We start from the raw sequence: 57,145 nt of genomic DNA on the forward strand, positions 1-57,145 counted from the left end.
CTGCCTGGAGGCACCCCCGCCACGCCGGCGCACCTGCGTGAGACGGTGCCCACGCGGGCCTTCCGCAACTGCACCGAAGCCCGCGCCCGGGGCGCGGCGCCGGTACGACGGGGAGATCCGGGCTACGGCCCCCATCTGGACCGCGACGGCGACGGCGTGGGCTGCGAACCCTACCGGGGGCGCTGACACCCGGCATTTCAGCCGCTTTCGCCGGCGCCGCCCGCCCCGAAGGCGATCGCAACGCGCGCCACAGGCGTCGGCCGCTTTCCAGCCCGGCATGGGCGTGCGCCATAATGCGGCCGATGCCTGAACAGAATTCCCTGCCGTTCCCGGACGCCCCGAAACCCCCGACGCCGGCACAGAAGCCCGCGACGACGGATGCGCCCGCGCCCGACGCGGCGGCGCCCCCGGCGACCGACCACGACAATGCCGCGCCGACCGCCGGCGTCCCGATGGCCCCGCCGTTGCCCACCCGCCAGGCCAAGCGGCCGCTGTGGGCGCGCCTGCTCGGCCGCGTGGCCGATCCGTGGCTGGCGCTGAACATCGAACCCGAGGCGCCGGTCGGCCTGCTGGACGGCCGTCCGGTCTGCTACGTGCTGGAAGACTACGGCCTGTCCAATGCACTGATCCTCGACCGCGCCTGCCGCGACGCCGGCCTGCCCTCGCCGCTGGTGCCCCTGCCGGTGGGCGGCAATCCGCTCGGCCGCAAGCGGGCCTACGTGGCGCTGTCGCGCCGCAACGCCAGCACGCTGATTCCCGACCAGGTCAGCGCCAAGACCCATTCCGGTTCCCTGGCCCGGCTGCTGCAGGCGCACCGCGGCAATCCGGCGCTGGACGTGCAGCTGGTACCGGTCTCGATCTTCGTCGGTCGCGCGCCGGACAAGCAGAGCGGCTGGTTCTCGGTGCTGTTCTCGGAAAACTGGGCCATCGTCGGCCGTTTCCGCCGCCTGCTCGCCATCCTGCTCAACGGCCGCGGCACCATCGTGCGCTTCGCGCCGCCGGTCTCGCTGCGCGATACGGTCGATGAGGGCCTGGAACCCGAACGCACCGTCCGCAAGCTCTCGCGCGTGCTGCGCACGCATTTCCACCGCATCCGCGAGGCCGTCATCGGCCCCGACCTGTCCACGCGCCGCCTGCTGGTGGACCAGGTGCTGGCCGCCGAGCCGGTGAAGGAAGCCATCGCCGAACAGGCCCGGCGCGACAAGTCCAAGCCCGAGGACGCCTGGAAGAAGGCCCACGCCTACGCCTGGGAGATCGCCGCCGACTACTCCAACCCCGTGGTGCGGTCGGCCAGCTTCCTGCTGAGCCATGTGTGGAACCAGATCTACGACGGCGTACTGGTCCACCACCTGGACAAGTTCAAGGACGCCGCGCCCGGCCACGAAGTGGTCTACGTGCCCTGCCACCGCAGCCACATGGACTACCTGCTGCTGTCGTACCTGCTGTACGAGCGCGGCATCGTGCCCCCGCACATCGCCGCCGGCATCAACCTCAACCTGCCGGTGGTCGGCACGCTGCTGCGCAAGGGCGGCGCGTTCTTCATGCGTCGCAGCTTCCGCGGCAACCCGCTGTATTCGGCGGTGTTCACCGAATACGTGGCGCAGCTGGTATCCGGCGGCTACTCGCTGGAGTACTTCATCGAGGGCGGACGCTCGCGTACCGGCCGGCTGCTGCCGCCCAAGGGCGGCATGATCTCGATGACCGTGCGCGCCTTCCTGCGCCAGCCGCGCAAGCCGGTGCTGTTCCAGCCGGTCTACATCGGCTACGAGAAGCTGCTGGAAGGCACCAGCTACCTGGACGAACTCAGCGGCCGCCCGAAGGAGAAGGAATCCATCTGGGCCGTGCTGTGGGGCATCCCCAAGGTGCTGCGGCAGAACTACGGCCAGGTGGTGGTGAACTTCGGCGAGCCGATCCCGTTGAACGACGCGCTGGCCAAACACGCGCCGGAATGGGATGGCGCGCCGGTCGGCGAAGAGGAGAAGCCCGCATGGCTCTCCGATATCGTCGATGCGCTGGCCCAGCAGATCCAGGTCAACATCAACCGCGCCGCCGACGTGAACCCGATCAACCTGCTGGCGCTGGCGCTGCTGTCCACGCCGAAGCACGCGATGGGCGAAGCCGACCTGGTCGCGCAGATCGAGCTGTCGAAGACGCTGCTGGCGGAACTGCCGTACTCCGACCGCGTGACCGTCACCCCGCACTCGCCCGACCGCATCATCTCCCACGCCGAGGAGATCAACATGCTGCAGCGGATCAAGCATCCGCTGGGCGATGTGCTGAGCGTGGACGACGACACCGCGGTCCTGCTGAGCTACTACCGCAACAACGTGTTGCACCTGTTCACGGCGTCGTCGTGGATCGCCTGCTGCTTCCAGAACAACCGCCGCATGAGCCGTGCCGGCGTGCTGCGGCTGGGCCGCACGCTGTATCCGTTCCTGCAGGCCGAGCTGTTCCTGCCGTGGAGCGAGGACGAATTCGCCGAGCGCATGGAACGCACCATCGAGGTGTTCGTCCGCGAAGGCCTGCTGCAGCAGGTCAACGAGGACGACGGCGGCATCCTGGCGCGCAGCGCGGGGCAGACCGACGAAGTGTTCCGCCTGCGTGCGATCGGCCATTCGCTGCAGCAGGCCTTCGAGCGCTACTACATCGCCATCTCGGTGCTGGTGAAGAACGGCCCGGGCACGCTGGGCGCGGCCGAACTGGAGAGCCTGTGCCAGCAGGCCGCGCAGCGCCTCAGCCTGCTGTATGCGCCGGCCGCGCCGGAGTTCTTCGACAAGACGCTGTTCCGTGGCTTCATCCAGAAGCTGCGCGAACTGAAGCTGGTCTGGCCCGACGAGAACAGCAAGCTGCTGTTCGACGAGCGCCTGGACGCCTGGGCGCGCGACGCCAAGGCCATCCTGGGGCGCGAACTGCGCCACACCATCGAGAAAGTCAGTCCGGAAGCCGCGCGCCCGGCGGAACTGCCGCCCGCGCAGGACTGAGCCTCAGCCGGCCACGTTGAAGCTGCGCGTCAGCCACGCCTTGGCGGGCATCGCGCGCGCCGGGTCGCGGACCAGGTGCAGCAGCGGCGAACCGCACTCGGACAGGTGCGGCTCGTCGTCCAGCACCAGCACCATGCGCAGCAGGTCCACGCCGCCGGGCAGGATCGCCGGCGGCAGGTATTCGCGGAAGCCGTAGTGCTCGAACACGCCGTGCAGGAACGGCTCGCAGGCCAGCAGGCAGAACTGGATGCGCGACTCCTGCGCCCAGCGATAGGCTTCTTCCATCAGCCGGTCCACGACCGGTTCGCTGCGCTGGTCGGCCTGCACCGCGAACCGCGTACCCACCGCCACCTGGGCCAACGGCCAGGTCCGCGCGAAGGCGTCGATCTGGAACAGGCTGCCGTACTCCACCTGCACCGCCAGCGGCGAAAAGTCGTGCAGGCGCAGCGTCGCGACCGCCTGCGCGCCCTTCTCCACCGCCAGCGTGGTGCCGCAGACATCCAGGCCGTCGGTGACACGCTTGCTGCGGTCGCCGAACTGGCCCTGTTCGTGGAAGTACACCTCACGGCGCAGGCGCGGCACGTCGCCCAGCGGGTCGCCGGGCGCGATGCGCCGCATGCGCAACCCCATGCCCGCCGTCGCTTGGTCTGCCGAGCCCGCAGCCGCCAGCGCATCGCGCAGGCGCGGTTCCATGCGGGGATTGAAGGATGTGTCCTGCTGCATGCCGCTCCCTCGCCACGGCGCACAGCGCGCATGGCTCGTCGTTGGGGACCGCGGCGCCGGCAGGACGGCATGCGGTCGGGTCGTCGGGGAAACCCCCACACCCGGGACTGAAGCAAGCATCGGGCCAACTCGGCGAAACCAGGGCCAGGGTACAAGCAGGAGCTTCGCGCGCCACAGGTTTCAGGGAGTTGGCTCCCTCGTCGGCGGAATGTGGCCGTGGCTGCGCCGACGGCGGGTGACGCCCCGCGTCAGATTCGGCCGACCGTGGCGCGGCACCGTGATCCCGGGGAACCGGTCAGGCGGGCTCGTCCGGGATCAGCGCGCTTTCCAGCCGGGCGATGCAGTCCTTCAGCCACAGCTTGCGCTTCTTCAGGCGCTTCACCGCCAGTTCGTCGGCCTCGGTGTCGCCGGCCAGGCGCGCGATGGTCGCATCCAGATCGCGGTGCTCCAGCCGCAGCGCGGCGATCTTCTCGGCGATGTCGGCAGGGTCGGCGTCCACCTGGCGAGCGTACACCGCCCGCGGCAAGGCCGTCACCGCACCCCGGTACAATGACGGCCATGAGCACCGTCCTACCCCTGCCCGACCCCGTCCTGCGCCGTCCTGCCGCCGATCCGCGCCGCAGCGCGCACGAGCAGGGCAAGCTGGCCAAGCGCCTGCGCCGGCAAGTGGGCCAGGCGATCGCCGACTTCGGCATGATCGAGGAAGGCGACAAGGTGATGGTGTGCCTGTCCGGCGGCAAGGACAGCTACACGATGCTGGACATCCTGCTGCAGCTGCAGAAAAAGGCGCCGGTGCGCTTCGATCTGGTGGCGGTGAACCTGGACCAGAAGCAGCCGGATTTCCCCGAACACGTGCTGCCGGAATACCTGGCGCGTGTGGGCGTGCCGTTCCACATCATCGAGCAGGACACCTATTCGGTCGTAAGCCGCGTCATTCCGGAAGGCAAGACCATGTGCTCGCTGTGCTCGCGCCTGCGCCGCGGTGCGCTGTACAGCTACGCCGAGGAGAACGGCTTCACCAAGATCGCGCTGGGCCACCACCGCGATGACCTGGTGGCCACGTTCTTCCTGAACATGTTCTTCCACGCCAAGCTCTCCGGCATGCCGCCCAAGCTGCTGTCCGACAACGGCAAGCACGTGGTGATCCGCCCGCTGGCCTATGTGCGCGAGGACGACATCGCGCAGTACGCGGAAGCGAAGGCGTTCCCGATCATTCCCTGCAACCTGTGCGGCAGCCAGGAGAACCTGCAGCGCAAGCAGGTCAAGAAGATGATGGACGCCTGGGAGCGCGAGTCCCCCGGCCGCATCGAGACCATCGCGCGCGCGCTGGGCGACATCCGCCCGTCGCAGTTGAGCGATCCCAAGCTGTTCGACTTCCTCGCGCTGGGCCATCGCGACGGCGCCACGCTGCCGGATGCACACGCCTGGCTGGCGAGCGAGCCGCACGCCGACAGCGAGACCCAGCCTTAACCTTCACTCCTCCCCTCGCCTTCGCCTGCATGGGCGGAGCGGTCTTTCTTCTTTCTGGATAGTCGATGTTCTTTCGCAATCTCACGCTGTTCCGCTTCCCCACCTCCCTCGATTTTTCCCAGCTCGATGAACTCCTCCCCGAGGCCGCACTCAAGCCCGTCGGCCCGCTGGAGCTGTCTTCACGCGGCTTCATCTCGCCGTTCGGCCGTGGCGAAGAGGCGCTGTCCCATCGCATCAACGGCGCGATCTGGCTGAGCGTGGGTGGCGAGGACAAGATCCTGCCCGGCGCCGTGGTCAACGACCTGCTGCAGAAGAAGCTGCAGGAGATCGAGCAGAAGGAAGGCCGCAAGCCCGGCGGCAAGACCCGCAAGCGCCTGAAGGACGACCTGCTGCACGAGCTGCTGCCGCGCGCGTTCGTCAAGCCTTCGCGCACCGATGCACTGATCGACCTGGAGCACGGCTTCATCGCCGTCGATGCGTCCTCGCGCAAGACCGGCGAGAACGTGGTCTCGGAAGTGCGCCGCGCGCTGGGCAGCTTCCCGGCGCTGCCGCTCAATGCCGAAGTCGCGCCGCGCAGCGTGCTGACCGGCTGGATCGCCGGCGAGCCGCTGCCCGAAGGCCTGTCGCTGGGCGAGGAATGCGAGCTGAAGGACGCGATGGAAGGCGGTGCGGTAGTCAAATGCCAGAACCAGGAACTGCAGAGCGACGAGATCGCCAAGCACCTGGAAGCCGGCAAGCAGGTCACCAAGCTCGCGCTGGTGCTGGACGACCACGTGTCGTTCGTCCTCGGCGAGGATCTGATCGTGCGCAAGCTGAAGTTCCTCGACGGCGCGGTCGACCAGTTGGAGAACACCGAGCACGACGACCTGCGCGCCGAACTCGACGCGCGCTTCGCCCTGATGGCCGGCGAACTGAAGCGGCTGTTCCTGGTGCTGGAGCACGCGCTGAAGCTCAGCAAGGCCGATTGAGCCGCGCCCCGGGGCGCCGCCGCTATGATGCGCGCATGCCGTCCGTGTTCCACCGCCTGATCGCCCGTACGCCCCGCAGCGTCGAACGCGACCCCGTGGCGCTGGAACTGGACGATGGCCGGCGGCTGGAGGTGCAGCGCGTCCGCGACCCGCGCGCCAAGCGGCTGAAACTGAGCGTCGACGAGCGCGGTGCGCGACTCACGCTACCTTGGCGCGCCAGCCTGGTCTCCGGGGATCGTTTCTTGCAGCAGCACCGCGACTGGCTGGCCGAGCAACTGGCGCGCCATGCGCCGGACGATGACATCGTGGCGCTCGTTCCGGGCGTCGCCACGCACCTGCCGCTGCGTGGCGAGAACCTGCCGCTGCACTGGCACGAAGGCCGCTTCGCCCGCATCACGCGGCAGGACGACGGCGTCCATGTCGACCTGCCCGCACGCGCGAGCGCTGCATCGCTGCGGCGGACGCTGCGCGCGTTCTACGAAGCCGAGGCACGTACCGACATCGGCCGCTGGCTACCCGGCTATCTCGCGGGGCTGCCACGCGCGCCACGCCAGATCCGGCTGAAGGTGATGTCGTCCCAATGGGGTTCGCTGGCGCCGGATGGCACGCTCACCCTGGACCTCGCGCTGGTCCTGGGCCGCGCTTCGGCGTTCGAGTACGTGCTGGTCCACGAGCTGTGCCATCTGCTGCAGGCCAACCACTCGCCGGCGTTCTGGCATGAAGTCGAGGCCCGCTTCCCGGCCTGGCGCGATGAGCGCGCCTGGTTCCACGCCGAGGGGCGCCGGCTGAAGGCCCGTCTGCGCGGCCTGCTGGCCGAGGACTGACGGGGCCTCTCCCCGCATCGTCCGGCCCTGTCCGGAATGAGACGCACATCACGATTTCTCATGGCAAGCCTCAGGGCGCGCCAGCAGGGACCGCAGGCGCGGCCTGGGGCCTCCCTCCTCCCGATACGACGCTGCCATGTCCCTATCGCTGCGCGCCAGCGCTCCGCCCGCATCTTCGTTCACCGGCTCGCCCCAGCCGGTGGTCCGCTCGCTGAAGGCGTTCTCCCTGTATGCATCGCCCCACGAGGAAACGGCGGCCATGGTCGCCGCGCGTCGCGCGCTGATGAGCCGCAAGAGCCTGTCCGTGGAGGAAGCGAGTGAGCGGGCGCGCGAGCGCCGGCGGGCGGCCAGCCAGATCCAGCGGTTCGACCGGCCCGCACGCTGGCTGGCATTGGCGCTGCCCGCCGCGGGCGCCCTGGCGTGGTCCGGCAGCACGCAGGGCTCCATCGCCATCCTCGCCACCGGGTACGCCCTGCTGGCCGTGGCGACGGTGGCCCTACTGGCACGGGTCACCCGCACGCCCGGGGCCGCGCGGATGCCGCTGGAGCACTACCATCTGCCCGACGAACAGCTCGCCAGCGCTGAGGACATCGCCCTGCTCCGGCGCCTGGCGCAGCAGGACAGCGAGCTCGACGCCGCCACCACGGCCTGGTGGCGCAGTACCGCCCCCATACGCAAGGGCGACATCCGCCTGGCGCTGGATTTCCACCACGCCCGGCAGGACTGATCAGGCCCGCAGGAACGGGCCTATCAACATCGCGACGCGGGCCGGGTCCTCCATGTGGAGGTGGTGGGTGCCGGCGATGACGTGCAACTGGCCATCGGGCAGCAGACTGGCCCGCCGGCTGCGCAGCGGCTCCGGAAAATACGGCTGCGGCGGATCGGCGTAGACCACGGTCGTCGGGCAGCCGATGCCGGCCACCAGGGCCGCCAGCTGCGCCTCGTCCAGGCGCTGCGGCGTGGGCAAGGTCAGGCGCGGGTCGCTGCTCCACACGAAGCCGCCCTCCACCGGCCGCACGCCCCGTTCGACCAGCAGCCGTGCGGCCGCTTCGCTCAACTGGTTGGCCTGCATGCGCGCCCGCACCGGCGCGGCCAGATCGGCGAATACCCGCAACCGCTTGCCCGGCAGCGCGCGCGCCGCGGCGATGGCTTCGCGCCAGCGGTCCGCCGTGCGTTCGACCGTTTCGGCCAGCCCGCCCAGCGCCTCGATCACGACCAGCCGCTGCACGCGGTGCGGCACGGCGGCCGCCATCAGGCTGGCGATGCCGGCCCCCATCGAATGGCCCAGCAGGCAGAACGTCTCCCAGCCCAGCGCGTCGGCGATGTCGAGCACCGCGTTCACCGCCACGCCGCTGGTGTATTCGGCGCCCGGCGCGAGATGCGCGCTGCGGCCATGGCCCGGCAGGTCTGGGGCGACCAGCTGGATACCCGCAAGATGGTCGGCCAACGGTACGAAGCTGGCCGCATTGTCCAACCAGCCGTGCAGCGCCAGCACGCGCGGACCGTCGTGGCCCGCGCGCAGGCCGGTGATGCGCCCGAGCGGGATATCGACCTCGAATTCGCGCAACGTCATGCCGCTTGGTCTGCGCCCCGGCGCGCCAGCGCAGCCAGCGCGTCGGCATGCGCGGGCGCGTCGTTGAGGCATGAGATGTAGCGCAGCGCCTCACCGCCGGCCGCGTGGAACAGCTCGGCGTTCTGCATCGCGATCTCTTCCAGCGTCTCCAGGCAATCGACCGCGAAGCCGGGGCAGACCACATCGACCCGCCGCACGCCGCGCGCGGCCATGGCCTGCAGCGTGGCATCCGTGGCGGGGTCCAGCCAGCGCTCCTTGCCGAAGCGCGACTGGTAGGTCAGCGTCCCCTCGCCATCGCGCGGGCCCAACGCCTGCACGATGGCCCGCGTGCTGGCTTCGCAACGCTGCGGGTAGGGGTCGCCGTTGCGCGCCAGCCGCTGCGGCAGCCCGTGGTAGGAGAACAACAGGTGCTCGCCCGCCCCGTGTTCCGCACGCCAGGACCGGATGGAGCCGACCACGGCCGCAACCCAGCCGGGATCGACCGGATAGTCCTCGATGAACCGCACGTCCAGGCCCCGGGCCTCGCGCGTCACCACATCGCGCACCGACTCGGTGGTCGTGGTCGAGTACTGCGGATAGAGCGGCAGCACCACCACCTTTTGCACGCCTTCGGCCCGCCATGCCTGCAGGCGCGAGCCGATGGAAGGCTCGCCGTAGCGCATGGCCTCCTGCACACGCCATCCCGGCAGGCGGTCCTGCACCGCCCCGGCCAGCCGCCGCGTGTATACCGCCAGCGGCGAACCTTCCGGCATCCAGATGCTGGCGTACTTGGCGGCGGCCTTCGGACCGCGCAGCGGCAGGATGATGAAGTGCAGCAGCGGGCACCACAGCCATCGCGTCAGCTGCACCACGCGATGGTCGGGCAGGAAGTCGGCCAGATAACGCCTGACCGCGCGCGGCGTCGGCGCTTCGGGCGTTCCCAGGTTGACGATCAGCAGGGCGGTGGAGGATGTGTCGGTCATCAGCGTATTGTGGCAGAGCGGACCGACCCCACGACCTGAAGACCTCCCTCGTCGCGACAGCGGCCGGCGTCAGCACCGATTCATCCGTGCCCGCCTACTTTCAATCGCTTGCAGCGTGTTGCTGCCATATCGCTTCCGGAGCCCGCCATGAACCGCACCTCCCGCCGCCTGCTGACGCCCACCGCGCTCGCGCTGACCGCCGCCCTGTTCGCCGGCCAGGCCATCGCGGGGCCGAAGGAGGACGAGCGCGCCACCAACGCGGTACGCGTGCTCAACGAGATCCAGCGCATCCCCGAGAACGGCATCCCCGACAAGCTGCTGGACGAAGGCAAGGCGATCATCGTCATCCCCGACACCCTGAAGGCCGGGCTGGTGATCGGCGGTCGCCGCGGCCACGGCCTGATGTCGGTGAAGAACCCCGACGGCAGCTGGTCGCAGCCGGTCTTCGTCAAGCTCACCGGTGGCAGCATCGGCTTCCAGGCCGGCGTGCAGTCCTCGGACGTGGTGCTGGTGTTCCGCAACGACCGGTCGCTGGATTCCATCGTCAACGGCAAGGTCACCCTGGGCGCCGATGCCGGCGTGGCCGCGGGGCCGGTGGGCCGCAACGCCAGCGCGGCCACCGACGGCCAGCTGAAGGCCGAGATCTGGTCGTGGTCGCGCGCGCGCGGCCTGTTCGCCGGCGTGGCCCTGGATGGCGCCGTGCTGCAGATCGATGACGAGGCCAACACCGCGGTCTACGGCAGCGCCGCCCCCCCGCGCGCCATCTTCGAGAGCCGCGCCGGCCAGCCCTCCGATGCCGTGGTCGGCTTCCGCGACCAGCTGGAGGAAGTCACCGAGCTGGCCCGCGGCAATCGCGGTACCGGCGGCGCCGTACCGTCCGCCACCACGCACGCACCGGCACCCGCGGTGGCGCCGGTGGAGGTGGAGGCGCCCGCGCAGACGCAGGGCTTCGAGCCGGTGCAGGACGGCGAAGGGCGCACCGAGCCGCTGGACGGCACGCCATAACGGAAGTCATGGCGCGCGGGCGTCATCCTCGCCCCCCGCCTGCGCTATCCTGAGCGCCCCAACTTTTCCTGCGAGCACACCATGGGCGGTTTGAGCATCTGGCATTGGATCATCGTGCTGGTGGTCGTGCTGCTGGTCTTCGGCACCAAGCGCCTGCGCAGCGCCGGCAAGGACCTCGGCGAGGCCGTGAAGGGCTTCAAGGAAGGCATGCGCGACGACAAGCCGGCCGGCCAGCTGGACGACCAGTCCCGCAGCGACGAAACCAGCGCCTCCAAAGAGCGCGACCGCGACGCCCGCTGATCCGGCGGGGCTCCCGCCGCGACCATGTTCGATATCGGCTTCAGTGAACTGCTGGTCATCGCGGTCGTCGCGTTGATCGTGCTCGGCCCCGAACGCCTGCCGAAGGCGGCGCGGTTCGCCGGGCTGTGGGTACGCCGCGCGCGCGCGCAGTGGTACTCGGTCAAGGACGAACTGGAACGCGAGCTCGCCTCCGAAGAACTCAAGCGCAACCTCAAGGACGCCCAGGACGCCCTGCGCGACACCGAGCAGCGCATCCGCGACAGCGCGCGAGAGACCGAACGCCAGTTCGAGGAAGTGCGCCAGGCGGCGCGCGATGATGCCAAGGCCCTGCGCGAGGACGTCGAGTCCGCGATCACGCCGCCCGCGCTCGCCAGGCCGCCGGTCGCCTCGCCCGATCCGGCGCCGGCGATCGAAGAGGAAGGCCACCTGGCGTCGACGACCGACACGCATGACGATGCGGCAGCGGATGACGCGCAGGCGTCCGATGTCGGCACGACCGCGGACCTGTTCCCGCCGAAGGAGCCGCGATGAACCGCGAGGCGCCGGGGCAGGATGCCGAAAGCAGCCTGATGGAGCACCTGCTGGAGCTGCGCACGCGGCTGGTCCGCGGACTGGCGGGCACCGGGCTGATCCTGCTGGCGCTGTTGCCGTTCGTGCGCCAGCTGTACGACCACCTCGCCCGGCCGCTGATCTCCCAGCTGCCCGCCGGCCAGGCCACCCAGATGATCGCCAGCGACCCGACCTCGGGCTTCTTCGCGCCGATCAAGCTGGCGTTCTTCCTCGCCCTCTTCCTGTCGTCGCCCTGGCTGCTGTTCCAGGCCTGGAGCTTCGTCGCGCCCGGCCTGTACAGGCACGAGAAGCGGTTGGCCATGCCGCTGCTGGTCTCGGCGATCGTGCTGTTCTACGCCGGCTGCGCGTTCGCCTACTTCCTGGTGCTGCCCAGCGTCTTCCACGCGCTGACCGTGTTCACGCCGGACATCGTGACGCTGGCGCCGGACCCGGCGAAGTACCTGGATTTCGTGATGGTGATCTTCCTGGCCTTCGGTGTCAGCTTCGAGCTGCCGGTGGCACTGGTGATCATGGTGCTGCTGGGCTGGGTGACCCCGCAGCAGCTGCGCGAAGGCCGCGGCTACGCCATCGTCGGCGTGTTCGTGGTGGCCGCGCTGATCACCCCGCCGGACGTGGTCTCGCAGCTGATGCTCGCCATCCCGATGTGCCTGCTGTACGAGCTGGGCATCGTGGCGGCAGGATGGTTGAAGCCGCGCCCGCGCCCCGACAGCGCCTGAGCGCACTGCCGCAGCGGGAACTATCGCTTGATTCCCTGCCGGTTCCGCAGGCGTACCGTGGCCCGCCCTGTCGCGCGATACAGACGGCTCAGACTTCGATGCGGGTGGCCGCCGCCGATGCGCCCGCCGCCGGGCTTCCACCCAGCATCTGCCGCCACGCCGCGTAAGCCGCGCCGGCGAGTACCGGCATGACGACCGCCATCAGCACGAACTGCCACAGCCCCATCGCAAGGGCGGGCCCCAGCACCAGCGCCAGCAGCGACGCCACCAGCAGCGATCCCATGCCGACGGCGAAGATCGCGATGCCCGCCAGCAGGTAGAACACCAGCATCGCGGTCCAGTTGTGGGCGCACGCGCGCAGGCTGTTGCGCATGGCATGGACCACGTGCGTGTTCGAGAACAGGATCTGCGGCGAGGCGATGAAGGTCATCCACTTCACCGCAACGAAGACCACCGCCACCAGCAGCAGCCACAGCAGCAGGCGTCCGGCCGGCAGACCTTCCACCAGCGAAGGGTCCGGCTGTCCGCCGGCCGCCGCGACGGCCTGCATCTGCTGGTAGACATCCGCCAGGCGCTGCAGCTGTTCGGTGCCCACCATGACGAACAGCAGCGCCCCCATCACCAGGGCCGCCAGCAGCTGCGGCAACAGCGTGGCCAGCAGCGCAGGCGCATGGCCGTCGCGCACGGGTTGCAGCAGGTTGGACGGCGTCGCAGGGCGACCCTCATCGACCTCGCGGACCGCCCACAGCATGCCGGCGAAGAACAACGGCCCCGCCAGCACCAACAGGAACTGCATGGCCAACGTCATGGCAGGCAGCGTCACCGCCCCCAGCAGCACGCCCATGGAGAGCAATCCCCACAGCACGGACAGCGTGGCCAGCGGCACCGGCGCACGCTTCAGCAGGGCGAAGCCCGCCAGCAGCCATTCCGCGCCGGCACGGGCCGGCACCTTGTTGATCGTCGACATCGGGATTCTCTGGGGGGGGTGCAGCGGTGGATCAGCGCGCGTGCTGTCCGCGCGCGTGGCGGACGAACCGCCGCAATAGTTTGCGGGCTTGCGGCGCCGCCGTCACGTTGCGGGCGATGGTGCCGGGGCAGTGCCCCTCGCTACGCAGGTGCTCGGCGCGGGCATGCACGTAGCCGCGCATGTGGTGGGTGGCGAATTCGGGGTGGAACTGCACGCCCCAGGCGCGGTCGCGCCAGCGGAAGGCATGGCAGTCGTCCTGCGCCGAGCGGGCCAGCACCGTGGCGCCCTCCGGCGGCCGGGCCACCGTCTGCACGTGGGTGGCGTGGGCGGTGAACTTCAGCGGCAGCGCCGAGAACAGGGGGTCGTCCTGGGCGTGCGGGTGCAGGTCGATGTGGACGGTGCCCGATTCGCGCCCGGCCGGGTTGTACGCCACCTCGCCCCCCAGCGCATGCGCCAGCAACTGGTGGCCGTAGCAGATGCCCAGCAGCGGCAGGCCTTCATGGGCCGCCTCGCGCAGCCATTCGGCGCTGCGCTCGCTCCAGTCCGCACGGTCGGTGACCATCGCGGCCGAGCCGCTGACGATGACGCCGGCGAACCCCTCGCGTCCCGGCAGCGCATCGCCGCGCTCCACGTTCGCCACCACCGTCTCGCCGGCCTCCAGGCCGGCGGCCACGCGGATCCAGTGGGGGAAGCCGCCATAGCGCCGCATCGAGCGCACCGGCTGGCCGGTTTCGACGATGAGGAACGGGGCTTTCACGCGGGCATCCACGGCGGCAAACATCGGCGGAATAAGGGCTTGCCCGTATACTAGCCCGCTTTTCCGCAGTGCACGATAACGCCATGGCCGGACACACAATTTCACCGGTAACCTTCCAGGGTCTGATCCAGACGCTGAACCAGTACTGGGCCGAACAGGGCTGCGTCCTGATCCAGCCGCTGGACCTGGAAGTGGGTGCCGGCACGTTCCATCCGGCCACCTTCCTGCGCGCGCTGGGTCCGGAGCCGTGGAATGCCGCCTACGTGCAACCCAGCCGACGCCCCACCGACGGCCGCTACGGCGAAAACCCCAACCGCCTGCAGCGGTACTACCAGTACCAGGTGGTGATGAAGCCCAACCCCGACAACATCCAGGAGCTGTACCTGGGGTCGCTGAAGGCACTGGGCATCGACCCGCGCGTGCACGACCTGCGCTTCGTCGAGGACAACTGGGAGTCGCCGACGCTCGGCGCCTGGGGCCTGGGCTGGGAGGTCTGGTTGAACGGCATGGAAGTCACCCAGTTCACCTACTTCCAGCAGGCCGGTGGCTTGGAGTGCAAGCCGGTGCTGGGCGAGATCACCTACGGTCTGGAACGCCTCTGCATGTACCTGCAGAACGTCGACAACGTCTATGACCTGGTCTGGACCGTCGGCCCGCAGGGCGTGGTGAAGTACGGCGACGTCTACCACCAGAACGAGGTGGAACAGAGCAGGTACAACTTCGAGCATGCCGACGTGGAGGAACTGTTCCACCGCTTCGACGCCTGCGAGAAGGAAGCATTGAAGCTGGTCGACGTCGGCCTGCCGCTGCCCGCCTACGAGCAGGTCTGCAAGGCCAGCCACAGCTTCAACCTGCTGGATGCGCGCCGCGCGATCTCCGTGACCGAACGCCAGCGCTACATCCTGCGCGTGCGCAAGCTGGCGCAGGCGGTGGCCGAGGCGTATTACGCGCAGCGCGAGAAGCTGGGCTTCCCGGGATTGAAGAAAGACAACGCATAGAGCCCCTCTCCCCTCGGCGACCGCAGGAAGTCCCTGTGGGAGAGAGGGGTTGGGGAGAGGGGCAATGGAGTCCCGATGGTTTGACCGTCATGACTCCGCTCGCCCCTCATCCGCCCTTCGGGCACCTTCTCCCGAGGGGCGAAGGGAAACGCACCACAAGGCTTGACGACATGAGCGAACAAAAATACCTGCTGGTCGAACTCGGCACCGAAGAGCTGCCGGTCAAAGCGTTGCCCGGCCTGGCGCAGGCCTTCTTCGATGGCGTGATCACCGCATTGGAGAAGCGGGGCATCGGCTTCGAGCGTGGCGATGCCAAACCGCTGTACACGCCGCGCCGCCTGGCGGTGCTGCTGCCGGCCGTGGATGTGGAACAGCCCGAGCAGAAGTCCGAAGTACTGGGCCCGTATCTCAACATCGCGCTGGACGCGAACGGTGCGCCGACCAAGGCACTGGAAGGCTTCGCTGCGAAAGCGGGGATCGACTGGACGGCGCTGGAGCGCACCACCGACGGCAAGGGCGAGCGCTTCGTCCACCGTGCGGTGAAGCCGGGCGCGAAGACCGCCGACCTGCTGGCCGACATCGTGCGCGAGGCGCTGGCCGGCATGCCCATTCCCAAGCCGATGCGCTGGGGCGCGCACGAGTACGCGTTCGCGCGCCCCGTGCACTGGCTGGTGCTGCTGCTGGGCAAGGACGTGGTGCCGGCCCAGGTGCTGGGCGTGACGTCCGACCGCATGAGCCGCGGCCATCGCTTCGAACACGACAAGCCGGTGTGGATCAACGACCCGGGCGATTACGTGATGGCCCTGCAGGGCGCGAAGGTGCTGGTCGATCCCGACGCCCGCCGCGCGCGCATCGTCGCCGAAGTCGAGAAAGCGGCCGCACAGGCCGGTGGCAGCGCGCGCATCACCGACGACAACCTGGAGCAGGTGGTCTGCCTGACCGAGTGGCCGGCGGCGGTGCTGTGCAGTTTCGAATCCGCCTTCCTGGCCGTGCCGCAGGAAGCGCTGATCGAGACGATGGAGATCAACCAGAAGTTCTTCCCGGTGCTGAGCGATGGCGGCAAGCTGACCGAGCATTTCATCGGCATCGCCAACATCGAGTCGCAGAACGTCGATGAAGTCCGGAAGGGCTACGAGCGCGTGATCCGTCCGCGTTTCTCCGACGCCAAGTTCTTCTTCGACGAGGACCTGAAGCAGGGCCTGGTGTCGATGGGCGACGGTCTGAAGACCGTCACCTACCAGGCCAAGCTGGGCAGCGTCGCCGACAAGGTCGCGCGCGTGGCGGCGCTGGCGGAAACCATCGCCACGCAGGTCGGTGCCGATCCCGCCCAGGCACGCCGTGCCGCCGAGCTGGCGAAGAACGACCTGCAGTCGCGCATGGTCAACGAGTTCCCCGAACTGCAAGGCATCGCCGGCCGCCACTACGCCCTCGCCGCGGGCGAGCCGAAGGAGATCGCCCTGGCCATCGACGAGGCCTACCAGCCCCGTTTCGCCGGCGACGACATCGCGCTGTCGCCGCTGGGCAAGGTGCTCGCCATCGCCGAGCGACTGGATACGCTCGCGGGCGGTTTCGCCGCGGGCCTGAAGCCGACGGGCAACAAGGACCCGTTCGCGCTGCGTCGAAATGCGCTGGGACTGGCGCGGACGGTGATTGAGAGTGGCTTCAATCTGGACGTGAAGACATTGCTCGCATCCGCCGTGGGCCAAGCATCGCTCGCGATCGCCGAAACCAGCCCGCAAGATGCCAGCAAGGTAAAGGATCATTTCAAGGGCACCGGAATCTCCGTCGCCGATGCGCCAGGTGCCGAACAAGGATGGGTCGCGTCGCACCTCGGTAAGTTTTTCTCCGAGAAAGGTCAGACCTTGCACTTCCTGGAGTCTGGCTCGATCACCAATGACCTCTACGACTTCATCCTCGACCGCCTGCGCGGCTACTATGCCGACAAGGGCGTGCCTGCCGCGCACTTCAACGCGGTTGCCGAACTGAAGCCGGGCTCCCTGTACGATTTCGACACGCGCCTGGATGCCATCGGCACGTTCGCCACGCTGCAGGAGGCCGAGGCGCTGGCCGCGGCGAACAAGCGCATCGGGAACATCCTGAAGAAGGTCGACATCGCCATTCCGCATGCCGTGGACCGCGCGCTGCTCACCGACCCGGCCGAAAGCGCGCTGGCCGAAGCGGTGGAAGCCGTGCTCGGCGAGACCGACGAAGCCCTGCACCACCACGACTACGTCACCGTGCTGAACCACCTCGCCCGCCTGCGACCGCAGGTGGACGCGTTCTTCGACAGCGTGATGGTCAACGCCGACGATCCGGCCGTGCGCGCCAACCGCCTGGCCCTGCTCAAGCGCCTGGCCGACCGCTTCCGCGCGGTGGCGGCCATCGAGCATCTGTCCACCTGAGTCCAGCGCCGCACGTCCTGCCGTCGTCCCGGCGCAGGCCGGGACCCATTGGCTCTGGAAGGGTCGATTCGGATGCGACGGAGGGAAGTCGCGGGGTCCCGGCTTTCACCGGGATGACGAGCATCGGCACGCAGGGCGACGTGCCATTTCACATTTGGCATGTACCCGCGTTTCGCGTGAACGATGTTGCACAGGACCGCGGCTGACCTTCACCGCGTTTAACCCGCACCCGGTATCCTGCCCGCATGCGTCGACTCCCCCGCCTCGCCACCTTCGTCGTCCTGCTTGCCTCCACGGCGCCTGCCTGGGCGGCGGCCATCGTCGACAAGGTGAACATCGAGGGCCTGGACGACGAACTGATGGTGGAGAACGTCAACACCGCGCTCTCCCTCAACGACTCGCTGGGCAAGCGGCTGGCAGAGTCGCGCCTGGAATACCTGCTCGACGAAGCGGTCGCCGAGACACGCGAGGCGCTGGAGCCGTTCGGGTACTACTCGCCCACCATCACCGTCGACGCGCCGCGCACCGAAGCCGCCGACGATGAACGCCTGACGGTCACCGTGCGGGTGCAGCTGGGCGAACCGGTGCGCGTGCGCCGGCGGGACCTGTCCATCGAAGGCGAGGGCGGCGACGACCGCTACCTGAAGGAGGATCTGGAGGCCTTCGCGCCCAAGGTCGGCGACGTGTTCGACCACACGACCTACGAAGCCAGCAAGCTGACCATCGTGCGCCGCCTGGCCGACCGCGGCTACTTCGACGCCGACTTCACCCACCGCCGCGTGGAAGTCACCCGCGCGGACCACGCCGCCGACATCGCACTGGGCTGGGTCAGCGGCATCCGCTACGACATGGGCCCCACCACCTTCCTCCAGGACAAGTTCGATCAGGGCCTGCTGGACAAGCTGGTGTACTGGGAGGAAGGCAGCTACTTCCACCAGGGCAAGCTGGACCGCCTGCGGGAATCGCTGGTGGGGCTAGACTACTTTTCCAGCATCGACATCCAGGCCAACCCGGACAAGGCCGAGGACGGCCGCGTGCCGATCGATGTCAAGCTGGAGCTGGCCAAGCGCGACATCTACACCGCCGGCGTCAGCTACGGCACCGAGAGCGGCCCCGGTATCCGCCTGGGCCTGGACCGGCGCTACGTCAATTCGCGCGGGCACAAGCTGTCCACGCACCTGGACTACGCGCAGAAGCGCAAGACGCTGCTCACCCAGTACCGCATCCCCGCCTTCAAGTGGCTGGATGGCTGGTACACCGTCGGCCTGCAGGCCAGCGACGAACAGACCGACTACATCGACCTGCGCCATGTCGAGTTCACGGGCAGCCGCAGCGGGCAGGTCAGCGAGGACTGGACGGCAGTCGCCTCGATCCACGCGCTGCGCGAGCGTTGGCGCTATGTCGAGAACGATCCGCTTACCGGTCTGCCCGACACCGCCGTGCAGTACGCCACCTTCACCTATCCCTCGCTGCGCGCGGACTACACCAACTCGCCGGTCGGCTCGAACCGACCCGACCAGCTGGCCGGCTCCATCCTGCTGCGCGGCGGCGTGGAAGGCGCGGGCTCGGATGCCAACTTCCTGCAGTTCCACATGCGCGCGCGCTGGTCGCAGCAGTACAAGACCAACAGCGCGCTGATCGTGCGCGGCGAGTACGGCCACACCTTCACCAGCTCGCTGGTGGCCATGCCCCCGTCGCTGCGCTTCTTCGCCGGTGGCGACCGCAGCATCCGCGGCTATGCGTGGCGCGAAGTCGGACCGCGCCGGGGCGACTACGCGCTGGGCGCGAAGAACGTACTGACGGGCAGCGTCGAGTACGAGTTCTATCCCAAGGGCGGCCCCTACGGCGGTGCGGTGTTCGTGGACACCGGCAGCGCCTTCGACGGCACTCGCCCGCAGCTCAGCACCGGCATCGGCGTCGGCCTGCGCTGGCGTTCGCCGGTCGGGCCGGTGCGGCTGGACATCGCGCATGGACTGGATGATCCGGATTCCAGCTTCCAGCTCTATCTCAACATCGGGACCGACCTGTGAAGCGACGCGTACCCGACAACCTGACGCCCGAGGAGCGCGAAGCGCGCATCGCCGAGCTGCGCGCGCGCCGCCGTGCGCGCATGCGCACGCTGGCGATCCGCAGCGCGATCGGCACCGGCGTGCTGGTGGTGTTGCTGAGCATCGGCCTGTACTGGCTGCTGCAGACCGTCGCCGGCCGCGACGTGCTGCTGGCGCAGATCCAGGCGCGACTGCCCGCGGACGCCTCGCTGACGTACCGGTCGGTCGAGGGCCCCATCGCCGGTCCGCTGACCCTGCGTGGCGTGGATTTCCGCTGGGACACGATCCGCTTCACCGCCGACGAGGTCTACCTGGAACCGGACCTGCGACCGCTGCTCGGCAAGCGCCTGCGCCTGGACGTGCTGAAGCTGCGCGGCGCGATGCTCGACGTGCCAAAGAGCGATGAGCCGTTCGAGCTGCCGCACTGGCCCGACCTGCTGCCGCAGATCGAAATGCCGCTGGCGATCCAGGCCGACCGACTGGAGATCGACCGCTTCCTGGTGCGCCAGAGCGGGCAGCCGGTCATAGACATTTCGCGCGCGACCGGCGCCATCGACATCGGCAATGGGTACGTGCACGCGGAGAAGCTGGCCATCGCCAGCGACCGCGGTGCGTTCGGCGTGCAGGGCGACTACGCACCGCGCGACAACTACGACATGGACCTGACGGCGACCGGCGTGTTTCCGGCCGCGATGGGCCGCACCCCGGCCCGCCTGGGCCTGGTGGCCCGTGGCAATCGCGCACGGATGAACGTCGGCCTGGCCGGCGCCGCACCGGCGCCGCTGCGCGCCACGCTGACGCTGCGCGGCGAGACGAAGCCCACCTGGAACTTCGCCGCGAAAACCGAAGCGCTGGACCTGTCGCTGTTGGGCGTGATGGAGGACAGCACGCCGGTGGCATTCGACCTGGTGGCCAAGGGCGCCGGCGGTGCGGCGGATCTGCAGGGCTCGGTGCAGCAGGGCGATATCGCCGTGGTGATCGAGCCCTCGCATGCGCGCATCGACGGCGAAGTCCTGACCGTGGAGCCGCTGGCCATCCGTGCGTTCGACGGCTACGCCTCGCTGCGCGGGCGCGCGGATTTCACCGTGCCGGAGAATCCCGAGTTCCGCTTCGCGGTGAATGCCCGTGGTCTGCGCTGGGGCACGGAAGCGGACAGCATGATCGGCGCCGAGGGCGACTTCGGCCTGGCCGGCAAGCGGGAAGCCTGGGCCGCCATCGGCAAGGCCACGCTGACGCGCGGCGAGGACAGCGCGCTGCTGGAGTTCGACGGCCGCGGCAACGCCGAGCGCGTGCGACTGCAGACGCTGCGCGCCACCATGCCGACCGGCACGCTGGATGCGACCGGTACCGTCGGCTGGTCGCCGGTGCTGGACTGGGACGTGAAGGCGACGCTGGCCGGTTTCGATCCCGGCTATTTCGCCGCGGGATGGAACGGCAGCCTCTCCGGCAACCTCACCTCCAAGGGGCGCCAGCGTGAGGACGGCCTGTTCCAGGGCACGCTGGACGTGCCGAAGCTCGCCGGGCGCCTGCGCGACCGACCGCTGGACGCGCGCGGCACGTTCGCGCTGGACGGCCACAACGGCCAGGGCGATCTCGCGCTCTCGCTGGGCGGCAGCCGGGTCACCGCCAAGGGCAAGGTCGGCGACACGCTGGACGTGGACGCGGATTTCCGTCCGTTGAATCTGGCCGACCTGGCACCGGGGGCCAGCGGCACGCTGGCGGGCTCGATCGCGCTGGCCGGCGCGCGCACCGCGCCGGACATCGAAGCCGACCTGGGGGGCGAAAACCTGCGCTGGAACGACTGGAGCGCCGGCGCGCTCAGCCTGCGCGGCCGCCTGCCCTGGCGCAGCGGCAATGGCGAACTCGCCCTGCAGGGCCGCGCTGTCGATGTCGGGACGGTACTGGACAGCGTGCAACTCGATGCTCGGGGTGCGGTGGAAGACCTGCGCTTCGACGGCGATGCGCGCAACGCCATGGGCGCGGTCGCGCTGTCGGGCGCTGCGCGGAAGCGCGGTGCCGACTGGCATGGCACGCTCGACGCGCTGCGCATCGCCCCATCGAAGGGGAACCCGTGGACATTGCGGCAGCCGGCGCGCTTCGCGCAGAACGGTGCCAACTGGACGCTGTCGGAAAGCTGCCTGGGCTCGGACATCGGCGGCGCGCTGTGCGCCACGGCCAACTGGCCGCGACAGGGTTTGGAAGTCCGCGGCGAAGCCCTGTCGCTGGCGCTGGTCCAGCCCTGGCTGCCGCCCAGCAACGGCCGCCCGCTGACGCTGCGCGGTGAGTTCACCCTCGATGCGACGCTGCGCCCCGCCGGCAATGCATGGCAGGGCGAGGTGCACCTGGCTTCGCTGGATGGCGGCCTGAAGATGGGCACCACGGCGCGTGGCGAGATCATCCGCTACGACAACTTCACCCTCGATGTCGATTTCACCCCGCAGCGCATCCAGGGCCGCTTGGGCACAGGTTTCAAGGGCGACGGCTACGTCGATGCCACCTTCAACACCGGGTGGGATGCGTTCACGCCGTTGAAGGGCGACCTGTACTTCCACAACTCGCGCCTGTTCTGGATGGAACTGTTCTCTCCCGACCTGGTACGCCCGCGCGGCAAGCTGGCCGGCCACATCGGCGTGGCCGGCACGCGCGGGCATCCACTGCTCAGCGGCGAGGCGACGCTGACCGAATTCACCGGTGAACTGCCGGCGCTGGGCGTGTCGCTGGTGGACGGTGGCGCCGAACTGGTCGCGCTGTCGGACGGCAGCGCGCGCATCGACGGCAGCATGAAGACCGTGTCGTCCACCGGCGGCACCGGCACCGGCGGCATCCTCAACGTGTCGGGCACGCTGGGCTGGAACAACGACACCACGCCGCTGCAGTTCCAGGTGCGCGGCGACAACGTGCTGGTCGCCGACCCCACCGACCTGCGCGCGGTGGCGTCGCCGAACATCCAGGTGGGCTTCGCCGACAACACCATCCAGGTCCGCGGCGAGGTGGGCATTCCCTCGGCCACCATCGACGTGGAGAAGCTGGACGAAGGCGTGTCCGCCTCGGAGGACGTGGTGGTGCTGGACCCGGCCGATCCCGAGCGTGCGCCCAGTTCGCGGCTGGACCTGGACCTGTCGCTGAAGGTCGGCGATGAGGTCAAGCTGAAAGGCTATGGCCTGGAGGGCACGCTGGCCGGCACGCTGCACGTGCGTTCGCAGCCAGGCCGCGAGATGCTGGCCACGGGCCGGCTGGACGTGGATGGCCGTTACGAGGCCTACGGGCAGAAGCTGCGCATCACCCGCGGTGAGCTGACATGGAGCAACAACGCCGTCTCCGATCCGCGCATCAACATCCGCGCCGAGCGTGAGGTGGTCAGCGCCAGCGTCACCGCCGGCATCGACGTGACCGGCCGCGCCAGCCAGCCGCGCGCACGCGTGTGGTCCAACCCGGCCATGTCCGAATCCGAAGCGCTCGCCTACCTGGTGCTGGGCCGCTCGCTCAATACCGCCAGCAGCGACGAAAGCCAGCGCATCAACGCAGCCTCGTCGGCGCTGGGGGCGGGCGCCGGCCTGCTGGCATCGCAGTTGGGCGCGAAGATCGGCCTGGACGATGCCGGCGTGCTGGAGTCGCGCACGCTGGGCGGCTCGGTGTTCGGCGTGGGCAAGTACCTCTCGCCCAAGCTATACGTCAGTTACGGCGTGTCGATGATCGGCTCCGGTTCGGCGGTGACGCTGAAGTACCTGCTGCGCAAGGGCTTCGACGTGGAAATCGAATCCAGCACCATCGAGACGCGCGGCTCGATCAACTGGCGCAAGGAGAAGTAGCGTGCCGCCGTCGCTGACGGCGCGGCGCCTGCATGCGCAGGGCATCAGCGCGCCCGTGGCGGCATCTCCCGCCGGTGCGGTGCGCCATCTGGGCGCCATGCAGGCGCAGGACTACCACGCGGCGCTGTGGGCCGTCGGCCTGCGCACCCAGGGCGCCACGCTGGCGCAGGTGGAGGAGGCGATCGAACGCGGCGAGATCGTGCGCACCTGGCCGATGCGCGGCACGCTCCACCTGCTGGCGCGCGAGGACGTGCGATGGATGGTGGCGCTGCTGGCGCCGCGCGTGCAGGCCGCGAATGCGGCCCGCATCGCCCGCGACCTGGGACTGGATGCGGCCGCACTGACCCGGGGCCGGCACGTGGTCGAGAAGGCGCTCGCCGCAGGCACCCCGGTCACGCGGTCCGCGCTGTATGCCTGCATGGACGCCGCGGGCTTCGCCAGCGCCCACCAGCGCGGCCTGCACCTGCTGAACTGGCTGGCGCACGAAGGTGCGATCTGCCAGGGGCCGCGGCATGGCAAACAGCCGACATTCGTGCTGATGGATGCCTGGGTTCCGCCGAGTGCACCGCTGGGCCGCGACGAAGCCTTGCACCGGCTGGCGCTGCGCTATCTGCAGGGCCATGGACCGGCGACCGCCGCCGATCTTGCGTGGTGGTCGGGACTGACGCAGAAGGATGCGCTGCGGGCACTGGAGCTCGCCGGCCCCGCGCTGGAGAAGGAGACACGCGACGGTACGACGTGGTGGTGGCACGCCGACGCTCCCATCCCCCCACGGTCGCGCGCCATCCACTTGCTGCCCGCGTTCGACGAATACCTGATCGGCTACCGCGACCGCACGCCGGTACTGGACGCCCCGCATACCCGGCGCGTGATCGGCATCAACGGACTGGTCGCTGCCACGGCGATCGTCCAGGGCCGCGTGGTGGCGACGTGGAAGCGCGCCGGCGACGCCGACATCGCGCTCGCTCCGCTCCGCGCATTGGCGGACGCCGAACACGAAGGCATCCAGCGTGCGGCGCAACGCTGGCGACGCTTCCTTGGCGACGCACGCTGACGACCCGACACGGGTCGTCGTTGCCGCACCGCGGCCGAACCCGATATCGTGACTGTCTCCTCCGCTGGATCCGCACCATGCGCCGCCGACTCACGACGACCGCCCTCGCCCTGGGCATCGCCTTCGCCCTGCCCGTCCACGCCGACGAAGGCATGTGGATGCCCTCGCAGCTGCCGCAGCTGGCCAAGCCGCTGCGCGACGCCGGCTTCAAGGGCGACCCGAAGACGCTGGCCGACGTCACCGCCGCGCCCTTGAGCGCCGTCGTGCGCGCCGGTGGCGGCACCGGCGCCTTCGTCTCGCCGGACGGGCTGGTGCTCACCAACCATCACGTGGCGTACGGCGTCATCCAGTACAACAGCAAGGCCGAGCGCAGCCTGATCGACGACGGCTTCATTGCCGGCGATCCTGCCGCCGAGCTGCCTGCCAATCCGGATTTCCGCGTGCTGGTCACGGTGGGCTACGACAAGGTGACCGACGCCGTGCTGAAGGATGCGGCCGGCAAGACCGGACGCGCGTACTTCGACGCCGTCGACCGCGCCAGCAAGGCCATCGTCGCCGACTGCGAGCAGGAAGCCGGCGTCCGCTGCAGCGTGGCGAACATGTACTACGGCACGGACTTCTACCGCATCAAACAGCTGGAACTGCGCGACATCCGCCTGGTCTACGCACCGCCCCGCGCGATCGGCAACTATGGCGACGAGATCGACAATTTCATGTGGCCGCGCCACACCGGCGATTTCACCCTGCTGCGCGCCTACGTGGGCAAGGACGGCAAGCCGGCCGCCTACAGCCCGGACAACGTGCCCTATCGCGCGCCCGCGCACCTGTCGCTGGCGAAGGACGGACCGAAGGCCGGCGACTACGCGATGCTGGCCGGTTACCCGGGCACGACGTACCGGCACCGCACCGCCGCCGAGTTCGACGAGCAGGTCAACTGGACGCTGCCGGCACGCGTGGCGGTATTCGACCAGCTGATCGACGTGATCGAAACGGCCGGCAGGCAGGATGCCGACGCGAAGACGCGCTATGCCGCGCAGCTGCAGTCGCTGAAGAACAACCGCAAGCGCGCCGCGGGCGAACTGGAAGGCCTGCGTCGCAGCGATGCCGTGCGCGTCCGCGCCGAGGACGAACGCGGCATGCTGGCGACCGACGTGGCGGCGAAGGAGCGGGCGGACATCGACGCGCTTGCCGCTTCGATCGCCGGCGGCTCGGCCATGCGCGAGCGCGAACTGCTGCTGTCCCTGTTCGGTTCGCAGTCCCAGCTGATGCGCGCCGCGATCACCCTGGAACGGCTGCGCGTGGAATCGGCCAAACCGGACGCCGAGCGCGAGAGCGGCTACCAGGCTCGCGACCACGCCCTGATCGAAGGCGTCCTGAAGCAGGTGCAGCGCCGCTATGCGCCGGAGGTGGAGAAAGCCCTGCTCACGGCCTTGCTGACGCGCTACCAGCAGCTGCCGGACGCGCAGCGCCTGCCCGGCTTCGATGCCGCCTTCGGCCGCACGCCCGCCGCACTGAAACAGGCACTGGATGCGCTTTACGCGAACACGAAACTGGGCGACGAGGCCGAACGCCTGTCGCGCTTCGCCGCAGCCCGCGAAGGCAGGCCGATGGCGGCCGATCCCCTGATCGACCTGGCGGCGTCGCTGGTACCGGTGCAGCTGGCCCTGGAGCAGGAGCGCAAGACCCGCGCAGGCGAGCAGCTTCGTCTTCGCCCGGCGTACATGCGTGCGCTGTTCGCCTGGCGCCGGCAGCAGGGGCGCGCGCTGTATCCGGATGCCAACGGTACCCTGCGCGTGAGCTTCGGTAGGGTGGACGGGTTCTCGCCCCGCGACGGCGTGCAGTACACGCCGGTGACCACGGTCGCCGGGATCGTCGAAAAGAACACCGGCCAGGTGCCGTTCGACGCGCCGAAACCATTGCTGGATGCGATCGCGAAAGGCGACTTCGCCGGCACCGAAGATCCGGCGCTGAAGACGCAGACGGTCAACTTCCTCACCAACCTGGACACGACCGGCGGCAATTCGGGTTCACCGGTACTCAACGCACGTGGCGAACTGATCGGCCTGAACTTCGACAGCAACTGGGAATCCGTCAGCGCCAGCTGGATGTTCGACCCGCGCTACAAGCGCGCGGTGCACGTGGACATGCGTTACCTGCGCTGGCTGATGGGCAAGGTGTATCCCGCGCCCCACCTGCTGAAGGAAATGGGCGCCCAGTGAGGCCCGACGACGACCCCCGACCGGTCGAACCCGAGCCGCCGCTGCCCAGCGACTGCTGCAACAGCGGCTGCCCGATCTGCGTGCACGACCTGTATGCGGAGCAGCTGCAGCACTACCGGGAGCAGTTGGCGGCATGGAAGCAGCGGCATCCCGAAGAACCCCTGTAGGCGCGACGCAAGTCGCGACCGCACGCTTTCCCGCGTGCAAGGCTTGCTCTCCTGCATGGATGGTGCGTCGTCGCTGAAAATCCACGGTCGCGACTTACGTCGCTCCTACAACAGCCGAGCGGCGCTTACGCCACCCGCGTACGCCGCGCCCGCTCCAGGTGCACCAGCAGCAGCGAGATGGCCGCAGGCGTCATGCCGGGAATGCGCTGGGCCTGGCCGATGGTTTCCGGTTGCACACGTTCCAGCTTCTGCTGCACTTCGGCCGACAGGCCGCGCACACTGGCGAAATCGAAGCCCGCCGGGATCGGCGTGGATTCGTTGCGCTGCTGGCGTTCGATCTCGTCGCGCTGGCGGGCCAGGTAGCCGGCGTACTTCACGCCGATCTCGCCCTGTTCGGCGACCTGCGCATCGTCCACGGCGGGACCAATGGACGGCACCGCCATCAGCTTCGTGTAGTCCAGCTCCGGGCGCTTGATGAGGTCGAGCACGTTGGTCTCGCGGCTGACCTGCACGCCCAGCGTGTCGGCGACCTCGCGCCCCAAGGCATTCGCAGGCGTGGCCCACAGCGCACGCAGGCGGCCGGTCTCGCGCGCGATGGCCTCGCGCTTGGCTTCGAAGCGCTGCCAGCGCGCGTCATCCACCAAGCCGAGCGCGCGGCCGGTTTCGGTGAGACGCAGATCGGCATTGTCCTCGCGCAGCTGCAGCCGGTACTCGGCGCGGCTGGTGAACATGCGGTACGGCTCCTTGGTGCCGTGCGTGATCAGGTCGTCGACCAGCACGCCGAGATAGGCCTCGTCGCGGCGCGGCGACCAGGCCTCCTTCTGCTGCGCGAAGCGCGCGGCGTTGAGGCCGGCGAGCAGGCCCTGCGCCGCCGCCTCTTCGTAGCCGGTGGTGCCGTTGATCTGGCCGGCGAAGAACAGGCCGGCGACCGCCTTGGTTTCCAGCGACGCCTTGAGCCCGCGAGGATCGAAGAAGTCGTACTCGATGGCGTAACCCGGGCGCGTGATGTGCGCGTGCTCCATGCCACGGATGCTGCGCACCAGCGCCAGCTGCACATCGAACGGCAGCGAGGTGGAGATGCCGTTGGGATAGATCTCCGCGACATCGAGGCCTTCGGGCTCGACGAAGATCTGGTGGCTGGCCTTCTCGGCGAAGCGCACCACCTTGTCCTCGATGGACGGGCAGTAGCGCGGGCCGATGCCTTCGATCTGGCCGGAGTACATCGGAGAACGGTGCAGCGCGCCGCGGATGATCTCGTGCGTCTGTTCGCTGGTATGCGTGATCCAGCACGACACCTGGCGTGGATGATCGGCGGCGCTGCCCATGAACGACATCGCCGGCCGCGGATCGTCGCCTGGCTGCTCCTCCATCACCGAATAGTCGAGCGGGCGTCCGTCGATGCGCGGCGGCGTCCCCGTCTTCAGCCGATCGACCACGAACGCGCCTTCGCGCAGGCGCTGCGCCAGGGCGGTGGCCGGCGGATCACCGGCGCGCCCGCCGGCGTACTGCGTTTCGCCGACATGGATCTTGCCCGCGAGGAAGGTGCCGGCCGTCAGTACGACCGCCGGCGCATGGAAGGTCAGTCCCGTCTGGGTGACCGCGCCGCGGACGGCGCCGTTCTCGATGACAAGGTCATCGACGGCGGCCTGGAACAGTGTCAGGTTCGGCTGCGCTTCCCCCGCTCGCCGGATCGCGCTGCGGTACAGCGCGCGGTCGGCCTGGCAGCGGGTCGCGCGCACGGCCGGGCCTTTCGAGGCATTGAGCGTGCGCCACTGGATGCCGGCGCGGTCCGCCGCCCACGCCATCACGCCGCCCAGCGCGTCGATCTCCTTGACCAGGTGCCCCTTGCCGATGCCGCCGATGGCCGGGTTGCAGCTCATCGCGCCCGCGGTTTCCACATTGTGGGTCAGCAGCAGCGTGCGCGCGCCGGCGCGTGCGGACGCCAACGCGGCCTCGGTGCCGGCATGGCCGCCGCCGATGATGATGACGTCGTAGTGGTGGAAGCTCGGGCTCATGAGGCGGTAGGTGGCGGAGGCCGGTGGGCTATCGGATGGGAGGGCGGCGTCCTGCATGAAGGCAGGGGAAGTTGGCACGCTTCCTGCTGTATTCCCGTGCACCCGTCGTGGCAAGCGACCAGGGGCGCCGGGCTGGTAATTGGAACAGGGGCCAGCCATGCGCACGCCGGGGATGCCGAGGGGCCGGTAGTCGGGGGACTGCCGGCCCCTTTTTTCTGCGCGCAGGATACCAGAGCAAGAAAAAAGCCCGGCTTGGCCGGGCTTTTTGTTAGGCGCCGACGTCCGGCAGGGCCGGAACAGGGGGGATCCAGATTTCCCCACCGGACGTCGACATTGAACCTTTATTGCCGCTTACGTCAGAAAGCGACGCAACCGGTCAACTGATGTTCGCAGCCTGCGACGACGGCAGGGGGAAAGCAACGGCTCGGACCGCTCCGAGGCCCCGGATCAGGGTTCGCGCTGACGGATGGTGTTGTCCGAGCGGCCGGATGGACGCGGCGGCGGGGTCGGACGCTCGATCCGGGCAGGGGCCTGCCGCTCCATCCGCTCCATCCGCTGCGGGCGTTCGGTCGCACGGGGCGCCGAGGGCGCCGGCATCACCCGCGGCGGACGGTAGCCACCCCCGCCCACGCGCGGCTGGCTGGGCGACGGCAACGCCTGGCCCGCCCGGTTGGGGACCATCGGCTGTGAGCCGCCCTCACGCCAGCGACCGGTCGGGTCACGCCACGGGGGCGGACGGTTGCCGCCACCCGGCGGCTTGTCGCTGTCGCCGGGACGCGGCGGGCGCGGGTGATGGTGGGGCGGGTAATAGGGATAGTACGGGCCGTAGTACCCGTAATAGGGGTAATAGCCGCGATAGCCGTAGGGGCTGCCGTACCCGTAGCTGCCATAGACGCCGCCCCCGCCGTAATAGCCGCCGCCGTAAGGATCGTAGTACTGCGTGCTGGGCCGGCCGTGGTAGTAACCGCCCGGGGCGGTGTCGCCGACGTAGTCGTACGTCGCACAGCCGCCCAGGGACAGGCTGGCGACGGCAAGGGCGTACAAGGATGAGCGCTTCATGTCGGGACCCCCCGGGGATTCTGCAGGCAGCATCGGCCCGATGCATTGAATCCGTGCTTAACCCGTCCGGACGGTGGCCGTTCGCGTCCTGCCGGTGCGGGCCCGCTTCAGCCGGCGGCGAACCGCGACGATGCGTTAACCTTTCGGCATGTCGATGCCCCTGCCCACCTACGACGACGTCCTTGCCGCCGCCGCCCGTATCGCACCCCATGCGCACGCCACGCCCGTCCTGCGCTCGCGCGCACTGGATGCGCTGGCCGGCTGCGAGCTGCATTTCAAGGCCGAGCCGCTGCAGCGGACGGGCGCCTTCAAGTTCCGCGGCGCGTGCAACGCTGTATGGGCGCTGGACGAAGCGACGGCGGTCCGCGGCGTGGTCACGCATTCGTCCGGCAACCATGGCGCCGCGTTGGCCCTGGCCGCGCGTACGCGGGGCATCCCGTGCCACGTGGTGGTGCCGGAAGGCGCCAACGCCGCCAAACGGGCCAACATCGCGCGTCAGGGCGCCACCCTGCACACCTGCGCGGCCACCATCGCCGCCCGCGAGGCGACGGCGGTGCGGGTGCAGGCGGACACCGGCGCCCGCCTGATACACCCTTACACCGATCCTCATGTCATCGCCGGCCAGGGCACCGCTGCGCTGGAACTGATCAACGCGGAAGGCCCGCTGGACGTCCTGGTCGCACCGGTGGGCGGTGGCGGCCTGCTGTCGGGCACGGCGCTCGCCGTGGCCGCCACGGCGTCCGGCTGCCGCGTGATGGGCGCCGAACCGGCCGGTGCCGCCGATGCCGCCGAATCCCTGGCCGCCGGTGAACTGCGCGTGGACTTCATCCCCGATACCCTCTGCGACGGCCTGCGCGGCACGCTCGGCGCACCCAACTTCGCCCTGCTGCGCGCGCACCGGGTGGAGGTGGTGACCGTGCCCGATGCCGAAACGCTCATCGCGATGCGGCTGCTGTGGGAATGCCTGAAGCTGCTGGTGGAACCCTCCTCCGCCATCGCCCTGGCCGCCATCCTGCGCCAGCGCGAGCGCCTGGCCGGACAGCGGGTCGGCGTGATCCTGTCCGGCGGCAATGTCGACCTGGACGCCCTGCCCTGGAAGGCCGCGGCATGAACGCGCGTCGCAGGAAGCCCCGGCGCGGGGTGTTCGGCTGGACCTGGCGGCTGCTGCTGGTGGTCCTGTTCTGGCTCGCCGGCGTGGCCGCCTACATCACCTGGGTCGGCCAGCGCGACGACGCCCGGCCCGCCGATGCGATCATCGTGCTGGGCGCGGCCGCCTACGACGCCAAGCCGTCGCCGGTGTTCGAAGAGCGCATCCGCCACGGCATCGACCTGTACAAGCGCGGGCTGGCGCCGAAACTGATCTTCACCGGCGGCTACGGCGGCGTCGGCGCACGCTTCTCCGAGTCGCAGGTCGCGCGCCGCTACGCGTTGCGCCAGGGCGTGCCCGACAAGGCGATCCTGATCGAATCGCTGTCGCGCAACACCCACGACAACCTGCGCCAGGCATCGCTGCTGATGCAGCAGCACCAGCTGCACGACGTCATCGTGGTCAGCGACCCGCTGCACATGGCGCGCGCGCTGCGCATCAGCAAGGAACTCGGCATCCGCGCGGTCGGCTCGCCCACGCCGACCAGTCGCTTCCGCACCTTCGCCACGCGCTGGCGTTTCCTGCTGCAGGAAGTGTATTTCTTCCACCGCGACCGCCTGCCGCGCTGAAGGCGTGGCGTATCATCGCCAGCTCGCCCACCACCCGGATCCGCCATGAAGATCGACGGCACGCGCCGGCAGGACCGCGCCACCGAACTCGTCCTCAGCTACTACGCCGCCTTCAACCGCGGCGACTGGGAAGGCATGCTGGCGATGCTGAGCGAGGACGTGGTGCACGACCTCAACCAGGGCGCGCGCGAAGTGGGGCGCGAGGCGTTCGCGGCCTTCCTGGGGCGCATGAACGCCAGCTACCGCGAACAGCTGCGCGACATCGTGGTCCTGGTCACCCAGGATGGCCTGCGCGCCGCCGCCGAATACGTGGTGCATGGCGAGTACCTGCATACCGACGAAGGCCTGCCACCGGCGGATGGCCAGACCTACGCGCTGCCGGGCGGCGCCTTCTTCGATATCCGCGACGACCGCATCGCGCGCGTCACCAACTACTACAACCTGCAGGACTGGATCCGGCAGGTGCGCCGCGACAATCCCTGAGCCGGCGCGACGCGTAGCGGGCCGCAGCGAGCCCGTGCGATGAACCTACGCGGTGAAGCTACTCGCCGCGTCGCCGGATCGGGATCTTCGACAGCGGCACCGCCGCGATGTCCTCCCCCTGCTCACGTATCGGCGCGCCCGCCGGCGGCGCCCAGGCATGGGCGTAGATGACGTCCCAGGTGCTGGGCAGCTTGCCGTCCGCGCGACGCAACGGCTCGTAGGCTGCCGCCGCGGCCGCGAAGCGCGCGCGACCGGTCAGCGTATGCCGGCGATGGTGCAAGGCGTTGGTCGCGCCCATCGCGCGCAGTTCGCGCATCAACGCCGGCAGGTCGTCGTAGGTCAGCGTGAAGCGGTCACGGTCGAGCACCGGATCGCGGAAGCCGGCCAGCATCAGCGCATCTCCGAACTGGGCGATGGTAGGGAACGGGCTGACATGTGGCGCATCGTCGGCCTGCGCGAACGCATCGCGCAGTTCCTGCAGCGTTTCCGGTCCGAACGTCGAGCACACCAGCAGGCCGCCGGGCTTCAGTACGCGGCGAAAGCCGGCGAACGCGGCCGGCAGGTCGTCCACCCACTGCAGGCTCAGGTTGCAGAACAGCACGTCGACGCTGGCTTCCGCCACGGGCAGTGCACGCAGGTCGGCGCAGACGCGCTGGAACGGCTTCCACCAGCCGGCCTGCTTCTTCGCCTCGCGCAGCATGGGCAACGCCAGGTCCAGTGCGACGACCTGCGCCTTCGGCCAGCGCTTGCGCATGGCGGCGGCCGCGTGCGCGGGACCGCAGCCCACGTCCAGCACCACCTTCGGATCGGCTGCATCCTGGCCCTGCCGCAGGGCGAAGTAGTCCAGCGACTCCAGCAGGCGCTTCTCGACTTCGTGCTGCAACGCCGCCGCCGCATCGTAGCCGGCGGCCGAGCGCGAGAACGCACGGCGGATGTGGCGATGGTCGAACGTGCTCATGCCGTGGCTCCGAGCGGCAGCGCCTGCATGAAGCGGTCCACGTCGGCCGCCACGCGGTCGGCGTGACCCAGGAACGGCGCGTGGCCACCGCCGGCGATCTCGACGAAAGTGGCTTGCGGCGTGACGGCGGCAGACGCCTGCATCGCTTTCGTCGGCACCAGCAGGTCGCGGCGCCCGGCCAGCCACAGCGTGGGTACGGACAGTGCCGGCAGCGTTGCACGCAGGTCGGACTGCTCGAGCAGGTGCAGGCCCTGCTGCAGGGCTTCGGGTGCCGGCTCGCCACGCGCGTACAGGTCGTGCTTCAGCGTGCGTAGTTCGCTGCGCGCGTGCTCGGAACCCATCGTGTCCAGCGCGAGGAACCGCTCCAGCGTGCCGGCGTAGTCGTTGCGCAGGTCGTCGCCGAACTGTGCGAACACGCGGCCTTCCACGCCATGCGGCCAGTCGCCGTCGCGCACGAAGCGCGGCGTCGCCGCGATCATGGCCAGCCCACGCACCTGCGACGACGATGCCGCCGCATGCAGCGCGAACAGCCCGCCCAGCGACCATGCCAGCCAGGCGGCCGGCGGCGTGCGGGCGAGGATGGCGGTGACAGTGGCGTCCAGCGTCAGCGGAACCTCGCTGTCACGGCTGAAGCCGTGCCCGGGCAGGTCGACGAGATGCAGCGTGTAGCGGTCGGAGAGCCGCTGCACCAGCGGGGCGAATACGCCGCCATGCAGCGCCCAGCCATGCAGCAGCACCAGGGAGGGGCCGCTGCCGAGGGTTTCGATATGCATGCGGCGTATTGTCGCCGATCCCGCGTGCCCCGGGATCGCAGAAGGGGGTTCGCCTCAGGCCACGGCGCCATGCACGCGCTGCACCGCTTCCCACGAGCGCGCCAGGGTGTCCATCAGACCGTCCACGTCCTGCGGCGAGTGCAGGGCCGACAGGGTCACCCGCAGCCTCGCCTTGCCGTCCGGCACGGTCGGCGGCCGGATTGCCGGCACCAGGTAGCCTGCACTGTCCAGCGCCGCCGCCAACGCGAGTGCGTTGCCATCGCTGCCGCACAGCACCGGCTGGATCGGCGATTCCGAGGCCATCAGCTGCAGTCCGGCGCGCTGCGCGCCGCTGCGGAAGCGGTCCACCAGCGACTGCAGCTTCTCGCGCCGCCACTGGTCGCGGCGCGCGTGCTTCACCGCCACGCGGGTGGCCGCCGCCAGCGCCGGCGGCAGCGCGGTGGTGTAGATGTAGGGGCGCGCGGTCTCGGCCAGATGCTGGATCAGCGTCTCTTCGCCCACGACGACGGCACCGTAGCCCCCCAGCGCCTTGCCCAGGGTGACCAGCTGCAGCGGCACGTCGGCCACACCCATGCGCGCTTCGGCCACGCTGCCACGACCTTCGGGTCCGCGCACGCCGACGCCGTGCGCGTCGTCCACGAAGAACAGCGCCTGCTGCATGCGCGCGACCAGGCTCAGCGCACGCAACGGCGCGGTGTCGCCGTCCATGCTGAAGACGCCGTCGGTCGCCAGCATGGCGGCGCCGTCCGGCTGCAGCTTCAGCTGGCGCAGGGCGCCTTCGGGATCCAGGTGCGGATAGCGGCGCAGCTTGGCGCCTGCCAGCCGCGTGGCGTCAAGCAGGCTGGCATGGTTGAGACGGTCCTGCACGCAGACATCGCCATCCTCCAGCAGCGCCTGCTGCACGGCCAGGTTGGCGAGGAATCCGCTGCCGAACAGCAGCGCACGGGGATAGCCCAGCCAGTCGGCGATGTCCCGCTCCAGCCCGTCGTGCGCCGCATGGTGGCCGCTGACCAGATGCGATGCACCGGCACCGGTGCCCTCGCGTGCAGCGGCGTCCTGCAGTGCGTTGGTGACTTCGAACTGCTGCGCCAGGCCCAGGTAGTCGTTGCTGCTGAACTCCGTGAGCCAGCGGCCCTCGACCTCCACCCGCACGCCATCGCGCCGGTTGACGGTGCGGCGCGTGCGCTGGCGCGCCAGGGCCACGCGCTGCTGGCGCTGGGCGAGGATGCGGTCGTGCAGGTCGGGGCGTGTCATGGGTTCGGGACCGGGTACGGGAGCGCGCATCGGCGGCGGCCGGGACGCGCCGACACCGACGCGCCGGGACGCGATGCCCGCGCCGGCGTGATGGCCTTCGTCCTGTCCCCTGTCGTGCCCCCGACTACGCCGCCTGGCCGCAGCACGGCGCAGGATGGGTGATGTCGGCGTGCACCGTACCGCTGCCGGCGCCTTCCATTCTGTGATGGTCGTGCACGTTTTCCACCTGCACCTGCATGGGTCGCAGGCCCAGGCGCGCGAACAGGGCCTGGTCGCGCTCGGTGTCCGGGTTGCCGGTGGTCAGCAGCTTTTCGCCGTAGAAGATCGAATTGGCTCCGGCCAGGAAGCACAGCGCCTGCAGTTCGTCGCTCATCGCCTCGCGGCCGGCCGACAGGCGCACCATCGAGGCCGGCATCACGATGCGGGCGACGGCGATCGTGCGGACGAACTCGAACGGATCCAGCTCGGTGGTGCCGTGCAGCGGCGTGCCGGCCACCTGCACCAGGCGGTTGATCGGCACCGAATCCGGATGCGCCGGCAGGTTCGCCAGCGCCTGCAGCAGGCCGGCGCGCTGGTCGCGCGATTCGCCCATTCCGACGATGCCGCCGCAGCAGGTCTTCATGCCCGCATCGCGGACATGCGCCAGCGTGTCCAGACGGTCCTGGTACTGGCGGGTGTGGATGATGTCGCCGTAGAAGTCGGGTGCGGTGTCGAGGTTGTGGGTGTAGTAGTCCAGGCCCGCCTCCTTCAACGCCTGCGCCTGCGCGCCGCTCAGCATGCCCAGCGTGGCGCAGGTCTCCAGGCCCAGCGCCTTCACCCCGCGGATCATCTCGGCGACCTTGGGGATGTCGCGGTCCTTGGGCGAACGCCAGGCCGCGCCCATGCAGAAGCGCGACGCCCCGGCGGCCTTGGCCTGCGCGGCCTTCGTCAGCACCTGCTCGGCGTCCATCAGCTTCTGCGCAGCCACGCCGGTGTCGTAGCGCTGCGCCTGCGGGCAGTAGGCGCAATCCTCCGGACAGCCGCCGGTCTTCACCGACAGCAGGGTGGAGACCTGGACTTCCGCCGGATCGAAATGCGCGCGATGCACGGTCGCGGCCCGATGCAGCAGGTCCGGGAACGGCAGGTCGAACAGCGCCAGCAGCTCCTCCCGTTGCCAGTCGTGGCGCAGCAGGGAGGTATCGCTGGAAATGTGAGCGGACATCGCGGCCTCGGCGGATTACAGTCGCGGAAGTCTGGAAACCGGGCCCCGCCCTGTCAACCGCATGGATGCTCCGAAAGTTGACGGCTGGTGGCGCCGGGCCGGCCGGTCGCTGCTCACGCCATGTAGAAACGGGCAAAAAGCAGGATTGATTGCGCCATAAGGCGAGACTCGTCCCATCAAAAGCTGGGATTTTTTTGATGAATGAAAAATGAACGGCGGCCGACAGATGCACCAATCTTCCGTTATCTACAAGGAAATTGGCCGAATGTCGCCAAAAGTGCAGCTCGGATGTCGGCTTTTAGCCGCAGCCTTGCGACCTAACCGAGGCTGGATGCGATCAGTTGTGCTCTGAGACGCTGAATCCAGATTCGGGGCTGCTGGCGCTGAAGTTAGCTCGCTCACCTGATCGGGCCTGTTTCCAACCAACGCTTTAAGACGTGCCAACACGGCGCGGGCGTCCGACTTGCCGCCCAGCTTGACGAAAGAGATTCAGCTGCATGTTTCCCTCGGGCACTGAAGCGTGAGGCTCGCAGGCGTGTTGTGGTGACGCTCTGATCTGCCGCATACCGAGGGGTAAGTGCCCCTGCCGCCCCGTGCTCGCGTTCACTTGTTGGGCGGCCGAGGTCGACCTAAGATCGCTCTAAATGGGGAGGCGACCCTGTGTCGCTATCGAGCACCGGGGGGGCGGAGCTCGACTTCAGGAGCTTTCTAGACATGGTGTCGTCGACTGCGTTCTCGTTCTCTGTCGTGACCAATGCTGCCCACCTGGGCGCTGCGGGTCGCTCGGTCGGTGCGCACTTGGCCGCAAAGCTGGAATGCTTTGGATCAGACGAGCGGACCCTGACCGATGAACTCTGCGACATGTTGTGCCTCTGGCTTAACCACCCAGGACCACACTTCATATCGGGTGGCGCCCCGATCCACCTGGATCTATCGAAGACGACAGCCAAGCAGGAAGCCAAAAATGGGGCGGATCTGCGGCTGGTGGTGAGCTCTGTCCATGGCGCCAAGGATTGCCTTCTCCAAGCCAAGGTGTTCGATACCTCCACCGGCAAGCTTCGCGGGAGCTATGAAAGGCTCAGGAAGCAACTGCTCAAGGCCAGAAATACTTGTGGCAGCCTGGCCTTCCTGCTTGTGTATGTTCCTGCCCAGCATCTGGATGGTGCCTCGCACGGTTATGGCAGTTGGGAGCAGGGGTTCTGCAAGGCCTCTCTGCCAGGGGTCTCTTCAGGCTTTGGTGGCACTGCCATCCCCGTCGACAAGCTGCTGGATGCGAAGGGCAGGTGGATAGACAAAGTAGACAAGGTGCCGCACTCCCACGGCCACTTCGCAAACGGACTTACCGTTGCGCAGCTCCTGCTGGAGCTGATGGTCTGCCTTCGAGGTAGCTGGCGACTACCTGGCAACGGATTGGTCTTAGCGCCCGAGGGGGATCGCGAGCATTTCATGACGCTCAGTGCCTTCGTATCGTCTGATGCATCCTGGGCGACCCTGCAGGATGAAGCACGTGCCGCCATCAATCCGCCGCGGGACGGCTAGCCGCCTGTCCCTTTCCAATCAGATCGGTCACAAATAGGCATGATGATCCAAGCCCTCCTGACGTCGTCCGTTATCGCAGCACTTGTTGGTGCTTTCGTGGCGCTGCGTTCATCTGAGCGCAGGATTGCCATCGAGAACATCACTCAAGAGCGCGCCAAGTGGCGAGATAAGATTCGTTGTAGCGCCGCAGAGGTTGCCGCCGCGCTAACTTCCCAGGACGCCGCAGGCTTGGCAAAGGCCAAGCTTGCCTTGTCGCTATTGCTGAACCCGACGGACCCAGATGATCGCGCCATCATCAACGTTATCTCCGGCGACGACCTAGGAGCTACCCGGGCCGAAGAATTCCACATCCATGTTTCGCTGCTACTCAAGCACGACTGGGAACGCGCCAAAAAGGAATCCACGTCCTTGCTGCCGAGGCAGAAGGTAACCCGCCTTTCCTATCAGGCGTACTTGGCCACCCTGGGACCTAAGCCGGCGCCGGCTGGAAAATCGTCGACTGCCGTCGGGCCCGTACAGGAGCTGGCATGAGCGAACTAAGTTGCCAGGTGAAAGCGCCAGCCGAATTCAGCGACGAAGAGCTAAAGGATTTCACTGCGTTCGTGCTGGCCGGCGGCGAGGTCATGGCCCAAGGCCTGCAGGGCCGGGTGGAGAACGCCTATGCGCTGGCCTTCCTGCGCTCCGGACGAGGCTTGATAGGCGTAGCCGGCCTGAAGCGCCCAAGTAACCGGCATCGTGCCGAGGTCTCGCAGGGTTCGGGGGTGCCTATCCCTGAGGCTGAATTCGAGCTTGAGATGGGATGGATTTTTGTACTGCCGAGTGCACGAGGTGGCAAGTCGCTTCCATTGTGCACGCAGCTCTTGCTAGCAGCGGGCGTCCGTAGCGTGTTTGCGACCACCCGAGCAGGCAACCCCGCCATGCACAGGACGTTAGCGAAATTGGGGTTTGCGCGGGTGGGTCAAAGTTGGCCCTCACGCGAGGGTGACGATGAGCTTCTGCTTTTCGTCAGGGGCATCCAAAGAGCGACCGATGTTCCGTAGTACAGCAGACTGACATCGAGCGGAGACGCAATGGGCGACTGGGAATTCTTGTACGAAATGAACGATCGCGGCTACAGCCCGGAAGAAATTGCCGATGCCGCCAGCTGTGGTGTCGCGCCATGGGAATGGAAGTACCTCAGCAAGGAATGGATCGACTCACAGCTGGAAGGAGCACCCGAGGCTGCCTACGATGTCGAGCCTTATGAGCCTTTTCAGAGCAGAGAGGGATTCCCCTATAGCGTTGTGGAGCAAACAGAGATATTCCACGACCTCGTGGATTGCGCGCAGCGCCATCTCGAGAATACCGGTCGTTACCTGCAGGTTTGGGGAGAGCTGGGAGAGATATATGCCGAGATCAGATTCGGCCTACGTCGACACGCAACGCACCGCGCCGGTTCCGATGGGACTATTCAGGGCAAGCTTGTCGAGGTGAAGACGATTTCGCCCGAGAAGTCCAGCGATCGCGTGCTCGTAAAGAGTCAAGGCGACTTCGAGCAGTTGCTGATCATCCACATCGATCGGCAGTTTCAGTTTCAGGGAAAGCTGTTCGACCGAGCTGAGCTGAAAGGGGCTGAGGGAAAGTTCCTCCGTGGACGCCTGGAACCCGGCATCGGCGAGAGCGTGTAAACAAGCGAGCCAGCCCTAATGGTACAAGAGGTTGCCGTTGCCGCGATCACGGTCGCCATAGGGATGATAAGCCTCTGCGCCTGTGCCGCGTCCGCTTGGCCGTCCGCTCCTTATGGCACGACCTGAGATGGGGTAGCAATGTATTGGTCATTGCCACAGATACTTGCCGGCGCCGTGTCCGTCTCCCTCAGCAGGACAAATCGTGGCTTGGCCTGATGGCTGCCTTCACTCTTACTCTTACGGCAACATCGCCGATCCATTTCGCCGAAGTGAAGGCGTAGTACGACGTTGTTTATGACCACCATGCCCGTGAGATTTCGGTGATTCCATCCGCGAAGACGTTGTATTTATTCTCGTAGACTCTTCCGCCTACCGTGACATCTGCGATGCGATAGCTAACACAGTAAGTCTTCATGAATCGCCCCTGCGGACATCGTGGCCCGTCGAGCCCCCAGTTCCTCGCATTGCGCGCTGCCGATGACTCGGTTCGATTCTCAACAGCCAAAATCTATGATTCATGATGCTCAGCAGCCAGGCATCGTGCCTGTGTGAGAAGATGCGTCCTCGGTAAATGCACTTACCTAAGCGATTCTATTGAGCGATAGTAGCAAGCGCCTCCAAGCGAGTCGGATCGAGTTTCGGACCCGTCATTGGCGTAGCATTGATTAGAGCTGACAAGGAGCGGTCTGATGGGACAAGCCAAGCGCAGGGGCAATTTCGAGCATCGCAGACGCGAGGCCATCAAGCGCAACAAGAGGCTCGCCATCGCAAGTCTGGGTGAAGGCGACACTCAGCGACAATCCGAGCTTAGACTTGCGTTAGACCTCTTTCTCAAAGGCCTAGGCCCGGAGCAGTGGGCAGAGAGAAGGGCCGGCGTTATTGAAATGCTTAACGGCGCAGTGGCCGATATGGCGAACAGACCGTTTGTGCCCCTGCGCGTTCAGAAGGATGAGATTGCCTGGTATCTGCTGCTCGCAGAGCTCGCGCTGGATGATCCCTTCAGCCAAGAGATCAGCCAGGCATCGCGCATCCTTCCCATCCTTACGGCCATTGGCATGCGGCTAGGCCACTTGCCCCGCGTTACCGGCATGGACGAGAAGGTCAATGATGCTCTCACTGACTATAGATCTGACCCCGACGGAACCTTGTTCGAGATCCTCGTCGGCTTGTCCTACGCCGCAGCAGGCTGGGACGTAGAGTTCCTGGCATCCACTCCACTGGAAAAGAAGCCGGATCTTCGCGTGACCAAGGGTGGCCGGGTGCTGTTCGTCGAATGCAAGCGATTGCAACGTAGCTCGGAGTACGGCGAGAAGGAGAGACAGAAATTCCTGGAGATGTGGGATGGCGTGGCGGAGCTTCTGATCGAGAACCGTCAGTGGCTCTGGCTAAGAGCTGACTTCAGGACTGAAGTAAGTTCCCTGCCGAAGTCGTTCTTGACAGACCTATTGGCCTCGGCACTGCCAGCTCCCGCTGGGGAGACCACGATCTACGACGGTCCAGAAGCGAAGATCGACGTCCGCCATATTGACCAAAGCAAGGTCGCCGAGCACATGGCAAAGTACTCTGTGAAGCTCAACTCGCCGGCATTGACGACGCTACTGGGGGGCGATTGGGCACCGCTCGACTCTGCCGTGAGCGTTGCGCATATGATCCAACCGGAATTCGTGAAGGACAGCCCTATCCCCTTTCTCGGCGCCTACGCCGATAAGATAGGCTGGGCGTCGGGTATCACGCGCAAGTTCAGCTCGGCTCGATCCATCGCAGGCAAGGCGCGCGACATACGCAAGCGCGTCGCGGACGCAGTCGCCCAGGTGCCGGCGGACGTGGAGTCGGTCGTTCACGTTGCCTACGAAACCATGGATGGCCCTGAGGTCGAGCGACACAGGTTCGAGCGGGTGACCGAGACGTTGAAGCGATTCACTACGGACAAGCGCCTCGTCAGTGTCAGGGTGCACATGATGCAAGCCCACCAAGTCCTGGACGGCATGTGGGATTTCGAGGAGACGGTACTTCCTTGGAACCGTATTCCAGATCATACCCACGATATTCCGGTACAGGTTGTTGTTGAGCCCGACGCAACAATGCGCGATGGAAGCCATTGGGAGCCGGGTTCGTTCTCGCGATAGTCGTTTACTGAGCTCGCCGCCAGTACGAACATGGATCTATTGAGATCTGCAGGTGATTGGCAGCAGTTCTTGTCGTTTGTGATCGGCTCGTCGTACTGAAGGCGAGCTTCAACCGATACAACGGCGCCGGGGTGGCGCCAAGGGGAATGGAATGAGCACTACGTTCAACGTTGTCGATCCTGAGCTTCGCCATGAACAGATTGAGCTTCGTGTCGCCGAAGCCAGAGCCCACGGCAAGCTCCGTAAAGAGTACAAGTTCCGAAATGGGGAGGAGCTGCCGCTCATCTCCCTTCCGATTGGCACGCCTATCTACCGACTTGAGAACTATCGCACCCGCGATAAGCAGTTGAGCCTGGAGGCGCAAACAGCGGTGCCGCCGGGCTTCTTCAACCCTAAAAGACGCGAAGACAGCTCAGTCCAGGCTAAGCAGCACCAGATCCTGCTTGATCAGGCGAAGACGGGAAGTGGCGAGACGATCAAGCCCATCTACGAAGAGCTTGAACGCGTTAGGCTGCAGACCGATGAGATCATCGTGTCCGCTGATGGCGTCGTGGTGAATGGGAACCGTCGCCTTGCAGCCATGCGAGAGCTTCATCGAGCTGACCCGAGTGCGTTCTCGGGATTCGCGCACGTCAACTGCATGGTACTGCCCAAGTCGGCCACGGTCGATGAGATCCGCAGCCTTGAGATTGCGCTGCAAATGCAGCCTGAAACGAAGCTTCCGTATGAGTGGACCGCTTTGGGGCGCGCCGTTAGGGACTTGCGCGACGCCAACGTCCCTGAACAGGAGATCATGAATGAGATGAATCGAAGCAAGTCGGAAATTCAACGCGCGGTCAAGATGGTTGAGGCCGCCGAGGCGTATCTGGACTCGTGGCTCGACAAGCCTCAGAACTTCGATTTACTGAAAGACACCGAGCAAGCGTTCATCCAGATTGCGACGCGAAACTTAGGCAAGCAGGACAATGTAGCCCAGCGAGAGGTCACACGACAGTTCGACTTCTTCCTTGTGGAGCATCGGACGCTTCTTTCTGACAGTGCTTATACGCTGATCAACACAATTGAAACGAACCCGGATGCATTTCTCACCGCCGTGGCGGTGGAGTTCGGAGTTACGCTGGAGGCAGCCGCTCCGGCGAGTGAGCCAAAGCCGGAGATCAACTTTGATGATGACGTCGGCGCCGGCGTTGACTATGGCCCATTGGTCGACCTACTCATTGCTGCGCGTGAGGATGACGAAGGTCGTGAACGCACCGTCCGCACTATTGAAGAGGTTTGTGATGTTGTAGCCGAGCAAGGCAAGAATAGAGACAAGGCCGCACTCAAGTTCGCGGTCAAAGCGGAGAAGAATCTCACACTTGTCGACTTGACCACGGCAGCACCATCTACTTACTACGAGATCAATGCCGCGCTTGAGCGGTGTATTGAGAGAATTGAAAAACTGCAGCATCAGCTGCAGGAGCTAAATGAGTCGAGGGCCTAACAGTGCCCTCGCCAACCCTCACGCTTTCGTATGTCGCGGATGCGAGCCGCGGACTGTTCACGCGCTCCGATGACGTGCCGATGCTTGCTTGGACTCGGTTGACGAGCTCGGCTCGCGACATTGATGACAGCGCGATTGCGCGGCGTAACGTGCTTGAGGTGTCTTGGCCCACTGCTTTGACCCTGATCCGCACGCTGGCACCTTTGCAACGCTCGTTAGGCTTCCTGTTTGAAACAGACGCGTCTTCGGACGCGCGTGTGAAGCAGTTCATGGTGGACTATCGGGCTGTCCGGGATGCTGGGACTCGGTCCCAGATCATTGCGCCTGAAGATATCCAACCTGCCCTGACGGCCATGGGATGGAATGAGGAGGATCACGGATTAAAGCCATACCAGGCGGCCAACCTCTCCGCACTGCTGTCTCTGCGCAACGGCGCAAACTTCTCGGTACCCGGCGCAGGAAAAACCACAGTAACGTTTGCACTTCACCTGCTGAGCCGAGACCAGGCTGATCGTATTCTCGTGGCAGCCCCGAAGAACGCGTTTCCTGCCTGGGAGGAGATCATCGACGAGTGCCTGCTGCCAACAGCGTCAGGTGAGCTTCGTGCACCTTTTCAGACCTTGACCGGTGGTGAGGCGCGCATCCGCGAAAGCCTGCAGGCTGGGGGAAAGCGCTTCCTGATCTCCTATGATCAGTTGGTGAGAGTCGATTCTCTCATTGGCCACTACCTTGCCACCCGAGCCGTTCATCTGGTCCTTGATGAGTCGCACCGCATGAAGGCCGGCTATACCTCGCTGCGCGGCGCAAGCTTGCTCAGGATGGGACACCTGGCGATCCGCAGAGACATCCTGACGGGCACACCCATGCCCCAGTCCAGTAGCGACATGCAGTCTCAACTGGACTTCCTGTGGCCAGGCGCCGGGCTGGGATTCCGCATCAGTCGCGGGGAGGAGCCTCGCAAGGTGATGGACGGCTTGTACGTCCGCACGACCAAGTCGGACCTGCAGCTGCCGGAACGCAAGCGTGTCTTTGTGCCGGTCACGATTTCAGATGCACATTGTGCGTTCTACGCGGTGCTTAGAGACGATCTGAGGGCACAAGCAAGCAAGCTATACCGCGGCACGTCGGCCAAGGCCCTCATTGCTACGCGCCGGTCCGTGGTTCGCCTCTTGCAGGCAGCGGTCAATCCCGCGCTCGTCGCCCAGAGCCTGGATGAGGTCGCCAGTCCCGAGAAATCTGGCCTGCTGCGCGCGGTTCTCCAAGAAGGGGCCACCGAAAGGGTTCGGCAGAGCGCTGCACTGGCGGAGCGCCTCGTTGCCCAAGGGAAGAAGGTGTTGCTCTGGACCATCTTCACCTCCACGGTCCATCAGCTGCGGGATCTCTTGTCTCATCTCAACCCGGCGCTTATCTATGGCCAGATTGATATGGGCGATGAAGACGATGACGAAAGCAGGCAAGGCCAACTCCGCCGCTTCAAGACGGACCCTAACTGCCATGTGATGATCGCGAACCCTGCCGCGGCGGCTGAGGGCATCAGCCTTCACCTGCAGTGTCATGATGCGATCTATGTGGATCGCAGCTACAACGCCACACACTTCCTGCAGTCAATTGATCGAATTCATCGACTTGGCTTGCCCGACGAAGTAGACACGACGATCTACGTCATGCAGAACCGCCTGCCCTCCGGGATAGGCTCAATCGACGTCTCGGTAAGTCGGCGGCTTGGCCAGAAGATTCGCAATATGGAGAAGCTGCTGGACGATCGTGATCTACACGAGTTGGCCTTGGATGAGGAGAACGCCCCACTGTCTATTGCCGATGAACTCGACGCGCGCGACATTGATGACATCGTTGCTGAAATCGAGAACCGTGCACCCCAGCTTTCGGATGAGGAGGCTGTGTGACCCCTGTCCTAGCACTCAAACCCTCCGCGATCAGCGGATTGGTTCGACTGCGAGCCCGGCTTCGGGATGACCCCGCGATGTCGGTGGATAAAGCGTGCAAGTTGCTGGAAGCCACCTACGATGGCGCGGGACTGGACCTGGAAGGTGCAATGCAGCTGCACGAGCTCATCGAGCCCACCCTCATCGACCGACAGGTCTTATATCGCCAGGTCATCGGGCTGACGGCCCGCACAGCTGCACCGACTTGGCTTCCACTGCTGTGCTCGGGGCGAGAGGCAATCCGCGCTGTGGATACGGATGTGGCCACCTGCTTCGAGCGAGCCGGAGCATTCGACCCCATCCCAGACCAATGCGTCATCGACTGGTGGGATGAGCTCGCCAGCCTGGGATATGCGGACGATGACCTTGCAAAGATGTCTTCAGGCCGGGAGGCTGAACGGCTTTCGCTTCGCCATGAGCAGGAGCGCCTAGCGAACGTCCCGGACGCTCCGGAGGTTGTCTGGAAGTCACTTGACTCCAACGTCGCAGGATATGACATCCAGTCCTGGCAACTTCTGGGAGGATCGTGGTCGCCCAGGTATATTGAGGTCAAGGGATCCAAGCGTAGTCCCCCCATCCTGTTTCTGACACGAAATGAATGGAACACGGCGGTTCGGCACGGGGAGGCCTATGCGTTCCATGTATGGGATTTGCACCATCTACGTCTTGCAGAAGTCTCCGTCGAGCACATGGCCACTCACGTACCAACTGATAGCGGTAACGGAAAGTGGGAGCAGGTTCGAGTCCAGCTAGACGAAGTCGCTTTTACATAGGACTTGTTCGCTGGGGGCCTGATGGCCCCGGCCCGGAGGTCGGGCTTGCGCATCCGGACCGGAGATCTATAATTCTCGAAGATCCAGCGAGACACCCCTATGCTGTACCGACGAGCACCTTCGGCCTGGGCCCATATCAACGCCAACGGCGGGCGCGCTGCGCTGCTGAATGGCGACTGCAAGGCGCTGCTAGCTGCCATCCCCGACAACTCGGTGTCACTTGCCATTACGTCCCCGCCCTACTGCATGGGCAAGGAGTATGAGCCTGGCAACACGATCGAAGACTTCATCGCCGCGCACAAGATCGTATTGCCGGAGATTCTTCGCGTCGTCCGTCCTGGCGGCAGCATTTGCTGGCAGGTGGGCTATCACGTTGACAACAACAATGTCATGCCGCTGGACTACCTCATCTTCGATGCAATGAGGCAGCTGCCCGAGCCGCCGATCCTTCGCAATCGTATTGCGTGGACGTTCGGTCATGGCTTTCATTGCGAGCGCCGTTTCAGCGGCAGGCATGAAACAGTGTTGTGGTTCACGAAGGGCGACAACTACACATTCAATCTGGATGCTGTGCGTGTTCCCCAGAAGTATCCGGGCAAGACCGCGAACAAGGGTCCGCTCAAGGGGTTGCCCAGTGGGAATCCGCTTGGCAAGAACCCTGAAGATGTCTGGGACATTCCCAACGTCAAGGCCAACCATGTGGAGAAACTCGACCATCCTTGTCAGTTTCCCGTTGCACTGGCACAACGACTCGTTGCCGCGCTGACAAATCCTGGCGATATCGTACTGGACCCCTATGCCGGCGTGGCCAGTAGCGGCGTGGCCTCCCTGCTGGAGGGGCGTCGCTTTATTGGTTCCGAGTTGGAAGAATACTACGCGTCCCTGGGAACCGAGCGCTTGGAACAAACAGTGCGCGGCGATGTGCGTGTGCGCGCAGATAAGCCGGTGCATGTGCCGAACCCGGACAGCAAAGTGGCTCGACGCCCTGAGCATTTCCGAAACTTTGACAGCCCCCCGCAACATTCGGGCGCTGAATCGGCAGGCACTCTGTAAGCCCTGCTCCGTACGTAGATCCACGACTCGTGGCCTAAGCATTCTTGGATCCCATGCGCGCCCTGGGCATGCTATCTCAGCTGTAGTCACGCGCTATCGAACGCGGCATTTGCAACCGGCCGCCCGTGGTTGGCGTGCGCGATCAGCACAGCTGTCACGATCGCCAGTACGCCCCCGAACCACATCGTCGCAGTAACTCCAAGCTGATCCACCGCTTGACGACCCAGCACCGCGTCCGCGCCGATGGCAGCTTGTGCGATTGACACAAACAGGGCAGCCATACTTTCCAGGCGATTGGGTGCTGCGCTGAAGATCCAGGTCTGCACCACAATTGGAAGCATTCTTAATGTTGTGCCTGGCAAGGCGCGGGCAAACGCGGCGCCGACGCTGCCCGCACCGATGATGCAGATACCCTCCATGGGTGCGTCCTCAGAGTTGACTCAAATAACAAGGTGAAGTCGCCGTCAGCCAGAACCTTCGCGCCGGGGTCCAGCGAGGCGGCGGGCTGACGAGGACGGCGACAACGCTGGCGACTCCTTCGGACTAGCCGTAACGCCCGATTGCCACGCCCGGGCTTACCGGCATGGCGACTTCGCCAGTGGCCGGGCTCATGTCTACGTCGATCGGGTCCTGGGAAGCGGTAGTCAAGGCGATGCCGCGCGGGCCCAGGTCACGCGCAAGACTTCGATGGATGGCCGCGAGTGGATCATCGTGACGGCCTTACTGACCTCTTGTTTTGTACGCAGAACTTGCTAAATTCGCTTCCGTGAACATCTTTTCCCGCTCGCTCCGAATACCTGGCTGATCAGCAACTGATCAGCCCCTGTAGCTCAATGGGTAGAGCAGCGGTCTTATAACCCGTCAGCGCCAGATAAGCGGCTTGTGCCGGTTCGAGTCCGGCCAGGGGCACCACCGCCTGTGCATGAACAGTCGCACGGAAGATCCTTCGCCCGACGTAGGTGCCTGCCTCATCCCAAATTTGGGGGCATTACATGGCAGCAAGCGAGTTCATGCGCTAGAAATCAACCACTTAGTCATGCGCCAGAGCATCGTTTGCTCAATTGGCGCCTTTACGCATGACGTAGGCATATTCTTTCTCACCATGCCCATCCTGGATCCTGATGACTACCTTTCGTTCATCGTCTATGACGAAGTGCGTGGTGGCTGGTGCCTAACCGAAGAAGGCCAATGGCTTCTTGTCCAGGAGATGATCGCTAGGACAAAAGAGCTCGATCGCCTTGATGTAATCGAGGGCCGAAAGCCGCCCACCTATACGCATTTCATCCAGCCGGAGATGATTAAGGGTGCAACAGTGATTTGGCCGAAGAAGTACACGCCAAGCTGAAGCCGTGACCTACCTTTTCCTCGATACCGAATGGGCGGACCCGATTGGCTCCGAGCTAGTGAGCTTGGCGCTCATCACTGAAGATGGAATCCATCGGTTCTATGCTGAGCGCGATCCCTTGCCCGACGTGGCTACCGACTTCGTGCGATCGGTTGTCTATCCCCTACTGGAACGTGGCAAGTGCCGTATGACCGACCAGGCGATGACGACCGGCCTGCGCGCCTTCCTGAGCGCTGTCATAGAGCCGGTCGTGTTGGCTGACTATCCCAATGACCTGGCGCTCCTACAGTACGTGATCGCAGGGTTCGACCTTTCAGACGATCAGGCTGCGGCATGTGGGCCAATCCCGCAGCCCGTGATGACAAGAATGCTGAAGGAGGGCGCGATGGGCATGCTGGTCGAGGACTACTTTGCGGGACATCCGGCGGCCGCCGCCCGACGCCATCATGCGCTGGTTGACGCAGAGGCTTTGCGAATGGCTTGGCTGGTGGTGACTGGAAGGATAGACGTGCCTGAGTGGGCGAGAACCATGCACATGCTGCGTCTTCGACCCAAGCGGCCCTCCGGATGAACGCCGTGCTGTTTCTTGATTTCGACGGCGTGTTGCACCCGCTATGGGCTCCTGCTCCCTTCAATGACTGGCAGCTTGAGGTCACCTTTGGCCCAACGCCTTACGCAGGCCCATTCTTCCTGCATGCGCCTGCTCTGGCTGCAGTTCTCTCGCCCGTTCTGAAACACTTGGAGATCGTGGTCTCTTCCACTTGGGGGAAGAACCGCACGTTGGACGAACTGAGGCGGTTGCTTCCCGCGCCTGTCGCTGCTCGAGTCATAGATGCCGTGCATCACCATCTGCCGCCCACGACGAAGGCCAGGTCGCGCTGGGAGGAGATCTCCTGGTATCTGCAGAACGTCCGTCCTTATCAGAGAGGCCACTGGCTAGCCCTCGATGACGATGACTCAGGTTGGCCGACCGGCATGAGGTCGCACCTTGTGCATTGCGAACGGGATTTTGGAGACGCCGTAACGCGCGAAAGACTGGAGGCCGCTCTGGCGGAGCGGTACAGATCGTGATCAGACTATTCCTGGACAGCGAATGGGCCAACGATGCGCTTCGTGAACTCGTCAGCTTGGCCCTAATAAGTGAGGACGGCGAGCGTGTCTTCTACGCGGAGCGCGACCCTCTACCAAGCATGCCGTCCAGCTTCGTACGCGAGAGTGTTTATCCGCTCCTCAATCGCGGGGAAGCGGCGATGAAGGACAACGTCATGACGGACGCGCTGCGGAGCTTCTTGGAGCCCCTGGGTGATTGCGAGATCTTTGCGGACGCGCCGCTCGACTTCTCGATGCTCAACCGGGTATGGAACGGGCCTGACCGGACACCGCCCGGAGCGCTATTCCGTACGAGGCTTGCACGCGAAGGCAATCTGATGCCAAGCGTTGAGCGCTACTTTGAGCTCAACCCTGACCAGAGGACGCTTCGACACCATGCTCTCGTAGACGCCATGGCACTTCGATCGGCTTGGATCCTAGAGAACTACAGCTTCGACGGCGATGTGGGTGATGCGACATCATCCGACCCCCACTATGACGAGTGGCTTCAGGCAAAGGTAAGGGCCGCGAGAGCTGATCCGCGGCCGGCCATTCCTCACGAAGTCGTCATGGAGCAACTGACGAAGTGGCTTGAGGCCATGAGCGCTAAGGCAGCGGAAAAATAGTCGGTGAAACGTCGCCCTGCGGACGCACGAACACACACGTCCGAGGCAGGGGCACGCACTGCGCCGGCATCTTGACCTGGCCGCTACTTCAGGCAAGGCAACTATCGGCGCAATAGATATCTTGCCCCAAGCCGCCGATTGAGCAATCTCATCCATGGATCGACATGGCGGTGGGCCGTATAGCCATACGGGCTGAACGCAACGCGATAGGCGCCACGCTTTGCGCGCAGCTTCTAGTGCAGTCCGAGGCCCGAAATCGCCGCTTATCAAGACAGGCCGTTCCAATTGGCGTCACTCAGGCTCGAGAACGACCACATGTTGCTCTGCAACCCTCTTGATCTCTTAGGCGGAAGGCTTTGAGCCATTAACCGGAGCCTGGCTGCGCCAGTTGGAGCGTGGCAGATACGATCCAGACTCCGGCCAGGGTTGGTACGCAACGACTCTTCAAGACCGACAGCAGTGCCTGGTTATCCAGCTTCGTCTCTGGACACGGTTCGGATATCTACGTAGTCGGAGTTATTGCTTGCTTGCGCCCTGACGCCCAGATCTTCTTCCCTTGGCTTATCACGTCTTCTTCAACTGGCGTTCTCCTGACCTCTTTGGACAAGGCACCAGCTTCGTTCTCCTCGGCCATGGCTAGCACTTGTTCTGGGAACCATTCCCTCAAGCACTTTTCAGTGATACCGCCAGGGACTGTGAAGATGGGCTTGAGTCGGCCCCCGATGCCCTCTACGTCCCAGATCTTCTTAGCGACTTCCTCTTGAAGTGTTCGCCAGCTCACCAGCAGCTGTGGCTGGTTCATGGCGGCGAACATGAATTCTTGCCTTGTAACATCGGCGGCGCGCCGGGCCACCTTGGGCTTGCGGTTACGTTTTGCAATGAAGTAGCACGCCATCGCGAACACAAATCGATCTTGCGCTCGCATCTCGCTGAAGTGCGGATCTGAAAAGGCTTCTTCGATGACACCCGTGTCCTGGATGATCTCGATGTTGGGGTTTCCCGAGCCAGGTTCGCTGCCACTATGGGCCCAGGGCCAGAAGCGCTCCCGCACACGCCCCCATACCGAATCCACGGCATAGGTCATGACCGCACCGAACCTGGCGTCATGCTCGGTGCAATCGAGCATGTGGAAGATCGGGTGGTTCCCCCAGTAGATGGCGTCTATGTCAGGGCGGCCCTGCTCAATACTGGACACCGTGATCCAGGTGGGACCATGGCCGTTGCGTAGATTGCGCATCGTGCCGTTGGTGGGATGGGTCCCGCCCGCTGCTTTGCGTAGCACCAGGTCCAGCCGGTCCGGCTCCCACACGCCCGCTTTCATGGCAGCTTCGCAGAAGACCGCCTTGCCTACGCATGGGCGCACCCCCTCTCCCCAACGCTTCTTGCCCCTGAGCGCCTGGGGCAACGGGATGGGCGTTACCACATAGCACGGGGCATCTTCCCGATAAATTCTGTACAAGTTTCGGCCCCGCGCGCGGATATCTTTCCCTATCGTGCCTATACCGCACGATGCAGGACAGTCGGTTGTTGCCTGACAAAGATATTGCCGCGCGCGGCCAGGAACTGGAGCGCTGGCTGCTGACGGAGTTCGGACCGGTTCTGAGCGGCCTGCCCCTGAGCAAGCTGCTCGGCCACCCCTCTCCTGGAGCATTCAGGCAGGCGGTGCGCCGCCATGGTGCCCCCGTTGCCTTGTTCCAACAGGGCGGCCGGAAGGGCTGGTGTGCCGCTACCAAAGAGGTCGCCTTCTGGATTGCCCGTACCGAGGCCGCCGCCCAGGCGCTCTCCACCCAAACCCCGCCGGAGAAGACCCCATGACCTGACCCACATAGAGGCTTACACACTCTCCGGGCCAGAAACGCAGAAAGCCAGACTTTCGTCTGGCCTTCCGGAATCGCTAACAAAAGCTTTGGCGGGCTTTGTAGCGATTCTGGACTGCGCGGCCGCCGCCTGTCAACGGGGTGAGCCCTCCTGCCCGGATCTTTCCTTTACCTGTGCCGCCATGCGGCACTAAGGATGATCCGATGACCCTGTTTACCCCTGACTTGGGCGTATCGCGCCCAAGCTTCCCTGTGGTCCTGCCCCGCTGGCCGGCCCCCGATCTTCACGATGCCCTGATCACCTGGTGGTGGCCTCCCGCGGGGGAGGTGCGAGCACGCAACGTGCTCAGCCGTGGCGCCATGCGGGCCATCTACCGCTTCAGCAGCTGGAAACTGGCTCGAAGCGTTCACTTCGAATCTGCCCTTGAGGAGCAAGTCGCGCTGGCGCTGGATGCCTGTCCCACCGTGGGCGCCTACGCCGAGCAGCCAGTGCTCATGGAGTATGCGACGCCTTACGGCGGCTGGGCTCGCCACTATCCGGACTTCGCGGTGCTTCACCGCGGATCGCGAGCCTTTATTGAAGTGAAATTCGCGCGTGACGTGGATGCGTCGGTTCTGAAGCGCACTCAGCACCTGAGCACGCTGTTGGCGCCCCTGGGCATCGTGTATCGGCTGGTGACCGAGGTCGACCTGCCTTCTCCTGCTCGTCTGGCCAATGCCTGGTCCCTGTTGTCTCGTGGACGTACTGCCATCACGGACCTCCAGGCCTTGCTGGTCCATCAACAGGCGCTAGACGGCGTATCGCTGGCTGATCTGGGCTGGGGACGAGTCGCTAGTGCACGGTCACTGGCTCGCCAGATCATGGAGGGTCGCATCAGTGTGGACCTGTCCCGGCCGATCGGCTTGGACACCATGGCCTACACCTCCGAACAAGAGGAGGGCTGGCTGTGGGCATAGGACTCTTCAAGGTCGGCCAGAGGTTCGATCTGGATGGCAAGCGACAACACATCACCCGACTGCTCGATAAGGAGCGCATCGAGTTCGAAGATGCACAGTCGGCCCGTCGGCAGGAGCTGACGCTGACTGAAGCGCTGGAGCTTTACAAAAGCGGCAACTTCGTTTTTCGGCCCATCATTGATATCGAAGCGGACAAGCGGGCGCGCTCGCGGGTCATGAGCAACACCCTGCTCGCCTCTGTGCCACCCCTGCTGCGGGATCTGGCCAAGCTGCGACTGCACTTTGTTACAAAGCTTGCCCACTTCCCGACGACGCGAGCTCGTCTGACGCCGCTGGTGCAAGCCTTGTGGGAAAAGCTCAAGCCAGCAGACCTTGCACTGATGCCTGAGTGTCCGCATGCCAGCAGTGTGGCTCGCTGGATGAAGCAGTACCGCGACGCGGAGAACAACATTGTCGCCCTGCTCGACCAGCATGCACTGAAGGGCCATCGCGATCGCATCCCGCAGAAGGTGCTGGACCTCATGGAGGACTGCGTTCGGGATGGCTATCTCACCCCTCATCGCAGAAACATCACCTCTGTACTAAGCGACATCAATGGTCTGATCGATGACACCAATCTGATGCTAACCCCATCAGAGCAACTGTCTCCGATCAGCTACGAGCAGCTTCGCAAGTACATCAGCAAGCTTCCCGCCTATGAGGTCTATGCGGCCCGCTACGGCGAGCAAGCGGCGGACATGAAGTTTCGCAACACGGGCAAAGGGGCGTCCGCCGCCCTCCCCTTGCAGCGCGCTGAGATGGATCACTGCAGACTCGATCTGTTCGTGGTCGACATGGAGACGGGCCTGCCCTTGGGTCGCCCCTGGCTGACCGTGATCATCGATGCGTGCACCCGCATGATCTTAGGCTTTTCTCTGAGCTTCGATGCGCCCAGCAGCCTGACGGTGATGCGAGCGCTGCGGCATGCGGTGCTACCGAAGACAGAACTGGACGATGTCACCCAGCCGTGGCCTACCTGGGGGATCATGCGTACCTTGGTGGTGGACAACGGTGTTGAGTTCCACGGCGCCAGCCTGGACTACGCTGCCGGACAGTTCGGCATCACGATTCAGACCTGTCCTCGGCGCCAGCCTTGGTTCAAGGGTAGGATCGAGCGGTTCTTCCGCACACTTCAGACCGATCTGATCTCTCTGATCCCGGGGCGAACGTTCTCCTCCATCATCGAACGCGGCGATTACGACAGCTCCAAGCACGCCGCGATCACCTTAGAGACGCTGAATCGGGTGATCAACCTCTGGATTGCGGATATCTATCACCAGAGCACCCACTCCTCCATCAGACAAACACCCGCCCAGAAGTGGGAAAGCCTGATCGATAAGGTAGACCGCCACCTTCCCGACTCGGCCCAGTGGGTGGATGCGGCATTCGGAAAGCCGGAGACGCGCGTTGCTGGCCACGAAGGCATCTTGAAGGATTCGCTTTACTACAACTGCGCCGAGCTCGGCGTCATGCGGCAACAACTGGGCGAAAGGATCACGGTCGACATCATTACCAACGATGAGGACGTGGGCTATCTGTATGTCGTACATCCCGAGACTGGCGACTACATCAAGGTGCCGGCGATTGATGAGGACTACGCGAGCGGCCTGACCCGCTGGCAACACACCAAGTGCAAGGAGTACGCCAGGTACCTGTCGGAGAAGGGCGAGGATCGCGTCAGCCTGCGCGACGCGAAGCTGAAGATCGTCGAGATGATTGAAGAGGACATGGTGGTGAATCGCCGCAAGAGCCGCGCCGCGCAAAGCCGAGCCCGCAGCATGCGGAAGCAGAACTCTTCCAAGCCCGCTACCACTTCCGCACGGCTAACCTCGTCAGCTAAGCGAAAAGGCGGGGCCTCAGTGCGGCCTGCGGAACAGGACGCCATGCACTCGCCTCGCAACCCTTCAGTCGCTCGTGATGACGATCTTCTCGACCTCACCGTCACCGTTGCCGTGCCCTACACACAGGAGGCCGCCGCATGAACCACGTTCTTAATGTTCCGCCACAGCCCACCACTGACCTCACGCTCCACCTGAGCAAGATGGCTATGTTGAGGGTCGAGACACCGATATTCGTCGAATCACACGACATCTTGGGTCGAGTGCTGAAAGAGGTTGGCACTACATGTACACCCGCCTTCAAGCATTTTGTCGGTCATTCAAAAGCTGGCAAGTCCTACATATTCCGGCAATTCGAGATGAAGTTCCCAGCCGAACGAACTCCAACCGGAATACGCAAGGAGGTGATCTACGTCCAGGTGCCTTCGCAGGGCACCATCACCGGCGTCGTTGAAGCGTTGCTTGAAGCACTCGGAGACCCCAAGTACGCCGAGGGGCCAGTCAACAAGAAGACGGCACGACTCAAGAAGCTGCTCGTCAAGGTCGGCTGCAAGATGGTGATTCTTGACGAGTTCCAGGAACTCGTGGACAAGAACCAGAACAGGTCGCTCAGTCTCACCACTAACTGGCTCAAAGAGCTGGCTGAGATGGGCACCTTGAGCGTCGTATGTGTCGGCTTGCCAAGCTCCAGTCGGATTGTTCGGCATTGGGAACAACTGCGCACTCGCTTCAGCCGCACCATCGAAATCCCCGTACACGACTGGACCGATGCGCGATCCAGGAAGGTCTTCCGCTCGGTGCTTCGCGGCGTCTACAGCTCCATGGCACCTTTCAGTGTCCCAGATCTGACTTCAGAAGAGCTCTCGCTTCGCTTTTTCATTGCATGCGGCGGTCGCCTCGGTTTGCTGTGGCGCATCCTCGACCAAGCAGTGAAAGATGCAATCTGGGAGAACCGGACCGAGATCTCGCTGGCGCACCTCGACGCGGCTTTCCAAGAGGCCATCTGGTATGCGGGCGAAATCCCCATGGAAGGCGGACCGTTCTATGGCTCCCTTTCTCCTGACCAGCAGCAGCGGCTATGCGGCGTCGCCATGTACTTGGCGCAAAGGCCACCCAAAGATCAGGAGGACGAAGAGCTGCATCTGGGATCCATGCAGAGGGATAAGGAAGAGGCCCCAGCCAAACCCTTGAGTAAGAAGCAGCTTAAGGCCGAGTTGAATCGGGCTCTGACATGAGCTTGCTCTCGGAGATTCAGGCAACCGATCCGGTTCGCCCCCTAGTGGTAACGCCGCTTCCCGATCCCCGGGAGGCGGCTATCGGCTACGCCCTAAGGTTGTGCGATGCAAATTCATACGACTCACCCACTATGTTTCTGGGCGGCATAGGCCTGGACCTCACACGTCAGGCGCTGGGAGGAACGGCGCCAGTCCTCTCCGCTTTGACAGTCAAGGATGACTCCACGTATGAGCGGATCGCTATCCGCAAGGCAGAGAATCACTCCTACTACCTGAAGGGGCAGCGTCTATCGGGGCGACATGTGAGCTTCCACCATCACAAGATCTGCCCGATTTGTGTACACGCCGATGGCATCCATGACGCAAGCTGGCACCTCTCGCTGCTTACCCATTGCCCTGTTCATCGAGCGCCTCTGGTCAACGAGTGCCTACGGTGTGGCGCAGGCTATCGCATGAACCGGCCCGGCACGGATCGTTGCAAGTGCGGAGCACCGGTTTCCGAACACCCATCCGCGCCGCCGTGCAGCATTGAGGTAGCCACCCTCTTCGCCGCCATGAGAGCGAAGCTGTTCAATGACACAGGTATCGCCATAGCGCCACGCGAGCTTTCCGCGTTTGAGGATGCGAGTCTCAATGAGTTCCTGAATCTCATCAATGCTATGCACAAGTTCGTAGTGCAGCACTGCCGAAGCCTGGGCACGGACAAGCTGCTGACTCGTGAGCAGAGGGCCATGCATGTCGTCGCCACCGCGCTGCTCCTGCTAGAGCAAGGGGTTGACGTACTTCATGGAGCATTGAGGGGCAGACCTGTTGCGCCAGATGAGTACGTGCCTGCAGCAGCCTTCCGTTGGTTCAAGGTGCATCATGCGGGACTGATCAAGGCGGCTGGACTTTCGTTCTTGGCGGGCAGGATTGATGCATTTCTCGCCGATCGACGGAAGTTCAGACCCAAAAGTGAGACCCAACGTGGGCCGAGATCCCCAGAGGCGGCGCTGCGGCGGGAGGAAGCACTGCGAGACTCAGAGGCCTTCAACAGAAAGTGGGTGCTAGCCGACAAAGCAGGCTCTCTGACAGATTGTGACGACGACTATGTCAGATGGGCAGCGCGCCTGAAGCTCTTCACTTGGGCGAAGGGCATTGGCAATCGCATGGTCGTGGCACGAGAGGAGATCTTGCGGCTGCGGCTCTCTGCCTCCATCGGATTGCAGCCCGAGGAGGCTTCCGCTCTCGCGGACATCCCCGTCCAACTGTTCAATCGCCTGGCGCGATCTAGGATACATGTCGCGCAGTTCATCCCTTCGACGGGGGGGCCGCACTCAAAGGAGGATGTACTACGCCTTAAAGGTTCTATCGATGACGCACGTCACGTCGTCATTGAGGGGCTTGGGCAGACCGTCCAGCAGTTCCTCAATCGAACCCCGAAGTCGATGCTGAACTCCACAAAACCTTTAGTGGAGACAATGGCCAAGCATAGACGCAGCACTCAGTAGGAGCTACGAGCTAGCTCTTTCGACTCAAGCGCCTCCCGAGCCGTAGACAGCGAGTTTTAACTCGAGATATTGCCTTTCGACAGTACTGAAGTCCGCGCTATCTAGCCACCGTCTGAAGTCGGTTCCCGGATCTGAGCTTGCTTCCCTCTCGAC

53 protein-coding genes and 1 tRNA gene (1 of these 54 cut by a window edge) are annotated in these 57,145 nt (G+C 65.6%); 39 read left to right on the top strand and 15 right to left on the bottom strand.

The genetic code is table 11. The annotated features are described in order from the left end of the window. A partial coding sequence (locus CSC76_RS07365) for an excalibur calcium-binding domain-containing protein (RefSeq protein ID WP_162109384.1) occupies positions 1-186 on the top strand: 186 nt, incomplete at its 5' end. A gap of 107 nt (positions 187-293) precedes the next feature. Next, a complete protein-coding gene (gene plsB, locus CSC76_RS07370) occupies positions 294-2,981 on the top strand; it encodes a glycerol-3-phosphate 1-O-acyltransferase PlsB (protein WP_162109385.1) in 2,688 nt (895 codons plus the stop codon). A gap of 3 nt (positions 2,982-2,984) precedes the next feature. On the opposite strand, the gene CSC76_RS07375 is transcribed toward plsB, so the two are convergent. Both CSC76_RS07375 and CSC76_RS07380 read right to left on the bottom strand, forming a co-directional pair. Then, a complete protein-coding gene (locus CSC76_RS07375) occupies positions 2,985-3,704 on the bottom strand; it encodes an N-acyl amino acid synthase FeeM domain-containing protein (RefSeq protein WP_162109386.1) in 720 nt (239 codons plus the stop codon). Positions 3,705-3,999: 295 nt separating this feature from the next. Then, a complete protein-coding gene (locus CSC76_RS07380) occupies positions 4,000-4,203 on the bottom strand; it encodes a YdcH family protein (protein WP_374502454.1) in 204 nt (67 codons plus the stop codon). A gap of 50 nt (positions 4,204-4,253) precedes the next feature. Between CSC76_RS07380 and ttcA the strand changes: the two genes are divergently transcribed. The 4 genes from ttcA (at position 4,254) to CSC76_RS07400 (ending at position 7,693) form a co-directional block, all read left to right on the top strand. Then, on the top strand, positions 4,254-5,174 hold the full coding sequence (gene ttcA / locus CSC76_RS07385) for a tRNA 2-thiocytidine(32) synthetase TtcA (protein ID WP_162109387.1): 921 nt from the start codon (positions 4,254-4,256) through the stop codon (positions 5,172-5,174). Positions 5,175-5,239: 65 nt separating this feature from the next. After that, entirely contained in the window at positions 5,240-6,142 is a 903-nt protein-coding gene (locus CSC76_RS07390; RefSeq protein ID WP_162109388.1) for a recombination-associated protein RdgC, read from the top strand. A 35-nt stretch (positions 6,143-6,177) separates the two neighbouring features. Beyond that, on the top strand, positions 6,178-6,966 hold the full coding sequence (locus tag CSC76_RS07395) for a M48 family metallopeptidase (protein ID WP_162109389.1): 789 nt from the start codon (positions 6,178-6,180) through the stop codon (positions 6,964-6,966). Positions 6,967-7,102: 136 nt separating this feature from the next. Then, positions 7,103-7,693 carry a hypothetical protein gene (locus tag CSC76_RS07400; protein ID WP_162109390.1) on the top strand — a complete coding sequence of 197 codons (591 nt, stop codon included), beginning with the start codon at positions 7,103-7,105 and terminating at the stop codon, positions 7,691-7,693. Here the strand turns inward: CSC76_RS07400 and CSC76_RS07405 are convergent, their stop codons facing one another. Together CSC76_RS07405 and hemH are read right to left on the bottom strand one after the other, a co-directional pair. After that, positions 7,694-8,539, bottom strand: a complete 846-nt coding sequence (locus tag CSC76_RS07405; protein ID WP_162109391.1) for an alpha/beta fold hydrolase — start codon at positions 8,537-8,539, stop codon at positions 7,694-7,696. After that, positions 8,536-9,501: a ferrochelatase gene (gene hemH, locus CSC76_RS07410; RefSeq protein ID WP_162109392.1), complete on the bottom strand. Its 966-nt coding sequence runs from the start codon at positions 9,499-9,501 to the stop codon at positions 8,536-8,538. Before hemH ends, CSC76_RS07405 begins: the two co-directional genes overlap by 4 nt. Before the next feature lie 147 nt (positions 9,502-9,648). Between hemH and CSC76_RS07415 the strand changes: the two genes are divergently transcribed. From CSC76_RS07415 to tatC, 4 genes are all read left to right on the top strand, one after another. After that, complete coding sequence (locus tag CSC76_RS07415) at positions 9,649-10,506, top strand: lipid-binding SYLF domain-containing protein (RefSeq protein WP_162109393.1); 858 nt, start codon at positions 9,649-9,651, stop codon at positions 10,504-10,506. Between the two features lie 81 nt (positions 10,507-10,587). Further along, complete coding sequence (tatA, locus tag CSC76_RS07420; RefSeq protein WP_162109394.1) at positions 10,588-10,806, top strand: Sec-independent protein translocase subunit TatA; 219 nt, start codon at positions 10,588-10,590, stop codon at positions 10,804-10,806. A gap of 24 nt (positions 10,807-10,830) precedes the next feature. Beyond that, positions 10,831-11,337: a Sec-independent protein translocase protein TatB gene (gene tatB, locus CSC76_RS07425; protein WP_162109395.1), complete on the top strand. Its 507-nt coding sequence runs from the start codon at positions 10,831-10,833 to the stop codon at positions 11,335-11,337. After that, positions 11,334-12,092 (top strand): twin-arginine translocase subunit TatC, encoded by a 759-nt coding sequence (gene tatC / locus CSC76_RS07430; protein ID WP_162109396.1) that lies wholly within the window; start codon positions 11,334-11,336, stop codon positions 12,090-12,092. The genes tatB and tatC overlap by 4 nt, the downstream gene beginning before the upstream one ends. 88 nt (positions 12,093-12,180) lie before the next feature. Here the strand turns inward: tatC and CSC76_RS07435 are convergent, their stop codons facing one another. Together CSC76_RS07435 and CSC76_RS07440 are read right to left on the bottom strand one after the other, a co-directional pair. Further along, positions 12,181-13,059: a BPSS1780 family membrane protein gene (locus CSC76_RS07435; RefSeq protein ID WP_162109397.1), complete on the bottom strand. Its 879-nt coding sequence runs from the start codon at positions 13,057-13,059 to the stop codon at positions 12,181-12,183. Between the two features lie 31 nt (positions 13,060-13,090). Next, entirely contained in the window at positions 13,091-13,816 is a 726-nt protein-coding gene (locus CSC76_RS07440) for a glutamine amidotransferase (RefSeq protein ID WP_274382087.1), read from the bottom strand. Positions 13,817-13,899: 83 nt separating this feature from the next. On the opposite strand from CSC76_RS07440, the gene glyQ reads away from it, so the two are divergent. The 7 genes from glyQ (at position 13,900) to CSC76_RS07475 (ending at position 26,513) form a co-directional block, all read left to right on the top strand. Then, the gene (gene glyQ / locus CSC76_RS07445) at positions 13,900-14,814 is read left to right on the top strand and encodes a glycine--tRNA ligase subunit alpha (RefSeq protein ID WP_162109399.1); all 915 of its coding nucleotides are present in this window, start codon (positions 13,900-13,902) and stop codon (positions 14,812-14,814) included. 170 nt (positions 14,815-14,984) lie between these two features. Then, entirely contained in the window at positions 14,985-17,216 is a 2,232-nt protein-coding gene (glyS, locus tag CSC76_RS07450; RefSeq protein WP_162109400.1) for a glycine--tRNA ligase subunit beta, read from the top strand. 245 nt (positions 17,217-17,461) lie between these two features. After that, a complete protein-coding gene (locus CSC76_RS07455) occupies positions 17,462-19,246 on the top strand; it encodes an autotransporter assembly complex protein TamA (RefSeq protein ID WP_162109401.1) in 1,785 nt (594 codons plus the stop codon). An 80-nt stretch (positions 19,247-19,326) separates the two neighbouring features. Next, the gene (locus CSC76_RS07460; protein ID WP_162109436.1) at positions 19,327-23,073 is read left to right on the top strand and encodes a translocation/assembly module TamB domain-containing protein; all 3,747 of its coding nucleotides are present in this window, start codon (positions 19,327-19,329) and stop codon (positions 23,071-23,073) included. 1 nt (position 23,074) lies between these two features. Beyond that, a complete protein-coding gene (locus tag CSC76_RS07465; protein ID WP_162109402.1) occupies positions 23,075-24,127 on the top strand; it encodes a winged helix DNA-binding domain-containing protein in 1,053 nt (350 codons plus the stop codon). 77 nt (positions 24,128-24,204) lie between these two features. Beyond that, positions 24,205-26,346, top strand: a complete 2,142-nt coding sequence (locus CSC76_RS07470) for a S46 family peptidase (protein ID WP_238394902.1) — start codon at positions 24,205-24,207, stop codon at positions 26,344-26,346. Further along, positions 26,343-26,513 (top strand): oxidoreductase-like domain-containing protein, encoded by a 171-nt coding sequence (locus CSC76_RS07475; protein WP_162109403.1) that lies wholly within the window; start codon positions 26,343-26,345, stop codon positions 26,511-26,513. The genes CSC76_RS07470 and CSC76_RS07475 overlap by 4 nt, the downstream gene beginning before the upstream one ends. 125 nt (positions 26,514-26,638) lie before the next feature. Here the strand turns inward: CSC76_RS07475 and mnmG are convergent, their stop codons facing one another. Then, entirely contained in the window at positions 26,639-28,528 is a 1,890-nt protein-coding gene (gene mnmG / locus CSC76_RS07480; RefSeq protein WP_162109438.1) for a tRNA uridine-5-carboxymethylaminomethyl(34) synthesis enzyme MnmG, read from the bottom strand. Between the two features lie 447 nt (positions 28,529-28,975). Beyond that, positions 28,976-29,587: a hypothetical protein gene (locus tag CSC76_RS07485; RefSeq protein WP_162109404.1), complete on the bottom strand. Its 612-nt coding sequence runs from the start codon at positions 29,585-29,587 to the stop codon at positions 28,976-28,978. 148 nt (positions 29,588-29,735) lie between these two features. Here CSC76_RS07485 and CSC76_RS07490 point away from each other — a divergent pair, with 148 nt between their 5' ends. Genes CSC76_RS07490 through CSC76_RS07500 form a run of 3 tightly spaced genes read left to right on the top strand, consistent with a single transcriptional unit; the run spans position 29,736 to position 31,786 of the window. Then, positions 29,736-30,698: a pyridoxal-phosphate dependent enzyme gene (locus tag CSC76_RS07490; protein ID WP_162109405.1), complete on the top strand. Its 963-nt coding sequence runs from the start codon at positions 29,736-29,738 to the stop codon at positions 30,696-30,698. After that, entirely contained in the window at positions 30,695-31,303 is a 609-nt protein-coding gene (locus CSC76_RS07495) for a YdcF family protein (protein ID WP_162109406.1), read from the top strand. Before CSC76_RS07490 ends, CSC76_RS07495 begins: the two co-directional genes overlap by 4 nt. A gap of 45 nt (positions 31,304-31,348) precedes the next feature. Further along, positions 31,349-31,786 (top strand): ketosteroid isomerase-related protein, encoded by a 438-nt coding sequence (locus CSC76_RS07500; protein WP_162109407.1) that lies wholly within the window; start codon positions 31,349-31,351, stop codon positions 31,784-31,786. A 58-nt stretch (positions 31,787-31,844) separates the two neighbouring features. Here the strand turns inward: CSC76_RS07500 and bioC are convergent, their stop codons facing one another. The 4 genes from bioC to bioB form a co-directional block, all read right to left on the bottom strand. Beyond that, positions 31,845-32,744, bottom strand: a complete 900-nt coding sequence (gene bioC / locus CSC76_RS07505) for a malonyl-ACP O-methyltransferase BioC (RefSeq protein WP_162109408.1) — start codon at positions 32,742-32,744, stop codon at positions 31,845-31,847. Beyond that, a complete protein-coding gene (bioH, locus tag CSC76_RS07510) occupies positions 32,741-33,517 on the bottom strand; it encodes a pimeloyl-ACP methyl ester esterase BioH (protein WP_162109409.1) in 777 nt (258 codons plus the stop codon). Before bioH ends, bioC begins: the two co-directional genes overlap by 4 nt. Positions 33,518-33,571: 54 nt before the next feature. Then, on the bottom strand, positions 33,572-34,771 hold the full coding sequence (bioF, locus tag CSC76_RS07515) for an 8-amino-7-oxononanoate synthase (RefSeq protein ID WP_162109410.1): 1,200 nt from the start codon (positions 34,769-34,771) through the stop codon (positions 33,572-33,574). 124 nt (positions 34,772-34,895) lie between these two features. Continuing rightward, complete coding sequence (gene bioB / locus CSC76_RS07520; RefSeq protein WP_162109411.1) at positions 34,896-35,972, bottom strand: biotin synthase BioB; 1,077 nt, start codon at positions 35,970-35,972, stop codon at positions 34,896-34,898. 714 nt (positions 35,973-36,686) lie between these two features. Here bioB and CSC76_RS07525 point away from each other — a divergent pair. From CSC76_RS07525 to CSC76_RS07565, 9 genes are all read left to right on the top strand, one after another. Next, entirely contained in the window at positions 36,687-37,511 is an 825-nt protein-coding gene (locus CSC76_RS07525) for a hypothetical protein (protein ID WP_162109412.1), read from the top strand. 39 nt (positions 37,512-37,550) lie between these two features. Then, a complete protein-coding gene (locus tag CSC76_RS07530) occupies positions 37,551-38,042 on the top strand; it encodes a hypothetical protein (protein WP_162109413.1) in 492 nt (163 codons plus the stop codon). Further along, a complete protein-coding gene (locus tag CSC76_RS07535; protein WP_162109414.1) occupies positions 38,039-38,551 on the top strand; it encodes a GNAT family N-acetyltransferase in 513 nt (170 codons plus the stop codon). Before CSC76_RS07530 ends, CSC76_RS07535 begins: the two co-directional genes overlap by 4 nt. A 30-nt stretch (positions 38,552-38,581) precedes the next feature. Next, entirely contained in the window at positions 38,582-39,178 is a 597-nt protein-coding gene (locus tag CSC76_RS07540) for a hypothetical protein (RefSeq protein WP_162109415.1), read from the top strand. 689 nt (positions 39,179-39,867) lie between these two features. Beyond that, entirely contained in the window at positions 39,868-41,304 is a 1,437-nt protein-coding gene (locus CSC76_RS07545; RefSeq protein ID WP_162109416.1) for a hypothetical protein, read from the top strand. Positions 41,305-41,455: 151 nt separating this feature from the next. Then, positions 41,456-42,787, top strand: coding sequence for a hypothetical protein (locus CSC76_RS07550; RefSeq protein WP_162109417.1), 1,332 nt, complete (start codon positions 41,456-41,458; stop codon positions 42,785-42,787). A gap of 2 nt (positions 42,788-42,789) precedes the next feature. After that, the gene (locus CSC76_RS07555) at positions 42,790-44,691 is read left to right on the top strand and encodes an SNF2-related protein (protein ID WP_238394903.1); all 1,902 of its coding nucleotides are present in this window, start codon (positions 42,790-42,792) and stop codon (positions 44,689-44,691) included. 77 nt (positions 44,692-44,768) lie between these two features. Next, positions 44,769-45,503 (top strand): protein NO VEIN domain-containing protein, encoded by a 735-nt coding sequence (locus CSC76_RS07560; protein WP_162109418.1) that lies wholly within the window; start codon positions 44,769-44,771, stop codon positions 45,501-45,503. Between the two features lie 99 nt (positions 45,504-45,602). Continuing rightward, entirely contained in the window at positions 45,603-46,556 is a 954-nt protein-coding gene (locus CSC76_RS07565; RefSeq protein WP_238394904.1) for a DNA-methyltransferase, read from the top strand. 86 nt (positions 46,557-46,642) lie between these two features. On the opposite strand, the gene CSC76_RS07570 is transcribed toward CSC76_RS07565, so the two are convergent. Continuing rightward, the gene (locus CSC76_RS07570; RefSeq protein WP_162109419.1) at positions 46,643-46,975 is read right to left on the bottom strand and encodes an MFS transporter; all 333 of its coding nucleotides are present in this window, start codon (positions 46,973-46,975) and stop codon (positions 46,643-46,645) included. A 400-nt stretch (positions 46,976-47,375) separates the two neighbouring features. Between CSC76_RS07570 and CSC76_RS07575 the strand changes: the two genes are divergently transcribed. The 5 genes from CSC76_RS07575 to CSC76_RS07595 all read left to right on the top strand — a co-directional run bounded on the left by CSC76_RS07575 (position 47,376) and on the right by CSC76_RS07595 (position 49,616). Further along, a tRNA-Ile gene (locus CSC76_RS07575) sits at positions 47,376-47,468 on the top strand. Positions 47,469-47,478: 10 nt separating this feature from the next. After that, entirely contained in the window at positions 47,479-47,901 is a 423-nt protein-coding gene (locus CSC76_RS07580) for a hypothetical protein (protein WP_162109420.1), read from the top strand. 4 nt (positions 47,902-47,905) lie between these two features. After that, the gene (locus CSC76_RS07585) at positions 47,906-48,472 is read left to right on the top strand and encodes a 3'-5' exoribonuclease (protein ID WP_162109421.1); all 567 of its coding nucleotides are present in this window, start codon (positions 47,906-47,908) and stop codon (positions 48,470-48,472) included. Beyond that, positions 48,469-48,972, top strand: coding sequence for an HAD domain-containing protein (locus CSC76_RS07590; protein WP_162109422.1), 504 nt, complete (start codon positions 48,469-48,471; stop codon positions 48,970-48,972). The genes CSC76_RS07585 and CSC76_RS07590 overlap by 4 nt, the downstream gene beginning before the upstream one ends. Then, the gene (locus CSC76_RS07595) at positions 48,969-49,616 is read left to right on the top strand and encodes an antitoxin PaaA2 family protein (RefSeq protein ID WP_162109423.1); all 648 of its coding nucleotides are present in this window, start codon (positions 48,969-48,971) and stop codon (positions 49,614-49,616) included. Before CSC76_RS07590 ends, CSC76_RS07595 begins: the two co-directional genes overlap by 4 nt. Positions 49,617-50,118: 502 nt before the next feature. Here CSC76_RS07595 and CSC76_RS07600 read toward each other — a convergent pair. Next, positions 50,119-50,937 (bottom strand): hypothetical protein, encoded by an 819-nt coding sequence (locus CSC76_RS07600; RefSeq protein WP_162109424.1) that lies wholly within the window; start codon positions 50,935-50,937, stop codon positions 50,119-50,121. Positions 50,938-51,143: 206 nt separating this feature from the next. Here CSC76_RS07600 and CSC76_RS07605 point away from each other — a divergent pair, with 206 nt between their 5' ends. The 5 genes from CSC76_RS07605 to CSC76_RS07625 all read left to right on the top strand — a co-directional run bounded on the left by CSC76_RS07605 (position 51,144) and on the right by CSC76_RS07625 (position 56,992). Continuing rightward, positions 51,144-51,431 carry a hypothetical protein gene (locus CSC76_RS07605; protein WP_162109425.1) on the top strand — a complete coding sequence of 96 codons (288 nt, stop codon included), beginning with the start codon at positions 51,144-51,146 and terminating at the stop codon, positions 51,429-51,431. A gap of 206 nt (positions 51,432-51,637) precedes the next feature. After that, entirely contained in the window at positions 51,638-52,390 is a 753-nt protein-coding gene (locus CSC76_RS07610; RefSeq protein ID WP_162109426.1) for a TnsA endonuclease N-terminal domain-containing protein, read from the top strand. Then, a complete protein-coding gene (locus CSC76_RS07615; RefSeq protein ID WP_162109427.1) occupies positions 52,381-54,411 on the top strand; it encodes a DDE-type integrase/transposase/recombinase in 2,031 nt (676 codons plus the stop codon). The genes CSC76_RS07610 and CSC76_RS07615 overlap by 10 nt, the downstream gene beginning before the upstream one ends. Beyond that, positions 54,408-55,502, top strand: a complete 1,095-nt coding sequence (locus CSC76_RS07620) for a TniB family NTP-binding protein (protein ID WP_162109428.1) — start codon at positions 54,408-54,410, stop codon at positions 55,500-55,502. The genes CSC76_RS07615 and CSC76_RS07620 overlap by 4 nt, the downstream gene beginning before the upstream one ends. Further along, positions 55,499-56,992, top strand: coding sequence for a TniQ family protein (locus tag CSC76_RS07625; RefSeq protein ID WP_162109429.1), 1,494 nt, complete (start codon positions 55,499-55,501; stop codon positions 56,990-56,992). The genes CSC76_RS07620 and CSC76_RS07625 overlap by 4 nt, the downstream gene beginning before the upstream one ends. 24 nt (positions 56,993-57,016) lie before the next feature. Here CSC76_RS07625 and CSC76_RS07630 read toward each other — a convergent pair whose 3' ends face one another. After that, on the bottom strand, positions 57,017-57,145 hold the end of the coding sequence (locus CSC76_RS07630) for a hypothetical protein (protein WP_162109430.1). It continues 348 nt past the right edge of the window; 129 of the gene's 477 nt are visible here — the last part of the coding sequence; the start codon falls outside the window, past its right edge — the gene reads right to left on this strand; the stop codon is at positions 57,017-57,019.

The organism is Pseudoxanthomonas mexicana (genome assembly GCF_010093385.1).
Classification (GTDB): domain Bacteria; phylum Pseudomonadota; class Gammaproteobacteria; order Xanthomonadales; family Xanthomonadaceae; genus Pseudoxanthomonas_A; species Pseudoxanthomonas_A mexicana.

Bases quoted from the DNA above. Each gene is read 5' to 3' on its own strand.
- bioH (WP_162109409.1), bottom strand. From the start codon at position 33,517: ATGCATATCGAAACCCTCGGCAGCGGCCCCTCCCTGGTGCTGCTGCAT.
- CSC76_RS07600 (WP_162109424.1), bottom strand. From the start codon at position 50,937: ATGAAAGCGGGCGTGTGGGAGCCGGACCGGCTGGACCTGGTGCTACGC.
- CSC76_RS07460 (WP_162109436.1), top strand. From the start codon at position 19,327: ATGCGCACGCTGGCGATCCGCAGCGCGATCGGCACCGGCGTGCTGGTG.
- CSC76_RS07490 (WP_162109405.1), top strand. From the start codon at position 29,736: ATGTCGATGCCCCTGCCCACCTACGACGACGTCCTTGCCGCCGCCGCC.
- CSC76_RS07545 (WP_162109416.1), top strand. From the start codon at position 39,868: ATGGGACAAGCCAAGCGCAGGGGCAATTTCGAGCATCGCAGACGCGAG.
- CSC76_RS07550 (WP_162109417.1), top strand. From the start codon at position 41,456: ATGAGCACTACGTTCAACGTTGTCGATCCTGAGCTTCGCCATGAACAG.
- plsB (WP_162109385.1), top strand. From the start codon at position 294: ATGCGGCCGATGCCTGAACAGAATTCCCTGCCGTTCCCGGACGCCCCG.
- CSC76_RS07405 (WP_162109391.1), bottom strand. From the start codon at position 8,539: ATGACGTTGCGCGAATTCGAGGTCGATATCCCGCTCGGGCGCATCACC.
- CSC76_RS07400 (WP_162109390.1), top strand. From the start codon at position 7,103: ATGTCCCTATCGCTGCGCGCCAGCGCTCCGCCCGCATCTTCGTTCACC.
- tatA (WP_162109394.1), top strand. From the start codon at position 10,588: ATGGGCGGTTTGAGCATCTGGCATTGGATCATCGTGCTGGTGGTCGTG.
- CSC76_RS07495 (WP_162109406.1), top strand. From the start codon at position 30,695: ATGAACGCGCGTCGCAGGAAGCCCCGGCGCGGGGTGTTCGGCTGGACC.
- glyQ (WP_162109399.1), top strand. From the start codon at position 13,900: ATGGCCGGACACACAATTTCACCGGTAACCTTCCAGGGTCTGATCCAG.
- CSC76_RS07535 (WP_162109414.1), top strand. From the start codon at position 38,039: ATGAGCGAACTAAGTTGCCAGGTGAAAGCGCCAGCCGAATTCAGCGAC.
- bioC (WP_162109408.1), bottom strand. From the start codon at position 32,744: ATGAGCACGTTCGACCATCGCCACATCCGCCGTGCGTTCTCGCGCTCG.
- CSC76_RS07540 (WP_162109415.1), top strand. From the start codon at position 38,582: ATGGGCGACTGGGAATTCTTGTACGAAATGAACGATCGCGGCTACAGC.
- hemH (WP_162109392.1), bottom strand. From the start codon at position 9,501: ATGACCGACACATCCTCCACCGCCCTGCTGATCGTCAACCTGGGAACG.
- CSC76_RS07395 (WP_162109389.1), top strand. From the start codon at position 6,178: ATGCCGTCCGTGTTCCACCGCCTGATCGCCCGTACGCCCCGCAGCGTC.
- CSC76_RS07435 (WP_162109397.1), bottom strand. From the start codon at position 13,059: ATGTCGACGATCAACAAGGTGCCGGCCCGTGCCGGCGCGGAATGGCTG.
- mnmG (WP_162109438.1), bottom strand. From the start codon at position 28,528: ATGAGCCCGAGCTTCCACCACTACGACGTCATCATCATCGGCGGCGGC.
- tatC (WP_162109396.1), top strand. From the start codon at position 11,334: ATGAACCGCGAGGCGCCGGGGCAGGATGCCGAAAGCAGCCTGATGGAG.
- ttcA (WP_162109387.1), top strand. From the start codon at position 4,254: ATGACGGCCATGAGCACCGTCCTACCCCTGCCCGACCCCGTCCTGCGC.
- CSC76_RS07500 (WP_162109407.1), top strand. From the start codon at position 31,349: ATGAAGATCGACGGCACGCGCCGGCAGGACCGCGCCACCGAACTCGTC.
- CSC76_RS07560 (WP_162109418.1), top strand. From the start codon at position 44,769: ATGTCGGTGGATAAAGCGTGCAAGTTGCTGGAAGCCACCTACGATGGC.
- CSC76_RS07525 (WP_162109412.1), top strand. From the start codon at position 36,687: ATGGTGTCGTCGACTGCGTTCTCGTTCTCTGTCGTGACCAATGCTGCC.
- CSC76_RS07580 (WP_162109420.1), top strand. From the start codon at position 47,479: ATGAACAGTCGCACGGAAGATCCTTCGCCCGACGTAGGTGCCTGCCTC.
- CSC76_RS07625 (WP_162109429.1), top strand. From the start codon at position 55,499: ATGAGCTTGCTCTCGGAGATTCAGGCAACCGATCCGGTTCGCCCCCTA.
- CSC76_RS07620 (WP_162109428.1), top strand. From the start codon at position 54,408: ATGAACCACGTTCTTAATGTTCCGCCACAGCCCACCACTGACCTCACG.
- CSC76_RS07470 (WP_238394902.1), top strand. From the start codon at position 24,205: ATGCGCCGCCGACTCACGACGACCGCCCTCGCCCTGGGCATCGCCTTC.
- CSC76_RS07565 (WP_238394904.1), top strand. From the start codon at position 45,603: ATGCTGTACCGACGAGCACCTTCGGCCTGGGCCCATATCAACGCCAAC.
- CSC76_RS07390 (WP_162109388.1), top strand. From the start codon at position 5,240: ATGTTCTTTCGCAATCTCACGCTGTTCCGCTTCCCCACCTCCCTCGAT.
- CSC76_RS07570 (WP_162109419.1), bottom strand. From the start codon at position 46,975: ATGGAGGGTATCTGCATCATCGGTGCGGGCAGCGTCGGCGCCGCGTTT.
- CSC76_RS07455 (WP_162109401.1), top strand. From the start codon at position 17,462: ATGCGTCGACTCCCCCGCCTCGCCACCTTCGTCGTCCTGCTTGCCTCC.
- CSC76_RS07610 (WP_162109426.1), top strand. From the start codon at position 51,638: ATGACCCTGTTTACCCCTGACTTGGGCGTATCGCGCCCAAGCTTCCCT.
- bioF (WP_162109410.1), bottom strand. From the start codon at position 34,771: ATGACACGCCCCGACCTGCACGACCGCATCCTCGCCCAGCGCCAGCAG.
- CSC76_RS07485 (WP_162109404.1), bottom strand. From the start codon at position 29,587: ATGAAGCGCTCATCCTTGTACGCCCTTGCCGTCGCCAGCCTGTCCCTG.
- CSC76_RS07375 (WP_162109386.1), bottom strand. From the start codon at position 3,704: ATGCAGCAGGACACATCCTTCAATCCCCGCATGGAACCGCGCCTGCGC.
- CSC76_RS07590 (WP_162109422.1), top strand. From the start codon at position 48,469: ATGAACGCCGTGCTGTTTCTTGATTTCGACGGCGTGTTGCACCCGCTA.
- CSC76_RS07415 (WP_162109393.1), top strand. From the start codon at position 9,649: ATGAACCGCACCTCCCGCCGCCTGCTGACGCCCACCGCGCTCGCGCTG.
- CSC76_RS07530 (WP_162109413.1), top strand. From the start codon at position 37,551: ATGATGATCCAAGCCCTCCTGACGTCGTCCGTTATCGCAGCACTTGTT.
- glyS (WP_162109400.1), top strand. From the start codon at position 14,985: ATGAGCGAACAAAAATACCTGCTGGTCGAACTCGGCACCGAAGAGCTG.
- bioB (WP_162109411.1), bottom strand. From the start codon at position 35,972: ATGTCCGCTCACATTTCCAGCGATACCTCCCTGCTGCGCCACGACTGG.
- tatB (WP_162109395.1), top strand. From the start codon at position 10,831: ATGTTCGATATCGGCTTCAGTGAACTGCTGGTCATCGCGGTCGTCGCG.